General features: G+C 73.3%; 51 protein-coding genes, 1 pseudogene and 1 riboswitch (1 of these 53 only partly in view). Of the genes and pseudogenes, 23 read left to right on the forward strand and 29 right to left on the reverse strand.

The genetic code is table 11. The features are described from left to right. Positions 1-160 precede the first annotated feature (160 nt). On the reverse strand, positions 161-931 hold the full coding sequence (gene fabI / locus ACFY0O_RS06300) for an enoyl-ACP reductase FabI (RefSeq protein WP_388943494.1): 771 nt from the start codon (positions 929-931) through the stop codon (positions 161-163). Positions 932-936: 5 nt separating this feature from the next. Continuing rightward, positions 937-1,656 carry a 3-oxoacyl-[acyl-carrier-protein] reductase gene (gene fabG, locus ACFY0O_RS06305; RefSeq protein WP_358893077.1) on the reverse strand — a complete coding sequence of 240 codons (720 nt, stop codon included), beginning with the start codon at positions 1,654-1,656 and terminating at the stop codon, positions 937-939. Between the two features lie 146 nt (positions 1,657-1,802). Here fabG and ACFY0O_RS06310 point away from each other — a divergent pair, with 146 nt between their 5' ends. From ACFY0O_RS06310 to tyrS, 3 genes are read left to right on the forward strand one after another with little or no spacing between them, the layout of a single operon-like run. Then, positions 1,803-3,365: a TldD/PmbA family protein gene (locus ACFY0O_RS06310; protein ID WP_388943497.1), complete on the forward strand. Its 1,563-nt coding sequence runs from the start codon at positions 1,803-1,805 to the stop codon at positions 3,363-3,365. After that, positions 3,362-4,762, forward strand: coding sequence for a metallopeptidase TldD-related protein (locus ACFY0O_RS06315; RefSeq protein WP_388943500.1), 1,401 nt, complete (start codon positions 3,362-3,364; stop codon positions 4,760-4,762). The genes ACFY0O_RS06310 and ACFY0O_RS06315 overlap by 4 nt, the downstream gene beginning before the upstream one ends. A gap of 52 nt (positions 4,763-4,814) precedes the next feature. Further along, positions 4,815-6,083 (forward strand): tyrosine--tRNA ligase, encoded by a 1,269-nt coding sequence (gene tyrS / locus ACFY0O_RS06320; RefSeq protein WP_388943503.1) that lies wholly within the window; start codon positions 4,815-4,817, stop codon positions 6,081-6,083. Positions 6,084-6,153: 70 nt separating this feature from the next. On the opposite strand, the gene ACFY0O_RS06325 is transcribed toward tyrS, so the two are convergent. Then, entirely contained in the window at positions 6,154-6,432 is a 279-nt protein-coding gene (locus ACFY0O_RS06325; RefSeq protein WP_358893080.1) for a GlsB/YeaQ/YmgE family stress response membrane protein, read from the reverse strand. A 137-nt stretch (positions 6,433-6,569) separates the two neighbouring features. On the opposite strand from ACFY0O_RS06325, the gene ACFY0O_RS06330 reads away from it, so the two are divergent. Together ACFY0O_RS06330 and ACFY0O_RS06335 are read left to right on the forward strand one after the other, a co-directional pair. After that, positions 6,570-6,902, forward strand: a complete 333-nt coding sequence (locus ACFY0O_RS06330) for a DUF3099 domain-containing protein (RefSeq protein WP_358893081.1) — start codon at positions 6,570-6,572, stop codon at positions 6,900-6,902. Between the two features lie 138 nt (positions 6,903-7,040). Continuing rightward, positions 7,041-7,268, forward strand: coding sequence for a hypothetical protein (locus ACFY0O_RS06335; RefSeq protein WP_388943507.1), 228 nt, complete (start codon positions 7,041-7,043; stop codon positions 7,266-7,268). A gap of 59 nt (positions 7,269-7,327) precedes the next feature. On the opposite strand, the gene moaA is transcribed toward ACFY0O_RS06335, so the two are convergent. The 3 genes from moaA to ACFY0O_RS06350 all read right to left on the reverse strand — a co-directional run bounded on the left by moaA (position 7,328) and on the right by ACFY0O_RS06350 (position 10,464). Then, the gene (gene moaA / locus ACFY0O_RS06340; RefSeq protein WP_388943509.1) at positions 7,328-8,317 is read right to left on the reverse strand and encodes a GTP 3',8-cyclase MoaA; all 990 of its coding nucleotides are present in this window, start codon (positions 8,315-8,317) and stop codon (positions 7,328-7,330) included. A 165-nt stretch (positions 8,318-8,482) separates the two neighbouring features. Further along, positions 8,483-10,108 (reverse strand): cation acetate symporter, encoded by a 1,626-nt coding sequence (locus ACFY0O_RS06345; protein ID WP_388943511.1) that lies wholly within the window; start codon positions 10,106-10,108, stop codon positions 8,483-8,485. Then, positions 10,105-10,464 (reverse strand): DUF485 domain-containing protein, encoded by a 360-nt coding sequence (locus tag ACFY0O_RS06350; protein ID WP_388943514.1) that lies wholly within the window; start codon positions 10,462-10,464, stop codon positions 10,105-10,107. Before ACFY0O_RS06350 ends, ACFY0O_RS06345 begins: the two co-directional genes overlap by 4 nt. Before the next feature lie 269 nt (positions 10,465-10,733). Between ACFY0O_RS06350 and ACFY0O_RS06355 the strand changes: the two genes are divergently transcribed. Further along, the gene (locus tag ACFY0O_RS06355) at positions 10,734-12,281 is read left to right on the forward strand and encodes a S8 family serine peptidase (protein ID WP_388943517.1); all 1,548 of its coding nucleotides are present in this window, start codon (positions 10,734-10,736) and stop codon (positions 12,279-12,281) included. A gap of 55 nt (positions 12,282-12,336) precedes the next feature. Here the strand turns inward: ACFY0O_RS06355 and ACFY0O_RS06360 are convergent, their stop codons facing one another. Genes ACFY0O_RS06360 through ACFY0O_RS06370 form a run of 3 tightly spaced genes read right to left on the reverse strand, consistent with a single transcriptional unit; the run spans position 12,337 to position 14,982 of the window. Then, complete coding sequence (locus tag ACFY0O_RS06360; protein ID WP_045946374.1) at positions 12,337-13,380, reverse strand: zinc-dependent alcohol dehydrogenase family protein; 1,044 nt, start codon at positions 13,378-13,380, stop codon at positions 12,337-12,339. Between the two features lie 28 nt (positions 13,381-13,408). Continuing rightward, complete coding sequence (locus ACFY0O_RS06365) at positions 13,409-14,104, reverse strand: lysoplasmalogenase (protein ID WP_388943520.1); 696 nt, start codon at positions 14,102-14,104, stop codon at positions 13,409-13,411. After that, entirely contained in the window at positions 14,101-14,982 is an 882-nt protein-coding gene (locus tag ACFY0O_RS06370) for a sterol desaturase family protein (protein WP_388943522.1), read from the reverse strand. The genes ACFY0O_RS06365 and ACFY0O_RS06370 overlap by 4 nt, the downstream gene beginning before the upstream one ends. Before the next feature lie 92 nt (positions 14,983-15,074). On the opposite strand from ACFY0O_RS06370, the gene ACFY0O_RS06375 reads away from it, so the two are divergent. Next, positions 15,075-18,131, forward strand: coding sequence for an NACHT domain-containing protein (locus tag ACFY0O_RS06375; protein WP_388943525.1), 3,057 nt, complete (start codon positions 15,075-15,077; stop codon positions 18,129-18,131). Positions 18,132-18,155: 24 nt separating this feature from the next. On the opposite strand, the gene ACFY0O_RS06380 is transcribed toward ACFY0O_RS06375, so the two are convergent. The 4 genes from ACFY0O_RS06380 to ACFY0O_RS06395 are packed head-to-tail and all read right to left on the reverse strand — an operon-like array spanning position 18,156 to position 22,356. Next, entirely contained in the window at positions 18,156-19,376 is a 1,221-nt protein-coding gene (locus ACFY0O_RS06380) for an amidohydrolase family protein (RefSeq protein WP_388943527.1), read from the reverse strand. Continuing rightward, the gene (locus tag ACFY0O_RS06385; RefSeq protein WP_388943529.1) at positions 19,373-20,659 is read right to left on the reverse strand and encodes an amidohydrolase family protein; all 1,287 of its coding nucleotides are present in this window, start codon (positions 20,657-20,659) and stop codon (positions 19,373-19,375) included. The genes ACFY0O_RS06380 and ACFY0O_RS06385 overlap by 4 nt, the downstream gene beginning before the upstream one ends. Before the next feature lie 13 nt (positions 20,660-20,672). After that, entirely contained in the window at positions 20,673-21,557 is an 885-nt protein-coding gene (locus tag ACFY0O_RS06390) for an SDR family NAD(P)-dependent oxidoreductase (protein WP_388943532.1), read from the reverse strand. A gap of 1 nt (position 21,558) precedes the next feature. After that, positions 21,559-22,356 (reverse strand): acetoacetate decarboxylase family protein, encoded by a 798-nt coding sequence (locus ACFY0O_RS06395; protein ID WP_358893092.1) that lies wholly within the window; start codon positions 22,354-22,356, stop codon positions 21,559-21,561. A gap of 149 nt (positions 22,357-22,505) precedes the next feature. Between ACFY0O_RS06395 and ACFY0O_RS06400 the strand changes: the two genes are divergently transcribed. The 5 genes from ACFY0O_RS06400 (at position 22,506) to ACFY0O_RS06420 (ending at position 26,107) form a co-directional block, all read left to right on the forward strand. Further along, positions 22,506-23,126, forward strand: coding sequence for a TetR/AcrR family transcriptional regulator (locus ACFY0O_RS06400; protein WP_388943534.1), 621 nt, complete (start codon positions 22,506-22,508; stop codon positions 23,124-23,126). A 43-nt stretch (positions 23,127-23,169) separates the two neighbouring features. After that, positions 23,170-24,147 carry a DEDDh family exonuclease gene (locus ACFY0O_RS06405; RefSeq protein WP_358893094.1) on the forward strand — a complete coding sequence of 326 codons (978 nt, stop codon included), beginning with the start codon at positions 23,170-23,172 and terminating at the stop codon, positions 24,145-24,147. An 89-nt stretch (positions 24,148-24,236) separates the two neighbouring features. Continuing rightward, the gene (locus ACFY0O_RS06410; protein WP_125595359.1) at positions 24,237-24,470 is read left to right on the forward strand and encodes a hypothetical protein; all 234 of its coding nucleotides are present in this window, start codon (positions 24,237-24,239) and stop codon (positions 24,468-24,470) included. 79 nt (positions 24,471-24,549) lie between these two features. Then, the gene (locus ACFY0O_RS06415) at positions 24,550-25,341 is read left to right on the forward strand and encodes an SURF1 family protein (RefSeq protein ID WP_388943538.1); all 792 of its coding nucleotides are present in this window, start codon (positions 24,550-24,552) and stop codon (positions 25,339-25,341) included. A 10-nt stretch (positions 25,342-25,351) separates the two neighbouring features. Then, entirely contained in the window at positions 25,352-26,107 is a 756-nt protein-coding gene (locus tag ACFY0O_RS06420; protein ID WP_358893096.1) for an SDR family oxidoreductase, read from the forward strand. A 198-nt stretch (positions 26,108-26,305) separates the two neighbouring features. Here ACFY0O_RS06420 and ACFY0O_RS06425 read toward each other — a convergent pair whose 3' ends face one another. The 3 genes from ACFY0O_RS06425 to ACFY0O_RS06435 form a co-directional block, all read right to left on the reverse strand. Beyond that, positions 26,306-27,085, reverse strand: coding sequence for an enoyl-CoA hydratase/isomerase family protein (locus tag ACFY0O_RS06425; RefSeq protein ID WP_358893097.1), 780 nt, complete (start codon positions 27,083-27,085; stop codon positions 26,306-26,308). 193 nt (positions 27,086-27,278) lie between these two features. Then, positions 27,279-27,500 (reverse strand): helix-turn-helix domain-containing protein, encoded by a 222-nt coding sequence (locus ACFY0O_RS06430; protein ID WP_007263382.1) that lies wholly within the window; start codon positions 27,498-27,500, stop codon positions 27,279-27,281. A gap of 353 nt (positions 27,501-27,853) precedes the next feature. After that, positions 27,854-29,452 (reverse strand): ABC-F family ATP-binding cassette domain-containing protein, encoded by a 1,599-nt coding sequence (locus tag ACFY0O_RS06435; RefSeq protein ID WP_388943542.1) that lies wholly within the window; start codon positions 29,450-29,452, stop codon positions 27,854-27,856. Between the two features lie 220 nt (positions 29,453-29,672). On the opposite strand from ACFY0O_RS06435, the gene ACFY0O_RS06440 reads away from it, so the two are divergent. Then, the gene (locus ACFY0O_RS06440) at positions 29,673-30,563 is read left to right on the forward strand and encodes a neutral zinc metallopeptidase (protein WP_388943545.1); all 891 of its coding nucleotides are present in this window, start codon (positions 29,673-29,675) and stop codon (positions 30,561-30,563) included. Between the two features lie 69 nt (positions 30,564-30,632). Next, entirely contained in the window at positions 30,633-31,028 is a 396-nt protein-coding gene (locus tag ACFY0O_RS06445; RefSeq protein WP_388943547.1) for a VOC family protein, read from the forward strand. A 151-nt stretch (positions 31,029-31,179) separates the two neighbouring features. On the opposite strand, the gene ACFY0O_RS06450 is transcribed toward ACFY0O_RS06445, so the two are convergent. Beyond that, on the reverse strand, positions 31,180-32,607 hold the full coding sequence (locus ACFY0O_RS06450; RefSeq protein WP_388943549.1) for a hypothetical protein: 1,428 nt from the start codon (positions 32,605-32,607) through the stop codon (positions 31,180-31,182). 185 nt (positions 32,608-32,792) lie between these two features. Next, positions 32,793-33,923, reverse strand: coding sequence for an alpha/beta hydrolase (locus ACFY0O_RS06455; RefSeq protein ID WP_388943552.1), 1,131 nt, complete (start codon positions 33,921-33,923; stop codon positions 32,793-32,795). A gap of 310 nt (positions 33,924-34,233) precedes the next feature. Here ACFY0O_RS06455 and ACFY0O_RS06460 point away from each other — a divergent pair, with 310 nt between their 5' ends. The 7 genes from ACFY0O_RS06460 (at position 34,234) to ACFY0O_RS06490 (ending at position 42,904) form a co-directional block, all read left to right on the forward strand. Continuing rightward, positions 34,234-35,502, forward strand: coding sequence for an anion permease (locus ACFY0O_RS06460; protein ID WP_388943555.1), 1,269 nt, complete (start codon positions 34,234-34,236; stop codon positions 35,500-35,502). Positions 35,503-35,530: 28 nt separating this feature from the next. Next, a complete protein-coding gene (locus ACFY0O_RS06465; RefSeq protein WP_358893103.1) occupies positions 35,531-35,752 on the forward strand; it encodes a hypothetical protein in 222 nt (73 codons plus the stop codon). A gap of 196 nt (positions 35,753-35,948) precedes the next feature. Continuing rightward, a riboswitch (cobalamin riboswitch) is annotated at positions 35,949-36,035 on the forward strand. Positions 36,036-36,093: 58 nt separating this feature from the next. Further along, positions 36,094-37,056 (forward strand): cobalamin biosynthesis protein, encoded by a 963-nt coding sequence (locus tag ACFY0O_RS06470; protein ID WP_388943558.1) that lies wholly within the window; start codon positions 36,094-36,096, stop codon positions 37,054-37,056. After that, the gene (locus ACFY0O_RS06475; RefSeq protein ID WP_388943561.1) at positions 37,053-38,576 is read left to right on the forward strand and encodes a cobyric acid synthase; all 1,524 of its coding nucleotides are present in this window, start codon (positions 37,053-37,055) and stop codon (positions 38,574-38,576) included. Before ACFY0O_RS06470 ends, ACFY0O_RS06475 begins: the two co-directional genes overlap by 4 nt. Positions 38,577-38,784: 208 nt before the next feature. Next, the gene (locus ACFY0O_RS06480) at positions 38,785-40,902 is read left to right on the forward strand and encodes a putative cobaltochelatase (RefSeq protein ID WP_388943563.1); all 2,118 of its coding nucleotides are present in this window, start codon (positions 38,785-38,787) and stop codon (positions 40,900-40,902) included. Continuing rightward, positions 40,902-41,501, forward strand: coding sequence for a cob(I)yrinic acid a,c-diamide adenosyltransferase (gene cobO, locus ACFY0O_RS06485; protein ID WP_388943565.1), 600 nt, complete (start codon positions 40,902-40,904; stop codon positions 41,499-41,501). Before ACFY0O_RS06480 ends, cobO begins: the two co-directional genes overlap by 1 nt. Then, entirely contained in the window at positions 41,495-42,904 is a 1,410-nt protein-coding gene (locus ACFY0O_RS06490; protein WP_388943567.1) for a cobyrinate a,c-diamide synthase, read from the forward strand. Before cobO ends, ACFY0O_RS06490 begins: the two co-directional genes overlap by 7 nt. 20 nt (positions 42,905-42,924) lie before the next feature. Here ACFY0O_RS06490 and ACFY0O_RS06495 read toward each other — a convergent pair whose 3' ends face one another. Then, entirely contained in the window at positions 42,925-43,674 is a 750-nt protein-coding gene (locus ACFY0O_RS06495) for a ZIP family metal transporter (protein WP_388943570.1), read from the reverse strand. 116 nt (positions 43,675-43,790) lie between these two features. On the opposite strand from ACFY0O_RS06495, the gene cobC reads away from it, so the two are divergent. Continuing rightward, positions 43,791-45,212, forward strand: a complete 1,422-nt coding sequence (cobC, locus tag ACFY0O_RS06500) for an Rv2231c family pyridoxal phosphate-dependent protein CobC (protein WP_388943572.1) — start codon at positions 43,791-43,793, stop codon at positions 45,210-45,212. 77 nt (positions 45,213-45,289) lie between these two features. On the opposite strand, the gene ACFY0O_RS06505 is transcribed toward cobC, so the two are convergent. Together ACFY0O_RS06505 and ACFY0O_RS06510 are read right to left on the reverse strand one after the other, a co-directional pair. After that, positions 45,290-46,198: an SCO1860 family LAETG-anchored protein gene (locus tag ACFY0O_RS06505; protein WP_388943575.1), complete on the reverse strand. Its 909-nt coding sequence runs from the start codon at positions 46,196-46,198 to the stop codon at positions 45,290-45,292. Between the two features lie 305 nt (positions 46,199-46,503). Beyond that, entirely contained in the window at positions 46,504-47,598 is a 1,095-nt protein-coding gene (locus ACFY0O_RS06510) for an amidohydrolase family protein (protein WP_388943578.1), read from the reverse strand. A gap of 64 nt (positions 47,599-47,662) precedes the next feature. Between ACFY0O_RS06510 and ACFY0O_RS06515 the strand changes: the two genes are divergently transcribed. Then, positions 47,663-48,730, forward strand: a complete 1,068-nt coding sequence (locus ACFY0O_RS06515; protein WP_388944489.1) for a pyridoxal-phosphate-dependent aminotransferase family protein — start codon at positions 47,663-47,665, stop codon at positions 48,728-48,730. A 38-nt stretch (positions 48,731-48,768) separates the two neighbouring features. Here ACFY0O_RS06515 and ACFY0O_RS06520 read toward each other — a convergent pair whose 3' ends face one another. The 8 genes and pseudogenes from ACFY0O_RS06520 to ACFY0O_RS06555 all read right to left on the reverse strand — a co-directional run. Further along, complete coding sequence (locus tag ACFY0O_RS06520) at positions 48,769-49,803, reverse strand: aminotransferase class V-fold PLP-dependent enzyme (RefSeq protein WP_388943580.1); 1,035 nt, start codon at positions 49,801-49,803, stop codon at positions 48,769-48,771. A 129-nt stretch (positions 49,804-49,932) separates the two neighbouring features. Continuing rightward, positions 49,933-50,640, reverse strand: a complete 708-nt coding sequence (locus tag ACFY0O_RS06525; protein ID WP_388943583.1) for a DsbA family oxidoreductase — start codon at positions 50,638-50,640, stop codon at positions 49,933-49,935. Positions 50,641-50,705: 65 nt separating this feature from the next. Further along, positions 50,706-51,230, reverse strand: a pseudogene (locus ACFY0O_RS06530) (GNAT family N-acetyltransferase); the annotation flags it as partial. Positions 51,231-51,260: 30 nt separating this feature from the next. Then, positions 51,261-52,709, reverse strand: a complete 1,449-nt coding sequence (locus ACFY0O_RS06535) for a peptidoglycan D,D-transpeptidase FtsI family protein (protein ID WP_388943585.1) — start codon at positions 52,707-52,709, stop codon at positions 51,261-51,263. Positions 52,710-52,771: 62 nt separating this feature from the next. Beyond that, a complete protein-coding gene (locus tag ACFY0O_RS06540) occupies positions 52,772-53,437 on the reverse strand; it encodes a response regulator (RefSeq protein WP_388943587.1) in 666 nt (221 codons plus the stop codon). Then, entirely contained in the window at positions 53,434-54,744 is a 1,311-nt protein-coding gene (locus tag ACFY0O_RS06545) for a sensor histidine kinase (RefSeq protein ID WP_388944492.1), read from the reverse strand. The genes ACFY0O_RS06540 and ACFY0O_RS06545 overlap by 4 nt, the downstream gene beginning before the upstream one ends. Positions 54,745-54,885: 141 nt before the next feature. Then, on the reverse strand, positions 54,886-55,878 hold the full coding sequence (locus ACFY0O_RS06550) for a hypothetical protein (RefSeq protein ID WP_388943589.1): 993 nt from the start codon (positions 55,876-55,878) through the stop codon (positions 54,886-54,888). 137 nt (positions 55,879-56,015) lie between these two features. Then, positions 56,016-56,262, reverse strand: the end of a protein-coding gene (locus ACFY0O_RS06555; RefSeq protein ID WP_358893116.1) for an IclR family transcriptional regulator. The gene runs 581 nt beyond the window's last position; only the last 247 of its 828 coding nucleotides appear in the window; its start codon lies off the right edge, out of view; its stop codon occupies positions 56,016-56,018.

Raw genomic sequence — 56,262 nt, forward strand, 5'->3', positions numbered from 1 at the left:
TGTCCTGTTTTCCGCCGGGGTATGTTGGGGGGGCGGCCCACCGGCCCTCCCGCCCGCCCCCCCCCCCCCGGGCCCCCCCGCCCGGGGGCGGGGGGGGCCCCCCCCCCGGGGGGGGGGGGCGCGCCCACCGCCGTACGGACGAGGGGTCCGACCGGGAGGGTCAGGCGCCCATCGCGTGCAGGCCGCCGTCCACGTGGACGATCTCGCCCGTGGTCTTCGGGAACCAGTCGGACAGCAGGGCCACGATGCCGCGGCCGGTGGGCTCGGGGTCGCTCATGTCCCACTCCAGCATGGAGCGGTGGTTCCAGGTGTCCGCCAGGTCGGAGAAGCCCGGGATGGACTTCGCGGCCATCGAGCCGAGCGGACCGGCCGAGACCAGGTTGCAGCGGATGTTCTCCTTGCCCAGGTCACGGGCGAGGTAGCGGCTGGTGGCCTCCAGAGCGGCCTTGGCCGGGCCCATCCAGTCGTACTGCGGCCAGGCGAACTGCGCGTCGAAGGTGAGGCCGACGATGGCCGCGCCCTCCGCCGGGAACAGCGGCTTGCAGGCCATGGTCAGCGACTTCAGCGAGAACGCCGAGACGTGCATCGCGGTGGCGACCGACTCGAACGGCGTGTTCAGGAAGTTGCCGCCCAGCGCGTCCTGCGGGGCGAAGCCGATGGAGTGGACGACGCCGTCGAGGCCGCCGAGCTCCTCGCGGACGAGGCCCTCCAGGCGGGCCAGGTGCTCGTCGTTGGTGACGTCGAGCTCGATCACCTTGACCGGCTTCGGGAGCTTCTTGGCGATGCGCTCGGTCAGCGACGGGCGCGGCCACGCGGTGAGGATGACCTCGGCGCCCTGCTCCTGGGCCAGCTTGGCGGCGTGGAAGGCGATGGAGGACTCCATCAGCACGCCGGTGATGAGGATCCGCTTGCCCTCGAGAATTCCGCTCATGGTGATCAGTGACCCATGCCCAATCCGCCGTCAACGGGAATGACGGCTCCGGTGATGTACGCGGCGTCGTCGGACGCCAGGAAGCTCACGGCGGCCGCGATCTCCTCGGGCTGCGCGTAGCGCGCCAGCGGGACCTGCGCCATGATGCCCGCGCGCTGCTCGTCGCTGAGCACCTTCGTCATGTCGGTGTCCACGAAGCCGGGGGCGACGACGTTGAAGGTGATGTTGCGGGAGCCCAGCTCACGGGCGAGCGAGCGGGCGAAGCCCACCAGCGCCGCCTTCGAGGCGGCGTAGTTGGCCTGGCCGGCCGCGCCCAGCAGGCCGACGACCGAGGAGATCAGGACCACACGGCCCTTCTTGGCGCGCAGCATGCCACGGTTGGCCCGCTTCACGACACGGAAGGTACCCGTGAGGTTGGTGTCGACGACGGAGGCGAAGTCCTCCTCGGACATCCGCATCAGCAGCGTGTCCTTGGTGATGCCGGCGTTGGCCACCAGCACTTCGACGTTGCCGTGCTTGGCCTCGATCTCCTTGTAGGCCTGCTCCACCTGCTCGGAGTCGGTGATGTCGCAGCGCACGGCCAGCACACCCAGCTCGGTGAGCTCCTGCGGCGGCTCTCCCGAGCGGTACGTGATCGCGACCTTGTCGCCGGCCTGGGCGAAGGCGCGGGCGATGGCGAGGCCGATGCCCCGGTTTCCTCCGGTGACGAGAACCGAGCGGCTCAACGGATCACCCTTTCGCTTAGCTGTCTGAGTAGCAAAAACCTATAGGTCGCGGTCGGCATCCGGAGAATCGGGCTCCGACAGGGCCTCGCGACGGGGGCTGTCGAATACCTACAGAAACCTGTGGTCACCTGGGGTCCGATCGCGACATGATCGAGCAGACCGTCCCCGACTCCGGGAGGACCCCCGTGGCCCATTCCATCGACGCGGCCTTCACCGCGCTGCCCTTGCGGGCGCTCGCCGACGCGGCGCTCGCGCGGGCGCGCGCGCTGGGCGCCGACCATGCCGACTTCCGTCTGGAGCGGATCCGCAGCGCCTCGTGGCGGCTGCGGGACGCCAAGCCCTCCGGCGGCTCCGACACCACCGACCTGGGCTACGCGGTCCGGGTGGTGCACGGCGGCAGCTGGGGGTTCGCGTCCGGCGTGGACCTGACCATGGACGGCGCGGCCAAGGTCGCGTCGCAGGCCGTGGCCATGGCGAAGCTGTCGGCGCAGGTCATCAAGGCGGCGGGCTCCGACGAGCGGGTCGAGCTCGCCGACGAGCCGGTGCACGCCGACAAGACGTGGATCTCGGCCTACGACGTGAACCCCTTCGACGTGCCGGACGCCGAGAAGTCGGCCCTGCTCGCCGAGTGGAGCGCGCGGCTGCTGGCGGCCGAGGGCGTCGCGCACGTGGACGCCTCGCTGCTGGCGGTCCACGAGAACAAGTTCTACGCCGACACCGCGGGCACCACGACCACCCAGCAGCGGGTCCGCGTCCACCCCCAGCTGACCGCGGTCGCCGTGAACGCCACCACCGGCGAGTTCGACTCCATGCGCACCATCGCCCCGCCCGCCGGGCGCGGCTGGGAGTACCTGACCGGCACCGGCTGGGACTGGGACGGCGAGCTGGAGCGGATCCCGGGCCTGCTCGCCGAGAAGATGCGGGCGCCGAGCGTGGAGGCGGGCCGCTACGACCTGGTCGTGGACCCGTCCAACCTGTGGCTGACCATCCACGAGTCCATCGGCCACGCCACCGAGCTCGACCGGGCGCTCGGCTACGAGGCGGCCTACGCGGGCACCTCGTTCGCCACCTTCGACCAGCTGGGTACGTTGAAGTACGGCTCCTCGATCATGAACGTGACCGGCGACCGCACCGCCGAGCACGGCCTGGCCACCATCGGCTACGACGACGAGGGCGTCGCGGCCCAGAGCTGGGACCTGGTCAAGGACGGCACCCTGACCGGCTACCAGACGGACCGGCGGATCGCGAAGCTGACCGGCCTCGGCCGCTCCAACGGCTGCGCCTACGCCGACTCCCCCGGGCACGTCCCGGTCCAGCGCATGGCGAACGTCTCGCTCCAGCCGGATCCGGGCGGGCTGTCCACCGAGGACCTGATCGGCGGGGTCGAGCGCGGGATCTACGTGGTCGGCGACCGCTCCTGGTCGATCGACATGCAGCGCTACAACTTCCAGTTCACCGGGCAGCGCTTCTTCCGGATCGAGAACGGCCGGCTGGCCGGGCAGCTGCGCGACGTCGCGTACCAGGCCACGACCACCGACTTCTGGGGCTCCATGGAGAAGGTCGGCGGCCCGCAGACCTACGTCCTGGGCGGCGCCTTCAACTGCGGCAAGGCGCAGCCGGGCCAGGTCGCGGCGGTCTCGCACGGCTGCCCGTCGGCCCTGTTCCGCGACGTCAACATCTTGAACACCACCCAGGAGGCCGGCCGATGAGCCGTACGAAGCCCCACGAGATCGTCGAGCGGGCCCTGGAGCTGTCCACCGCCGACGGCTGCGTCGTCATCGCCGACGAGGAGTCCAGCGCCAACCTGCGCTGGGCCGGGAACGCGCTGACCACCAACGGCGTCACCCGCGGCCGCAACCTCACCGTCATCGCCACGGTCGACGGCGGTCAGGGGACGGCCTCGGGGGTCGTCTCCCGCTCCGCCGTCACCGCCGCCGACCTGGAGCCGCTGGTCCGGGCCGCCGAGGCGGCCGCGCGGGCCGCGGGCCCGGCCGAGGACGCCCAGCCGCTGGTGACCGGCACCCCGGCCTCGCCCGACTTCACGGACGCCCCGGACGAGACCTCCTCGGCGGTCTTCGCCGACTTCGCCCCGGCCCTCGGCGAGGCCTTCGCCCGGGCCCGGGCGGGCGGCCGGGAGCTCTACGGCTTCGCCCACCACGAGCTGGTCTCCACGTACGTGGGCACCTCGACGGGCCTGCGGCTGCGCCACGACCAGCCGAACGGCACCCTGGAGCTCAACGCCAAGTCCACTGCGACTGCCGATGGCCGGTCCCGCTCCGCCTGGGCCGGGCGCGCCACCCGCGACTTCAAGGACGTCGACCCGACCGTCCTGGACGCCGAGCTCGCCGTCCGCCTCGGCTGGGCCGAGCGCAAGGTGGAGCTGCCGGCCGGGCGGTACGAGACGCTGCTGCCGCCGACGGCCGTGGCGGACCTGCTGATCTACCAGATGTGGTCGGCGGCGGCCCGGGACGCGGCGGAGGGCCGGACGGTCTTCTCCAAGCCCGGCGGCGGCACCCGGATCGGCGAGCGCCTCTCGCGGCTGCCGCTGACCCTGCGCAGCGACCCGAACGCGCCGGGCCTGGAGTCGGCGCCGTTCGTGATCGCGCACAGCTCGGGCGACGACGCCTCGGTCTTCGACAACGGCCTGCCGGTGCCGGCGACCGAGTGGATCAGCGGCGGCGAGCTGGCCCGGCTGACCACGACCCGGCACAGCGCCGGCCTGACGGGGCTGCCGCTGGCCCCGGCCTTCGGGAACCTGATCCTGGACGGGGGCGGGGAGAAGTCCCTGGAGGAGATGGTGGCGTCCACCGAGCGGGGGCTCCTGCTGACCTGCCTCTGGTACATCCGCGAGGTCGACCCGGCGACGCTGCTGCTGACGGGCCTGACCCGGGACGGGGTGTACCTGGTGGAGAACGGGCAGGTCACGGGCGAGGTGAACAACTTCCGGTTCAACGAGTCCCCGGTGGACCTGCTCTCGCGGGCGACGGAGGCGGGACGCACCGAGAAGACCCTGCCGCGCGAGTGGGGCGACTGGTTCACACGGGCCGCGATGCCCGCTGTCCGCATCCCGGACTTCAACATGAGTTCGGTCAGCAAGGGCGTCTGACGCACCTAGACTGAGCACGGCATTTCCACAAATCGTAAGGAGTCGAGAGACCGTGACGGACATCGTCGACGAACTGAAGTGGCGCGGGCTGTTCGCCCAGTCCACCGATGAAGAAGCGCTGCGCAAGGCCTTCGCGGACGGTCCCGTCACGTTCTATTGCGGCTTCGACCCGACGGCCGCCTCGCTGCACGTGGGACACCTGGTGCAGGTGCTTACCGTGCGCCGGCTCCAGCAGGCGGGTCACCGCCCGCTGGCGCTGGTCGGCGGGGCGACCGGGCAGATCGGCGACCCGCGGCCGACGGCCGAGCGGACGCTGAACGACCCGGAGACCGTCGCGAACTGGGTGACGCGCCTGCGCACCCAGATCGAACCGTTCCTGTCCTTCGAGGGCGAGAACGCGGCGGTCATGGTCAACAACCTGGACTGGACCGCGGGCATGTCCGCGATCGAGTTCCTGCGGGACATCGGCAAGCACTTCCGCGTCAACAAGATGCTGACGAAGGACTCGGTCGCCAAGCGGCTGGAGTCCGACCAGGGCATCAGCTACACCGAGTTCAGCTACCAGCTGCTCCAGGGCATGGACTTCCTGGAGCTGTACCGCCGCTACGGCTGTGTGCTCCAGCAGGGCGGCTCGGACCAGTGGGGCAACCTGACGGCCGGCCTGGACCTGATCCACCGCCTGGAGCCGCAGGCCCAGGTGCACGCGCTGGCGACCCCGCTGATGGTCAAGGCGGACGGCACCAAGTTCGGCAAGTCCGAGAGCGGAGCCGTGTGGCTCGACCCGGAGATGACCACGCCGTACGCGTTCTACCAGTTCTGGCTGAACGTGGACGACCGGGACATCTCCACCTACATGCGGATCCTGTCCTTCCGCTCCCGTGAGGAGCTGGAGGAGCTGGAGGCGCAGACCGCCGAGCGTCCGCAGGCGCGCGCCGCGCAGCGGGCCCTCGCGGAGGAGCTGACCACGCTGGTGCACGGCGCGGACCAGTGCGCGGCCGTGATCGCGGCGTCGAAGGCGCTGTTCGGCCAGGGTGAGCTGGCGGACCTGGACGAGGCCACGCTGGCCGCGGCCCTGTCCGAGCTGCCGCACGCGCGGGTGGCGGAGCTGGGCCTGGTGGTGGACCTGTTCGCGGAGACCGGCCTGGTCGCCAGCAAGTCCGCCGCCCGCCGGACCGTGAAGGAGGGCGGGGCCTACGTGAACAACGCGAAGGTCACCGCCGAGGACGCGGTCCCGGCGAAGGAGGACCTGCTGCACGGGCGCTGGCTGGTGCTGCGCCGGGGCAAGAAGAACCTGGCGGCGGTCGAGGTGACCGGCGCCTGACGGCACTGCGGCGAGGGGCCGGTGCGGACCGCGAGGTCCGCACCGGCCCCTTCGTCGTGTCCCGCCGGCGTTACGCCGTGCGGCGCCGGTCGCCCCGGACGGCCAGGTAGATCATGTCGCCCAGTCCGACGACGACCACGGCGCCGGCCAGCTGGAGCAGGTGGCGGATCCAGTCGATGCCCTTGGTGTCGTGGACACCGATCCAGGTCGCCACGGCGTTGCCCAGGATGCCGCCGAGGATGCCGAAGATGGTGGTCAGCCAGAGCGGCTGGTGCTGCTTGCCCGGCAGGATGGCCCGGGCGATGAGGCCCAGCACGAAACCGACGATGATCGCCCACAACCAAGACATGTCGAGCCTCCTCGCGGCGCGGTGTGCGCATGTGCGGCCAGTCTCGGCCCGCGGGGCGCACCCCGCATGTCGGGCGGCTCCATTCGGGCGGTACCCCCTCCTCCCCGCCGCCGAGGGGGCGGCGTACCGTGGGGGGCATGCAGCGGACGAAGCGGAACGGGGCCGAGGTCTTCCGGATCACCGGTGCCCGCATGGGACTCGCGGAGGACGTACGGGGGCGCCAGCGCCGGTACGTGATCTCGATGGGCATCAGGACCCTGTCGGTGATCGCCACGGTGGTCCTGTGGAACGTGGAGCGCCATGTGGCCGTCGTGACGCTCGCCGCGGGCCTCCTGCTCCCCTACATCGCGGTGGTCATCGCGAACGCCGGGCGCGAGTCGGCGCCCTCGCTGCCGTCGCACTTCGTACCCGCCCCCGTGCGCCCCGCACTGGAGCCGGGGAACCTCAGGAAAACCTCAGATCAATCATGAAGTTCCGGTGCACCCGACCCGGTCCTGCGTGACATACTGCCTACGCGCTCCGCATCCCCCGTCGGAGCGACGGACCGACGCCGGGCAGCTCCCCCCGTGGCTGCCCGGCGTCGCCCTTCCGTTTGTAGGGTTGGGGTCGTGACCTCTTCCGATATCCCCACCTGCTCCGCCAAGGGCTGCCGCGACGCGGCCGTATGGGTCCTGGCGTGGAACAACCCGAAACTGCACGCGCCGGAGCGGCGCAAGACCTGGCTGGCGTGCGAGGAGCACCGCGAGCACCTGTCGCAGTTCCTCGGCGTGCGCGGCTTCCTCAAGGACGTGGTGAAGCTGGAGGAGTGGGTGCAGCCGGAGGGTTCGGAGCGCTGACACGCCGAAACGGCCCTCCCGCACCGGGAGGGCCGTTTCGCGTAGGTGCCGGGGTGCGGTCAGCCGCCGATCGCGGACATCGGGCGGTCGGGCTGGAGGAAGGACGGGTCGTCCAGGCCGGAGCCGGCCTTCTTGCCCCACATCGCCACCTTCCACAGGCGGGCGATCTCCTCGTCCGGGGCTCCCGAGCGCAGCGCGGAGCGCAGGTCGGACTCCTCGGTGGCGAACAGGCAGGTGCGCACCTGGCCGTCGGCGGTGAGCCGGGTGCGGTCGCAGGCCCCGCAGAACGGGCGGGTGACGGAGGCGATGACCCCGACGGTGGCCGGGCCGCCGTCGACCACCCAGCGCTCGGCGGGGGCGGAGCCGCGCTCCTGGGCGCCCTCCTCGGTGAGGGTGAAGCGGGTGCGCAGGGACTGCAGGATGTCCCCGGCGGTGATCATGCCCTCGCGCTTCCAGCCGTGCTGGGCGTCGAGCGGCATCTGCTCGATGAAGCGGAGCTCGTACTCGTTCTCCACGGCCCAGGCGAGCAGGTCGGGGGCCTCGTCGTCGTTGAGGCCGGGCATCAGGACGGCGTTGACCTTGACCGGGGTGAGGCCGGCCGCGCGGGCGGCGGCCATGCCGTCGATCACGTCGTGGTGGCGGTCGCGGCGGGTGAGGGTCTTGAAGACGTCGGGGCGCAGGGTGTCGAGCGAAACGTTCACCCTGTCCAGGCCGGCGGCCTTGAGCGCCTGTGCGGTGCGCTTGAGGCCGATGCCGTTGGTGGTCAGCGACATCTTGGGGCGGGGCTCAAGGGCCGCGCACCGCTCGACGATGCCGACGAGGCCGGGCCGCAGCAGCGGCTCGCCGCCGGTGAAGCGGACCTCGGTGATGCCCAGGTGCGTGACGGCGATGCGGATCAGCCGGACGATCTCGTCGTCGCTGAGCAGATCGGACTTCCCCAGCCACTGCAGGCCCTCTTCGGGCATGCAGTAGGTACAGCGCAGGTTGCACCGGTCGGTGAGCGAGACGCGCAGGTCAGTGGCCACGCGGCCGTACGTGTCGAGAAGCACTGTGGGCCCCCTCCCCTGTCCGGATCTAGAGGTTCTATGGAATCGAGCGTACGCGACCCGTGTGTCCCGGAGGGGTGCCCGAATGAACGAGACGTAACGCGGCCGCATCGTACGGAAGTACGATGCGGCCACGCACGGTGTTCGTACGGTTTCGGGGAGCCCCTGTCAGTGGGCTCCGGTGCCGGTGAGGGAGCGAACTTCCAGCTCGGCGAACTTCTGGGGGTCGGCCTTCTCCTTGGACAGGAGCGTGCCGAGCCAGCCCAGCAGGAAGCCCAGCGGGATGGAGATGATGCCGGGGTTCTCCAGCGGGAACCAGTAGAAGTCGGCGTCCTTGAACATCGAGGTGGGCTTCCCGGAGACCACCGGCGAGAAGAGGACCAGGCCGACCGCCGAGACCAGGCCTCCGTAGATGGACCACAGGGCGCCCTGGGTGGTGAAGCGCTTCCAGAAAAGGCTGTAGAGGATCGTCGGGAGGTTGGCGGAGGCGGCGACCGCGAAGGCGAGGGCGACCAGGCCGGCCACGTTCATGTCGCGGGCCAGCGCGCCGAGGAAGATCGCGACGGCGCCGATGACCACGGTGGACCAGCGGGCGGCGCGCACCTCCTCCTTCTCGGTGGCCCGTCCCTTGCGGATGACGTTGACGTAGATGTCGTGCGCGAAGGACGAGGAGGAGGCCAGGGTGAGGCCCGCGACCACGGCGAGGATGGTGGCGAAGGCCACCGCGGAGATCACCGCGAGGAGGATCGCCCCGCCGGTGGAGTCGGGGCCGCCGCCGACGGCCTGGGCGAGCAGCGGGGCCGCGGTGTTGCCGGCCTTGTTGGACTTGATGATCGCGTCGCGGTCGAGGAGGGCCGCGGCACCGAAGCCGAGGGCGATGGTCATCAGGTAGAAGGCGCCGATGATGCCGATGGCCCAGTTCACGGACTTGCGGGCGGCCTTGGCCGTGGGGACGGTGTAGAAGCGGATCAGGATGTGCGGCAGTCCGGCGGTGCCGAGGACGAGGGCGAGGCCGAGGGAGAGGAAGTCCAGCTTGGTCAGCGAGTCCTTGCCGTACTTCAGGCCCGGCTCCAGGAACTTCGCCCCCTTGCCGCTGTGCTCGGCGGCCTGGCCGAGCAGCGCCGAGACGTTGAAGTTGAACTTCAGCAGCACCAGGAAGGTGATCAGCAGGGTGCCCGCGATCAGCAGCACCGCCTTGACCATCTGGACCCAGGTGGTGCCCTTCATCCCGCCGATGGTCACGTAGACGATCATCAGTAGGCCGACCAGTGCGACCACGGCGATCTTGCCGCCGTCGGCGGTGATGCCCAGCAGCAGCGAGACGAGCACGCCGGCCCCGGCCATCTGGGCGAGCAGGTAGAAGATCGAGACCACGATGGTGGAGGTGCCGGCGGCGGTGCGGACGGGCCGCTGGCGCATCCGGTAGGCGAGCACGTCGCCCATCGTGTAGCGGCCGGAGTTGCGCAGCGGTTCGGCGACCAGCAGCAGGGCCACCAGCCAGGCCACGAGGAAGCCGATGGAGTAGAGGAAGCCGTCGTAGCCGAAGAGGGCGATGGCTCCGGCGATGCCGAGGAAGGACGCGGCGGACATGTAGTCGCCGGAGATGGCGAGGCCGTTCTGGAAGCCGGTGAACTGGCGTCCGCCGGCGTAGAAGTCGGCGGCGTCCTTGGTCTGGCGTCCGGCCCAGACCGTGATGATGAGGGTGGCGACGACGAACAGACCGAAGAGGGTGATGATCAGCGGGCGGTGCTCGGTGGCGCCGGCGGCGGTCGTCAGGTGCGGGATGGCGCTCACGCTCCTCCCTCCAGCCGGTTCTTGATGGCCCGTGCCTTGGGGTCGAGCTTGGCGTTGGCGTGCCGCGAGTAGAGCCAGGCGATCAGGAAGGTCGTCGCGAACTGGGCGAGTCCGAGCACCAGGGCGACGTTGACGTTGCCGAAGAGCTTGGTCCCCATGAAGCCGCCCGCGTAGTTGGACAGCAGGACGTAGAGCAGGTACCAGGCGATGAAGGCCACGGTGAGCGGAAAGGCGAAGGAACGGTAGGAGCTGCGCAGTTCGGCGAACTCGGGGCTCTGCTGGACGCGCACGAACTCTTCGGGCGACACCGGGGCCGGTCCCGCGCCGCCCGGCGGCGGCGCTGCTTGCGTGGTCACGGGGGGTTCTCCTTGTGACGCGGGTGCGGTGGGGACGGACAAAACAACCTCCGTGCGGGGGGCGTGGTGCTGAGCCCCCCGGTGAACGGCACGTGCGGCGCGCCGGGTCGGTTCAACACCCTCTGCTTCTTCGGCGGTTCTGCGTTTTGAACGGCTGATTCCTCGAACTGATGGCGCAAAGGCGAACGGCGGCGCTAGGTTCGCCTGTCATGAACGCGTCCGGCGCGACCGCGTGCGGACTGCTCATTCACGGATGATGTGGAGAACCCATGGCTCATCTGGGATCCGGCCGCCGGCGGGCCCTCGCCGTTTCGGTCGGTCTGGCGCTCACGGCCTCACTCGCCTTCCTGCCCTCGGTGGCTGCCTCGGCCGCGCCGCTGGGCGACACGGCGGGTCCGGCGCCGGCCGCCCGGGCCGCCGCCACCGGCCCCGCGCTCTCGTACGTGGCGAACCTGACCGCGTACGGCACGGCCCGGCAGGCCGCGAAGGCCGTCGAGCAGGCCGGCGGGACGGTGGTGACGTCCTATGAGCAGATCGGCGTCGTCGTCGCACATTCCCAGAACCCGGACTTCGCCAAGCAGCTGCGGGCCCAGCGGAACCTGTTCGTGTCCGTGGGAGCCACCCGTACGGCCCCTCTCCAGACGGTGCAGACCACCGAGGAGGGCACCACCCAGCGGCTGGGCGAGGCGGACGCCGCACGGGCCGCCGCGGCGGCGGAACCGGGGCAGGAGCCCCTCGAAGCCGACCAGTGGGACCTGCGGGCGATCAAGGCCGACCAGGCCCAGAAGGTGAACGCGGGCAGCCGGGACGTCACCGTGGGCGTCATCGACACGGGCGTGGACGACACCCACCCCGACCTCGCCCCGAACTTCTCCAGGGAGCAGTCCGCCAACTGCGTCGGCGGCGTCGCGGACACCACCGACGGGGCCTGGCGCCCGTACGCGAACGGCAGCGACCACGGCACGCACGTGGCGGGCACCATCGCGGCCGCGCGCAACGGGATCGGCGTCAGCGGCGTCGCGCCGGGCGTCAAGGTCGCCGCGATCAAGGTGAGCGAGCCCGGAACCAGCCTCTTCTACACCGAGGCGGTCGTCTGCGGCTTCATGTTCGCCGCCGAGAAGGGGATCGAGGTGACCAACAACAGCTACTACGTCGACCCCTGGTACTTCAACTGCAAGACGGACGACGACCAGAAGGCCCTCGTGGAGGCCCTCACCCGGGCGAGCAGGTACGCCGAGCGCAAGGGCGTGCTGAACGTGGCCGCGGCCGGCAACGAGAACTGGGACCTGGCCGCCGACTCGATCACCGACGAGACCAGCCCCGACGACGCCACCCCGGTACCGCGCACCATAGACCCGAAGGTCTGCCTGGACCTGCCCACGCAGCTGCCGGGCGTGGTCACGGTCAGCGCGACCGGCGACAAGGGGCTGCGCTCGTACTACTCAAGCTACGGCCTCGGCGTCGTCGACGTGGCCGCCCCCGGCGGCGACAAGTGGCAGATCCCGGCCACCCCCGACGCCAACGGCCGGGTGCTGTCCACCCTCCCGGGCGGCGGCTACGGCTACAAGCAGGGCACCTCGATGGCCACCCCGCACGTGGCGGGCGTCGCCGCCCTGCTCAAGAGCGCGCACCCGGGGGCCACGCCCTCCCAGCTCCAGACGATGCTCAAGGCGCAGGCGACGAAGACCGCCTGCCCCGACAAGATCTACGACTCCACCGGCAACCTGGTCGACGCGACCACCTGCCGGGCCAAGTGGGGCCAGACCGGCTACTACGGCGCGGGCGTGGTCGACGCCCTCAAGGCCGTGAAGCACTGACGGGAAGGGGCCGGGCGGGGGTCGCCCGCCCGGTCTCTCCCCCGCGTCCGCCGGGTCAGGGCTTGATCAGGACCTTGAGGGCGCTGCGGTCGTCCATCGCGCGGTAGCCGTCCGGGACCTCGTCCAGGGAGACGGCGCGGTCGAAGACGGGCGCCGGGTCGATCGCACCGCTGAGCACGTCCTCCAGCAGTTCCGGGATGTACGCGCGGACCGGGGCGACGCCGCCGCGCAGGCTGATGTTGCGGTCGAACATGACCCCGAGGTCGAGGCCGGTGCCGCTGCCGTGCGGGACGCCGACGTAGCCGATGGCGCCGCCGTCGCGGGTGATGTTCACGGCGGTGCGCATGGACTGCTCGGTGCCCACGGCCTCGATGACGGCGTGCGCGCCCTGGCCGCCGGTCAGCTCGCGCACGGCCGCCTCGGCGGCCTCGCCGCGCTCGGCGACCACGTCGGTGGCCCCGAACAGCTTCGCGATGTCGGTGCGGGCGCTGTGCCGGCCCAGGGCGATGATCCGCTCGGCGCCGAGGCGCTTGGCCGCGAGGACCCCGCACAGGCCGACCGCGCCGTCACCGACGACGGCGACGGTGGAGCCGGCGCGGACGCCGGCGCCCAGGGCGGCGTGGTGGCCGGTGCCCATGACGTCGGAGAGGGCCAGCAGGCCGGTCAGCAGGTGGTCGTCGGAGGCGGCCGCGGCGGGCAGCTTCACCAGGGTGCCGTCGGCGTGCGGGACCCGCACGGCCTCGCCCTGGCCGCCGTCGAAACCGACCGAGCCCCAGAATCCGCCGTGCACGCAGGAGGTGTACAGGCCCTCGGAGCAGTAGTCGCAGGTGCCGTCGGACCACATGAAGGGGGCCACGACCAGGTCGCCGGCCTTCAGGCCGGAGACGGCGGAGCCGGTCTCCTCGACGACGCCGAGGAACTCGTGGCCGATGCGCTGGCCGGGCTGGCGCTGGGCCTCGCCGCGGTAGGCCCACAGGTCGCTGCCGCAGATGCAGGCACGCAGGACGCGGACGACGGCGTCCTCGGGGCGCTGGATCGCAGCGTCGGGCACCTCCTCCACGCGGATGTCGTGCGGGGCGTGGATGACGGTGGCGCGCATGGTGGTGCAGCCCTCCGGTTGAGATCGTTCAGTCTTGTATGACTTCCCTACCGTACGCCTGCTCCCGGCGGACCGCTCCCACGGCCAGCAGGTACTGGGCCGCCAGGTAGGTGGCCATGATCCAGAAGTCGGGGCGCGGGAGCTGCGGCCACTCGGCCACCCCGGTGGCGATGAGGGTGTCGGAGAGCAGGAACAGCGCCCCGCCCACCCCGGCGACCCGGCCCAGCGCGCTGGAGCGGTAGGCCATGGAGGCCAGCAGCAGGCTGTACCCGGCGACGGGGATCCGCAGCCCGGCGGGCAGGTCGGGCCACAGCAGCGCGACGGTCCCGACGAGCGCCACGGCGTACGCGCCCCCGAGCACGGGGCTGGTCCGCCCCCGCCCGAACCTGTGTTTGTTGAAAAGCATGAGGTAACACACGTGCCCGGCGGCGAAGGAGCCCATGCCGACGAGGAAGGCGGGCTCCGCGTCGAAGAGCAGGGCGAGGTCCCCGCCCCAGCCGAACAGCAGCGCGGCGACCAGCAGCCGGGGGGCGCGCAGGGTGAGCACGTATCCGACGAGCAGCGGCATCAGCAGCGGCTTGGCGACCACGTGTCCCGGGTGCCAGCCGGCCAGCAGCGAGACGAGGTCGACGGCCGAGGCCGCGGCGAAGCCGCCGAGCAGGATCCGCCCGGCGGCGCCGGCGCTCCGCGGCACGGGCCGCGCAAGGGGCCGGACGGCGCTCACGCGGCGGGCTCCGGTGCCTTCTCGGCCCGCGCGACCGCGGCCGGGGCCGGGGCGGGCTGCCAGCCGGGCCCGCGGAACACCCGCCCGGCGCGTTCGCGCCAGCTGCGGGCGGCGCGGACGTCGCGGGCGATGGCGGCGTACTCGTGGGTGGCGACGCGCAGGGGGTTGTGGGTGCCGATGTTCTTGGTGAGCCCGTAGACGGGCCGCTCGGTCTCCCCCACCCAGGACCCGAACATCCGGTCCCAGACGATCAGGATGCCGCCGAAGTTCCGGTCCAGGTAACCGCCCTGGGAGGCGTGGTGGACGCGGTGGTGGGAGGGGGTGTTGAAGACGTACTCGTAGGGGCGCGGGAGCTTGCCGATGCGCTCGGTGTGCACCCAGAACTGGTAGAGCAGGTTGATGCCGTAGCAGAACGGGATCGCGGCGGGGTGCGCCCCGAGGGCGACCATCGGCAGGTAGAACCACCAGGTGGTCGCGCTGGTCCAGGGCTGGCGCAGGGCGGTGGTGAGGTTGAACCGCTTGCTGCTGTGGTGGACCACGTGGCAGGCCCACAGGATGCGGATGACGTGGTGGAGCCGGTGCTGCCAGTAGTAGAGGAAGTCCTGGACGAGGAGCATCAGCAGGGCGGTCCACCACAGGAACGGCACCCGCAGCGGGGTCAGTTCGTAGACGGCGGTGAAGACCGCGACGACCGGGAGCTTCCAGAGCAGGTCGAAGCCGATGCTGCCGATGCCCATGGTGACGCTGGTGACCGCGTCCTTGGCGTCGTAGCCGGCGGCGTCCTCGTCGGGATGGAGCCGGTAGCTGACCACCTCGATGACGGTGAGCAGCACGAAGGCGGGTATGGACCACAGCACGACATCGGGCAGATTTGGCATGGGCGCACCTTAGGGCGGGTTCCGGGGTGCCGCTAGGGGTTGTTACCGATCAGTATCCGACGGGGTTACCCGGGGTACAAGGGGGAGGGCGCATGGCAGGGGTGGAAACCGCCGCTTTGAGGGCAGCGAGCACGGCGGCGGGGTGGCTGTGGAGGTCCCGGCTGGGGCAGGTACCGGGCGCGGGGCTCGCGGACCGCCCGGTACGACCGGCCGCGCGCTGGCGGCGGCCGGAGGAACTGGGGGCGCCGGAGGCGCGGAGGCTGGCCGAGGGGCTGGCGGAGCGGCTGGGCGGGGCCGTGTCCCGGCTACCGGAACACGAACGGCTCGCGGCGCTCGACGCGGTGGCCGACGCGTTCGCGGGCGGGGCGCTCGGCGCTGAGGCCCTGTTCGCGGGGGACCTGGACCCGGCCCGGCTGGCGGCGGAGCTGCCGGTGCCGGCCGGGGCGGGGCTGAGCCCGGCGGCCGAGGCGCTGGCCCGGGATCTGATCCGGCAGGCCTGCGCGCACGCGGTGGAGTACCTGACGACGCTGCCGTCCTTCGGGGCCCGGGCCGACGTGGAGCTCGTACGCCGCACCGGCGCGTTGCAGCGGTCAGTGGACCGGCTGGCGGACCGCGCGGACGGGGCGGCGTACGCTTTCGAGGAACGGTACGCGCGCTGGGTGGCCGAAACCCACGGGCGGCTCCAGCTCTTCGGCCTGACCACCGGCCGCGCCCGGGAGGAATGGCCGCTGGACCTGGCGTACATCAGCCTCGCGGTCAGCGGCGAACAGCATCCGCCCATGCCGGGCGAGCCCGGCGTGCACCGTACGTCGATCCGGGCGGAACAGGCGCTCGGCGAGGCGGACCGGGTCCTGCTGCGCGGCCCGGCGGGCTCCGGCAAGAGCACGCTCCTCCAGTGGCTCGCCGTCGACGCGGCCCGGCACGGCACCGACGTGCCGTTCGTTCTGCGGCTGCGCTCGTTCACGAACGCCGATGTCCTGCCGATGCCGGAGGAGTTCCTCAAGGCCTCAGGCGTACCGCTGTCGGCACCGACCGGCTGGGTCGAGGACCTGATGCTGAACGGGCGGGCGCTGGTCCTGGTGGACGGGGTCGACGAGGTGCCGCAGCGGCTGCGCGGCCGCACCGAGACCTGGCTGCGCGGGCTGGTCGCCGCCTTCCCGCATGCCCGTTACGTGGTCACCACCCGCCCCTCGGCGGTCCCGGAGGACTGGCTCGCCCGGCAGGGGTTCGTGGCGCACTCTCTGCTGCCGATGGAACGGGAGGACGTCGGGGCGTTCGTCGGGCACTGGCACCGGGCCGCCGCCGTGGAGTTCCCGGGCGAGGACCTCGGCGTGTACGAGTCCTCGCTGCGGGAGGCGGTCTCCGCCCGCCGGGACCTGGGCCGGCTCGCGACGAACCCGCTGATGTGCGCGCTGCTGTGCGCTCTGAACCGGGACAGGCGGATGCAGCTGCCGCGTGCGCGGAAGGAGCTGTACGACGCGGCGTTGGAGATGCTGCTGGTCCGGCGGGACGCGGAGCGGGAGATCGATCGGGTCGAGGGGGTCTACCTCACTCGGGACGAACAGATCGTGCTCCTCCAGCGGTTCGCGTACTGGCTGATCCGCAACGGGCAGGTGGAGGCGGGACGGGAGGAGGCCGTCGAGCTGGTGGCGGAGTGGCTGGAGGTCATGCCGCAGGTCCGCGAGCAGGGCGACGCGAACCAGGTGTTCACCCACCTCCTCATCCGCAGCGGGCTGCTGCGGGAGCCGATGGCGGGCTCGGTGGACTTCGTGCACCGCACCTTCCAGGACTACCTGGGCGCGAAAGCGGCGGTGGAGTCGAGGGACTTCGGCGTTCTCGTACGCAACGCCCAGGACGACACCTGGGACGACGTGGTCCGCATGGCGGTGGGCCACGCCCGCCCGGACGAGCGGAGCCGCCTCCTGCGGGGGCTGCTGAAGCGCGCGGACAAGGTCAAGGGAGCCCGCAACCGCCTGACCCTGCTGGCGGCCGCCTGCCTGGAACACGCTCCGGAACTGGAGCCGGCCCTGCGGCGCGAGATTCAGTCCCGCACCACCGAACTCCTCCCGCCGCGCACGCCGCAGCAGGCGGAGGAGCTGGCGAAGGCCGGGGAGCTGGTACTGGAGCTGCTGCCAGGGCCGGACGGGGACCTGGGCGAGCGGGAGGCCGCCGCCACAGTCCGCACGGCGGCCATGGTGGGCGGGGAGCGGGCCCTGTCCGTAATCCGCCGGTTCCGGGAGGACGTGCGGCCCAGGGTCGTCACGGAACTGGACGACGCCTGGGGGAAGTTCGAGGCGGCCGATTACGCCGACGCCGTTCTCTCCGGTGCTTCTTTGGGCAACGGGGTCCTGACGCTGCGGACCCCGCAGCAGCTGGACTGCCTGGCGGCGCTCCCACACGTCAACCGTCTGCGGCTGTTCGACCTCGCGTACGTTCCGCCCGAGGTCTCCTCGCGTCGCGGTCTGCGGGAGCTGTACGTGGTCGACGCCCCAGAGCTGACCGACCTGAGCCCCCTGGCGGGCCTCAGGGAGCTGGAGTGGGTCGGTCTGACCGGCTGCACGGCGCTCTCGGACCTGGGCCCCCTGGCGGAGCTCCCTTTGAGGAACCTGTTCACGTTCGGCAGCCCCCGCGTAGGTCTGGGGGTCCTGGAGAAGCTGACCGAGTTGCTCCACCTCGGCCTGGCCACCGCGGACGGCCACCGGGCGGTGGGCGAACTTCCGGGACGGCAGCAACTCACCAGCCTGTGGCTGTACGAGGGGACGGAGGACCTGTCCCTGGACGGCCTGGAGCGCTGGCCCGACCTCTCGTACCTGAGCCTCACGGGGAGCCGTCAGACCGATGAGCTGTGCGCGATGGCCCACCCCCCGGACCTCGCCACACTCCAGCTCATCCACCACCACGCCCTGGCCCCCCAGGACCTGCTGCGGTTCCCCCGGCTGGACACCCTCTTCTTCTCCGACTGCCGCTTCAGCGCGGGACTCGCCGCCCTGAAAGAGCTGAAGGACCTGGCCACCCTCTCGTTGAGCGCCTGCGGCACCGTGGACCTCACCCCCCTTGCCGGCCTGCCGCAGCTGACCGTCGAGGTGTACCGGGACATGGACGTACGCGGCGCCGAACTGTTCCCGCCGGAGCGGCTCCTGTTCCTGTAGGAACCGCCCCGGCGGGAGCCACCGTCACCAGACCCGGACCGACCCCCCTCGGGCGAACGCCGGGCTGGTGGCGTCGGGGGGGACGGACGTCAGGGGTTCGGCGATCTCCGAGACCAGGGGGCCGTGCTTCGCGGCCACCGCGTCCAGCAGGGTCAGGTCGAAGCCGTACACCCGGGCCGCGTTGCCGCCGACCATCGCCGCGACCTCCTCCCTCGGCAGGCCCGCGTACGCGATGCGCAGGCCCTCGCGGGAGTAGGGGGTGGTGCCCTCGTCGTGGGGGTAGTCGCTGCCCCACATGATCTTGTCGAGGCCGATCCGTTCCCGCAGCGGGACCTCGTGGGGGCGCATGAAGCTCGCTCCGACGAAGCAGTTGTCCCGCCAGACCTCGCTCGGGCCCTTGCCCATGGCTTCGGCGAGGCCCGCCCCGAATTTGGACTCCGCCGTGGACGAGGCCGCGACCAGGCGGCCGTGGTAGTAGTCCAGCATCTGGAGCACCCCCGGGATCCAGCCCGAGCCCTGTTCCGTGAGGACCAGCTTCAGGTCCGGGTGGCGGCGGAAGGCGCCGCCGAAGATCAGGTGCCACAGGGCGCGGTGCGAGAACCAGGTGGTCTCGACCATGAAGACCGCGCGGGCGGCCGGTTCGTCGCCCAGCGGCGGGGACGCCGAGCCGCCGTGGTGGTTGACCGGGACGTCCAGTTCCGCGCAGACCGCCCAGAGGGGGTCGTACGCGTCCGAGTACAGCTCCGGCACCGTCGAGCCGGGCGGGACGCCGGGCAGCAGGATGCCGCCCGTCAGCCCGGCCTCCCGGGTGCGGCGGATCTCCTTCACCGCCGCGTCCACGTCGTTGAGGAGGATCTGCGCCACCCCCGCCCGCCGGCCCGGCGCGTCCGCGCAGAAGTCGGCCAGCCAGCGGTTGTGCGCCTGCAGGCCCGCCCAGCGCAGCTCGTACTCCGCCGCCGACGGCGGCTGCGCCATCAGGGAGGCCTTCGGGAAGAACGGGGGGATGGTGTTCGGGAAGACGACCTCCGCGACGATGCCGTCGGCCTCCAGCTCCGCCAGCCGGCGCGCCGAGTTCCAGTTGCGGTCGGCGGTGTCGGCGAGGAGGTCCTCGTACGGGTTGACGTAGGTGGCGGCCCAGGCGTCGAACGCCTCGTGGTGGCGCTTGGCCAGGTACGGCCTGTAGTCCAACAGGTCGGCGCCCGCGTGGCAGTCCGCCGAGACGACGGTGTAGCGGTCCTCCGTCATGACGAGACCCCCAGCACGGGGAAGTCCCCGCCGGTCAGCCAGTGCCGGCCGGTCTCGCGGGAACGCGCCCAGGAGGCCTCCACCGCCGTCTGGTCCGCGCTCTGGCCCAGCTCGGCCGGCGTGGGGCCGATGCGGCGGGCGAGCGGGGCGAGCGCGGCCGTGTCGAAGCCGAAGACCTCGGCCGCCGCCAGGCCCAGCATGCGCCGGGTCTCGGCGACCGGGATGTCGTGGAAGGTCCTGGCCAGCCAGTTGCGGGTGTCGGGCCAGGTGCCCTCGGGGTGCGGGAAGTCCGAGCCCCACAGGATGTTGTCCACGCCGATCTCGTAGCGCTGGGCCAGTTCGCGCCGCTTGGTGTTGGTGGCGCAGACGAACACCTGGCGGTCCAGGTACTCGCTGGGCGGGCGCTTCAGCTCGGCGAAGGGCGAGAGCTTCTTGCCGCCGTGCGCGCCGAGGTAGAGCCGGTCCATGAACCACAGCTGGTTCGGCAGCCACCAGCAGCCCGACTCGGCGACGCCGAACTTCAGGCCCGGGTGGCGTTCGAAGACCCCGGACCACAGCAGGAACCACAGCGGCCGGGCCGGCCACCAGGTGACCTCGGAGACGTAGATGCCCAGGTGGTCGCCGTACTCGTGGCGCGGGGCGGCGCCCGAGTGGGTGACGACGGGCATCCCGGTCTCGGCGGCGGCCGCCCACACGGGGTCGTAGCGGCGGTCGTGGTAGGGGGCCTTGTCCACCCACATGGAGGGGATCATCAGGGCGCCGAGCCCGGACTCCTTGGCCCGGTGGATCTCGGCGACGACCTTGTCCGGTTCGGCCGTGACGGGCAGCAGGGCGACGCCGCAGTGCCGTTCGGGGTTGCGGGAGACGAACTCGGCGAGCCAGCGGTTGTGCGCCTGGGCGCCGGCCATGCCGAGTTCGGGGTCCTGGTCGCCGGAGAGCCCCAGGCCCACGCCGAAGGGGGCGGCGGTCTGGCTGTCCACGGCGTCGGCGTCGGGGAAGACGACCTCGGCGGCGACCCCGTCGCCGTCGAGCTCCTTGAGCCGCTGGGCGGAGTCCCAGCCGCCCTTGAGGCCCTCCTCGTGGTCGTGGAACCACTTCTCGGCGAAGGCCTCGTTGCGGATGCCCAGCCGGGTGGCCTCCTCACGGCGGGCGTCGCGCTGGCCGAGGAACTCGTCGAAGGCGCGGTGGAAGCGGGAGTCCAGGTAGGGGCGGTACTGCTCGGTGGGCAGTCCGGCGTGGCAGTCGGAGGAGATGATCAGGTACGGGTCTTCGTACGCGCTCACGGTGTGTCTCTCCTCAGTCGAGGATGAAGCTTTCCAGGTAGGCGGGGTTGGCGCGGTCGAGCATCGACTGCGAACGGGCGCGGATCTGGCGGTCGCTGTGCTCGCTGTCCGGGAGCATCCAGAAGCGGTCGGCGCGGATGCCGTCGACGACGTGCTCGGCGACCTCCTCGACGGGGGTGAAGCGCACCTCGTGCCCGGCCGCCCGCATCGCGGACTCGTACTGGTCGAGGGTGCGGTACGGGGACTTGCGCGGCCGCTCCTTCGCGTAGCGCTCGGGGCGGTTGCGGTGCGACTCCCACAGGCCGGTGCGCAGCATGTGTGGTCCGGGGAAGAGGACGGAGGCGCCGACGGCGGCGCGCTCCGCCTTGAGGTGGGCGTAGAGGGACTCGGTCATGGTGACCACGGCCGCCTTGGTGACGGCGTACACGGAGGCGGTGGGCAGCGGGGCGATGCCGCCGTCGGCGGAGGAGGTGTTGACCACGTGTCCGGGGGCGCCGCCGGCGATCATGCGGGGGACGAAGGCCTGGATACCGTGGAAGACGCCCCAGACGTTGACGGAGAAGGCCCATTTCCAGTCGTTCGGCTCGTGCTCCCACATGCGGCCCTCGGCGCCCGAGCCGACGCCGGCGTTGTTGCAGAGCACGTGGACCGCGCCGAAGGTGTCGTAGGCGGCGTCGGCGAGGGAGACGACGGAGTCGCGGTCGCTGACGTCGACGGTGCGGGCGAGCACCTCGGCGCCCTCCGCCCTCAGCTCGTCGGCGGCCTTGCGCAGGGCGCCCTCCTCGACGTCGGCGAGGACCACCTTGAGGCCTTCGGCGGCGAAGCGACGGGCCATGGCCAGGCCGATGCCGCTCGCGGCGCCGGTGACGACGGCCACCTGTCCGGGTTCGAGCCGCATGTCACGCACTCCCCTCGGGCGGGCCGTCGAATGCCTGTTGCGGGTCGTCGTAGCGCTGGTGGAGGTACGGGAGCAGGGCCTGGGCGCTGACCCGTTCGACGGCGCGGCCCTGCTGGTCGGTGGTCTTCTCGCCGATGGTGAGCTCCACGAGACGGCGTACGGGGAGGTCGGCGACGGGGTCGAACATCGACTCGCGCAGGATCACGTCACCGGTGAGGTGCTCCAGCTTGCGGACTTTCTCGTTGCGGGTGCAGTGCACGAGGACGGGGTCGTCCTCGAAGCCGGAGCCGTCGACCGCCGGCAGGAACTTGAAGTAGAAGTCGGTCTTCTTCGCCGGTGCGGGCACCGGCAGCGCGCGGTCCACCGCCCCGCGCACCTCCACGAAGGCGATGCCGTGCCGGGCGAGGGAGGCGCGGACGACCAGCCCCTCGCGCTCCACGGTGACCTCTCCCAGCTTCTTGGGCTCGCCGAAGACCTCGCGGCCGCCGGTGAGGGCGCGCTCGTGGGTCATCGGCATGACCAGCGGGTACCAGCCCTCGACGCCGCCGTGCCGGGCGGCGACGGCCACCGAGCCGGCGCCGAGCGGGTAGCCGGGCAGGTCGACCTTGCTGATGTTGGCCCGGACGAGGGGCCGTTCGGCGGGCTTGAGCGGCGGCGGCAGGACCGCCGCCACCACGTCCGGGTCGGTCTCCCAGACGGCCACCACTCCGGTGGACCAGATGTCGGGGAGGTTCGAGCTCTTCTCGCGCGACGCGGTGATCTCCGCTTCGGTGCGCGCTCCGTACCGTACGCGTGCCATGTTCCGCACCACCCTTCTGGGGGTCCCCCCGGACGGAGTCCGCGGGGGGGGTCTGTAACACAGTTACACCGCCGCCGATGAAGGGTAAAGAGGGCCGCATACAGTAAAACTGACGATGCGTCGGCCCAGCCGACCCGGGGAGGACGCCGATGGCGAGGAGCCCGCTCACCCGCGAGGCGGTACTGGAGGCCGCCGCCGCGCTGGTCAGGCAGCACGGCCCGGACGCCCTCACCATGCGCAAGCTGGCCGCCGAACTCGGGACGGCGGTCACCTCGATCTACTGGCACGTGGGCAACCGCGAGCAGCTCCTCGACGCCCTCGTCGAACGGACCGTCCGGGACATGGGCGCCATCCGCCCCGCCGGCCGCACCCCCGCCGAGCGCATCGTCTCCGTCGCCCGCAGCATGCGCCGGGAGCTGCGCGAGCGCCCGCACCTGATCGCGATGGTCCACGAACGGGGTCTGACCGACCGGATGTTCCTGCCCGCCCAGCGGGCCCTGGTCGCCGAAGTACGAGCTGCGGGGCTGAGCGGGGCCCGCGCCGCCGACGCCGTGCGCGCCGTCCAGTTCCAGGTGGTGGGCTTCGTCCTGGTCGAGCGCAACCGCGAGCGCTCCCCCGTCCAGTCCCCCGGTGAGGCCGAACTGTGGGACCCGGCCGACGCCCCCGACGACCCGGCCCTGGCCCGCGCCCTGACCCGCCCGGTGGACCCGGAACGACTCTTCGTCCTGTCGGTGCGGACCCTGACGGAAGCCCTGCTCGCGGCCGGATGACCCGACGGCGGATCGGAACTGTCGGTGAGGGCCCGTATCCTCTATGACCATGCTCGACGACCGTACGACCGCAGACACGACGTGGCCGACCGCGTACCCCCAGGGGTACGCGGTCGTCGACGTGGAGACGACCGGGCTCGCTCGCGACGACCGGATAGTCTCCGCGGCCGTCTACCGGCTCGACGCACGCGGCAACGTCGAGGACCACTGGTACAGCCTGGTCAACCCGCGCCGGGACCCGGGCCCGGTCTGGATCCACGGGCTGACGAGCGAGATGCTCGCGGACGCGCCCCTCTTCGAGGACATCGCCGGGGAGTTCGCCGAGCGGCTCGCGGACCGGGTCCTCGTCGCGCACAACGCCATCTTCGACTGGCAGATGATCGCCCGGGAGTACGCGCGGGCCGCGTCGGCCGCGCCGGTCCGCCAGCGCCTGTGCACCATCGCCCTGTCGAAGGAGCTCGACCTCCCGCTGCCCAACCACAAGCTGGAGTCCCTCGCCGCGCACTACGGGGTGGTCCAGCAGCGCGCCCACCACGCCCTCGACGACGCCCGCGTCCTGGCGGAGGCCTTCCGCCCGTCGCTGCACGCGGCCGCGCGCGACGGGGTACGCCTCCCCCTGCTGGAGTGCCGCCCGCTGACGGAGTGGTCGGACTCCCCCGCCACCCCCCGGGTCGGCTACCAGGCCTCGTACGGGGGCAGCTGGCGGGCCTCGCGGAAGCTGGCGCCCTCCCCCTACCCCAACCCGGGGCGGTTCGAGGACGGCAAGCCGCTCAAGCAGGGCATGCGGGTCGCCTTCTCCGGGGACACCTCGGTGGACCGGGAGCTGCTGGAGGACCGGGCGGTGGAGGCCGGGCTGCATGTCGCGACGAGCGTGTCCCGGCTCACCAGCCTCCTCGTCACCAACGACCCCGACTCGGCTACCTCCAAGACGGTCAAGGCCAAAGCCTTCGGCACCCCGGTGGTGGACGAGGCGGCCTTCACCCAGCTGCTGCGGGACGTGGCACCGGCCGAGGAGAAGTAGCAGCGGGCGTTGCTCCGGGCGGGTGCAGGAGCGGCGACTCACCCCGGCGGATCTTGTTCCGGCACTCCGGCCCGCGAACCATGCGGCGCATGGCACGTTGTGAGGTCTGCGGAAACGACTACGGCATGTCCTTCGAGGTGCACGCGCAGGGCGCGGTGCACGTCTTCGACTGCTTCTCCTGCGCCATCCACCGGATGGCGCCGATCTGCGAACACTGCCGGGTCCAGATCATCGGGCAGGGCGTGGAGGTCGAGGGACAGTGGTACTGCGGCGGGCACTGCGCCCGCGCGGAGGGGAAGGTGGGCATCGTCGACCGCGTCTGACCCGTCCCGTTCCTCCCCTTCCACCCCGGAAGGCCACCCGGCCTCCGGGGCCCTTTCCCTTGCGGGTACCGTCATGGGCGTGTACCGCTTCTTGCTGACCCGGCAGTGGGTGTGCCTCACCCTCATCGCCCTCGTCCTCATCCCCGTGATGATCAAGCTGGGGTTCTGGCAGTACCACCGCCATGAGCACCGGGTCGCCCAGAACGAGCTGATCGCGAAGAACCTGTCCGCGAAGCCGGTGCCGGTGACCGAGGTCACCTCGCCCGGCCACACCGTCCCGCGCTCCGACTACTGGCGTGCCGTCACGGCCACCGGTACGTACGACTCCGCGCACGAGGTCGTCGTGCGGATGCGCACCTCGAACGACGACAAGGTCGGCTTCCAGGTCGTGACCCCGCTCGTGCTGGGTGACGGACGGGTGGTGCTGGTCAACCGGGGCTGGGTCCCCGGCGGCGACGACCCGACCGCCTACCCGCCCGTGCCGGCCGCGCCGTCGGGCGAGGTGACGGTCAACGGACGGCTCAAGGCCGACGAGACCAGCGGGGGCAGCGGGATCAAGGACCGCAAGGGCCTGCCCGAACGCCAGGTGATGCTGGTCAACAGCGAGCAGCAGGCCGCCTACCTGGGCAAGCCGGTGCTCGGCGGCTACCTGGAACTCACCTCGCCGCTGCCGCCGAGCGGCGGCCCCGAGGCGGTGGCCGAGCCCGACCACGACTCGATCGGCCCGCACATGGCCTACGCCGTGCAGTGGTGGCTGTTCGCCGCCGCCGTGCCGGTGGGCTGGCTGATCCTGGTACGCCGGGAGCGGCGGGACCTGGAGGCGGCGGCCGGGGCGGCGCAGACCATGTCGCCGGAGCCCGCTTCCGCGTAGGTTGGGCGGCATGGATCTTGGACTGAAGGACCGTGTCTACATCGTCACCGGCGCCACCCGTGGCCTCGGCTTCGCGTCCGCGCGGGAACTGGCCGCGGACGGCGCGAAGGTACTGCTGACCGGACGGGACGAGAAGCGGGCGGCCGCCGCGGCCGCCGAACTGGGGCCGGACGCGGTGGGCCTGGCCGCCGACAACGCCGACGCGGGGGCCGCGGAGCGGCTGGTGGCGGAGGCCAAGGAGCGGTTCGGGCGGCTCGACGGCATCCTCATCAGCGTCGGCGGACCGGCGCCGGGCGGCGCGCTGGACAACACCGACGAGCAGTGGGCGTCGGCGTTCGAGTCGGTGTTCCTGGGCGCGGTGCGGCTGGCCCGGGCGGCGGCCGCGGAGCTGGGCGAGGGCGGGGTCATCGGCTTCGTCCTGTCGGGCTCGGTGCACGAGCCGATCCCCGGCCTGACGATCTCCAACGGCCTGCGGCCGGGGCTGGCGGGCTTCGCGAAGTCCCTGTCGGTGGAGCTGGGGCCGCGCGGGATCCGCGTGATCGGGCTGCTGCCGGCGCGGATCGAGACCGACCGGGTGCGGGAGCTGGACGCGCTGTCCGGGGACGCGGAGGCCGCGCGGGCCGGGCACGAGTCCCGGATCCCGCTGCGGCGGTACGGCACGCCGGAGGAGTTCGGGCGCACGGCGGCGTTCCTCCTCTCGCCGGCGGCCTCGTACCTCACGGGCGTCATGCTCCCCGTCGACGGCGGCTCCCGCCACGGCTTCTGACCCCACGACCCCCGCGCAGCGGCAACGGTCCGCGGACGACGGCGGCGCCCAGCCAAGGGCAGCAGCCCCGCCCGACCCCCGCCGGACGGAGTCCGGCGCAGCGCTGCGAAGCCGGGGAGGCCGCCTGCGGCCGAGCCGCGCGAGCGGCGCGAGCGGCGCGAGCGGCGCGAGCGGCGCGAGCGGCGCGTTGAAAAATGGTCAGTCGGAGAGGCCCGCCAGGTCGCGGAGGCGGCGGGCCTGGGCGGCGCGCTCGGCGACCCGCTGGTCGTCGTACGTGCGCGCCCGCGCACCCCGCAGCAGTGCCTTCGTCTCGATGACGGCATCACGCGGCGGCGCCAGCAGCGCGGTGGTGAGGTCCTGGACGGCCGCGTCCAGCTCGTCGGCCGGGACGACCAGGTTCGCCAGCCCCACCCGCTCGGCCTCCTCCGCGTGCACGAAGCGGCCCGTCGCGCAGATCTCGAGCGCGCGGGCGTAGCCGACCAGATCGGTCAGCGGCTGGGTGCCGGCCAGGTCGGGGACCAGACCCAGGCTGGTCTCGCGCATGGCGAACTGCACGTCGTCCGCGACGACCCGCAGGTCGCACGCGAGTGCGAGCTGGAAGCCGGCGCCGATCGCGTGCCCCTGCACGGCGGCGATGGAGACGACGTCATTGCGCCGCCACCAGGTGAAAGCCTCCTGGTACTCGGCGATCGTGGCGTCGAGCAGTTCGTCGGAACCGCGCGCCAGATCGAGGAAGGACGGCTCGCCCTCGAACCCCTCGGGGGTGAACGCCTGCCGGTCGAGCCCTGCGGAGAAGGACTTGCCCTCGCCGCGCAGCACGACGACCCGGACCGTGCCGGGCAGCGACCGTCCGGCCTCCGCCAACGCCCGCCAGAGCGCGGGGGACTGAGCGTTTCGCTTGGCCGGATTGGTCAGCGTCACCGTGGCGACCGTGTCGTCGATGGTGAGCCGTACGCCATCCTTGTCGAGCAGAGCCATCTGGTGCCTCCGGTGTGCAGTCGTGGCCGGACGCCCGGCCTAAGTGACTGCACAGTAACCACCCAGCCGACCGAGCGGCCGACCGGGGGTCACCGGAAGAACCATGCGTGGAACAGAAACAGAACGGAACGAACGAAACGAAACGGAGCTGTCGGACGGTCCTCGGCACCGCCCCGGCCCGGTTGGGCCAGGGTCAGGCCGCGGCCGCCTTCTTGCCGCGCGTCGCGCCACCGCGACCACGCAGCGTGACTCCGGACTCGCTGAGCATCCGGTGGACGAATCCGTAGGACCGGCCGGTCTCTTCGGCCAGCGCCCGGATACTCGCACCGGAGTCGTACTTCTTCTTCAGGTCTGCCGCGAGCTTGTCGCGCGCGGCGCCGGTCACCCGGCTGCCCTTCTTCAGAGTCTCGGCCACCCGTGCCTCCTCATGGGAAGTGCGCTCTGTGCTTCTCATGATCACCCCTCCCCGGCTTCCTGGCCACCCATTCAGCAAGGTCGGTCCGGCGGCATTTCCCGGTCCATGGACGGCCGAGCAGAACGGAATCTGCTCTTCCGCAGCATGACCTCCATCACATTCCTCCGTCACCGAGAGGAATCACCAGGTCAGGGGCCAGGCGCCGGAAACGGCCGACCCCGGCCGCGGATCCGTGAGGATGCGGCCGGGGTCGCTGTACAGAGGTCGGCGGTACGAGACCGTCTCACTCAGATGATGGATCACGTCTGCGCCGAATGATCCATACGGGACTGGATCAACCCGGCGGGAGGGGATCAGGCGAGGGCGACCAGGTCCCGGTAGTCCGGGCCCCAGAGGTCCTCGACCCCGTCCGGGAGCAGGATGATCCGCTCCGGCTCCAGGGCCTCCACGGCGCCCTCGTCGTGGGTGACGAGGATGACCGCGCCCTTGTACGTGCGCAGCGCGCCGAGGATCTCCTCGCGGCTGGCCGGGTCGAGGTTGTTGGTGGGCTCGTCGAGGAGCAGCACGTTGGCCGAGGAGACGACCAGGGTGGCCAGGGCCAGACGGGTCTTCTCGCCGCCGGAGAGCACGCCCGCGGGCTTGTCCACGTCGTCGCCGGAGAAGAGGAAGGAGCCCAGCGTCTTGCGCACGTCGACCAGGTCGAGGTCGGGGGCGGAGGAGCGCATGTTCTCCAGGACCGTGCGGTCCGGGTCGAGCGTCTCGTGCTCCTGCGCGTAGTAGCCGAGCTTGAGGCCGTGGCCGGGGGTGACCTGGCCGGTGTCGGGCTGCTCGGCGCCCGCCAGCAGGCGCAGCAGGGTGGTCTTGCCGGCGCCGTTGAGGCCGAGGATGACGACCCGGGAGCCCTTGTCGATGGCCAGGTCGACGTCGGTGAAGATCTCCAGGGAGCCGTAGGACTTCGACAGGCCCTCGGCGGTCAGCGGGGTCTTGCCGCAGGGCGCCGGGTCCGGGAAGCGGAGCTTGGCGACCTTGTCGGAGACGCGGACCGCCTCCAGGCCGGAGAGCAGGCGCTCGGCGCGCTTGGCCATGTTCTGGGCGGCGACGGTCTTGGTCGCCTTGGCGCGCATCTTGTCGGCCTGCGAGTTCAGGGCCGCGGCCTTCTTCTCGGCGTTCTGGCGCTCGCGCTTGCGGCGCTTCTCGTCGGCCTCGCGCTGCTGCTGGTAGAGCTTCCAGCCCATGTTGTAGATGTCGATGACCGAGCGGTTGGCGTCGAGGTAGAAGACCTTGTTGACCACGGTCTCGACCAGGTCGACGTCGTGGGAGATCACGACGAAGCCGCCGCGGTAGTTCTTCAGGTAGTCGCGCAGCCAGATGATCGAGTCGGCGTCGAGGTGGTTCGTGGGCTCGTCGAGGAGCAGGGTGTCGGCGTCCGAGAAGAGGATCCGGGCGAGCTCGACGCGGCGGCGCTGGCCGCCGGAGAGGGTGTGCAGCGGCTGGCCGAGGACCCGGTCGGGGAGGCTGAGGGCGGCGGAGATGGTCGCGGCCTCGGACTCGGCGGCGTACCCGCCCTTGGTGAGGAACTCGGTCTCCTGGCGCTCGTACTGGCGCAGGGCCTTCTCGCGGGTGGCGCCGGCGCCGGTGGCGATGCGCTCCTCGTTCATCCGCATCTTCTTGATCAGGACGTCGAGGCCGCGGGCGGAGAGGATCCGGTCGCGGGCCAGGACGTCGAGGTCACCGGTGCGGGGGTCCTGCGGGAGGTAGCCGACCTCGCCCGAACGGGTGATGCTGCCGGCGGCGGGCTGGCCCTCGCCGGCGAGGCACTTGGTGAGGGTGGTCTTGCCGGCTCCGTTGCGGCCGACGAGGCCGATGCGGTCGCCCTTGGCGATGCGGAAGGAAGCGGACTCGATGAGGACGCGGGCGCCGGCGCGCAGCTCGATGCCGGTGGCGGTGATCACGGAAATACTCCAGGGCGGTATGGACGGCGGAAGAGGGGGGCGGGACGCGCGTTCTTCGACGCCGCTAATCCGCGAGGAGATTTGCCATGAAGCCATTCTAACGGGGGTGCGCAACCACTTTTCGGTGCCCGGCCCTCACCCGTTCGGCCCAGGGGTCACGCCGGGCGGGCGGGGCACGTATCAGGATGAAGGGGTTGGCCACGCGTGGAGGGCGGTGCGCATGCAGTTCGACGACGACGCGGATCTGGACACGTCCGAGGTCAAGGACGTACGGAACAGCCGCATCCCGGGCGGGCGGGCCACCATCGGCGGTGGGGTCGTCGGACTGATCGCCCTGGTCCTGGGCCTGCTCTTCGGCGTGGGACCGGACCAGCTGGGGCTGTCGGACGGGAGTCCGCAGCCGGTCTCGACGAGTTCCTCGGCCGCGCAGGTGCAGCAGAGCTGCAAGAAGGGCAGGGACGCCAACACGCGGGAGGACTGCCGGCTCGTGGCCGTGGTGAACAGCACACAGGACTTCTGGCGGCAGGAGTTCCAGCGGCGCGGCGGGAAGTACACCCCGGCATCGACGGTCTTCTTCACCGGTCAGGTGAACACCGCCTGCGGGGCGGCCAGCAAGGCGGTCGGCCCCTTCTACTGCCCGGCCGACCGGCAGGTCTACCTGGACCTGGGCTTCTTCGAGGACCTGCGGACCAAGTTCGGGGCGACCGGCGGCCCCTTCGCCCAGGCGTACGTGATCGCCCACGAGTACGGGCACCACATCCAGAACCTGATGGGGACCCTGGCCCGGGCCCAGAACGGGCAGACGGGCGCGAACAGCAACGCGGTGAAGGTGGAGCTCCAAGCCGACTGCTATGCCGGGGTGTGGGCGCACAACGCGACGCGGACCCCGGACGAGTCCACGGGGCGGCCGCTGATCAAGAGCCTCACGGACGCGGACATCCGGGACGGGCTGAACGCGGCGGCGTCGGTGGGCGACGACCGGATCCAGGAGAGGTTCCAGGGCCGGGTGACCCCGGAGTCCTGGACGCACGGGTCGGCGGAGCAGCGGCAGCAGTGGTTCTACCAGGGCTACCGCACGGGCGACATGGCCCAGTGCAACACCTTCCGCTGAGTGTCAGTGGCGCCTGCCATGCTGTGACGTGGATCACTTGGGTCACCGTCACGAGAGGGAGTGATCGTCATGGCAGGCGTTCCGTCCATCTACCCCGCGCTGCTGTACCGCGACGCGAAGGCAGCGATCCAGCAGCTCACCGAGGCCTTCGGGTTCACCCAGGTCGCGGTCTACGAGGGCGACGACGGTTCGGTGATGCATGCGGAGCTGGCGTACGGCAACGGTGCGGTGATGCTGGGGAGCAAGGGGCGCGGCGGGGTCTTCGACAAGGTCATGGAGAAGGCCGGGCCGTCGGGGGTCTACATCGTCGTCGACGACGTGGACGCCCATCACCGGCGGGCGGCCGAGCACGGCGTGGAGATCCTCATGCCGCCCACCGACCAGGACTACGGCTCACGGGACTACATGGCCCGCGACACCGAGGGCAACCTCTGGAGCTTCGGCACGTACGCCCCCCAACTCTGACCGCCCCGGCCCCTCAGGGGCACGTGGAACCGCGCGACCAGCCAGCCACCCCAGGGGCGCGGGGAACCGCGCGACCAGCCACGCACGGCCCGCAGGCCGCCACCGGCGGATCCACCCACGGCGCGGGGTCCGGCAAAGGCCCGGCCAGGGCTCACGCTCCGCCGGTGTGGACCTGGAAGGCGGCCCGTCGGACCGCCTTGGCCAGGGCCGGGTCGGGGTGGGCGGCGGCCAGCGCGACCAGGACCTGCACGGTGCGCGGGTGTCCGACGGCGCGGACCTCGTCGAGCAGCCGCGGCACGGTGGTGCGGACGGCGGAGTCCAGGTGGCGGGCGAGCAGGTCGGCCTCGCCGTGGTCGGCGATGGCCGCCGCCGTGTCCACCCAGAGCCAGGTCGACTCCTCGGGCGTGAGGACGTCCTGGGCGTCGTCCGGGTCCACCCCGTCGTGCTCGGCGAGCCAGAGCAGGGCGTACGGCCGCAGGGCGGGCTCCCGTACGGCCGCGCGCACCTCGGGTTCGGCGGGGGCGCCGACCACGCGCAGGGCCTCGAAGGCGAGGCCGCGCAGCAGGGCGTCCTCGCCCCGGGCCGCGTGCAGCAGCTCGCTGACGGCGTGGCCGACGGGCCGGGCGGCGAGCCAGGCCTGGTACTCGGCGCGGGCGGGGCCGGGGGTGAGCCGGGCGCAGCCGTGCAGCATGGCGGCGGCGGACTGCTCGATGTTGCCGGCCGGGCTCTGGGCGGCGACGCAGATCTGCTCCAGCTTGACCCAGACGGCCCAGCTGCCGAGGGGGGTCAGGGTGGCCCGTGCGGGGCCGAGGGTGACGGCGTCCACGGCGGCGAGTCCGCCCAGCGCCCAGCGCAGCAGCCGGGCGATCGGCAGGGGGCGCGGCTCCGGCGCCGCTGCCGGGCCGGGGGCCGGCTCCGGGGCCGGCTCCGCGTCGTAGGGGACCTCGCAGCGCTCGTCGCGCAGTTCGGTGACGCGCTGCCCGAGGAGGTCCAGCAGGTCCGGGACGGTCACCGGACCGGCGGACAGCTGGAGCAGGGAGAGCAGCTGCGGCATCGCCTCGACCACTTCGGCGACGGCCGAGGGTGCGATGTCGGCGGGGGCCGGGTGGACGAGGGACCAGGCGTCGAAGAGGGCGACCCAGCCGCGCAGCACGGCGGTGTCGTCCCGGTCCCAGGCCCGCAGCCGCCAGCCGGGGCGGGCCTGCTCGCCGTGCACCTCGACGAGGCCGGAGAGGCGGGCGCGGTCCCAGCCGACCCGGATCTGGCCGTGCGTCAGGTGCAGGTCCGCGGCGGCCCGTTCGACGTCGACGGCGTGCAGGGCGGCCGCGGGCGCGGGGCGGCCCCCCTCGCCGGTGCCGAGGTTCAGTTCGGCCCAGCGGGCCAGCCGTACCGCGTCGGCGAGGGACGCACGGGCGCGGTTCGCCAGGTCTGCCGTGGCGGGGGTGCCCGCCGGGGGCCGGGTGGACGGCCGGGTTCGCCGGTCGGTCACCGCCTTGCGCGCCGTGGCGACGGAGCGCGGGGAGACGAGTCGGAGTCTGGAGTCGCGAGCCAACTGCTCATCAGGCTTTCGGGACGTCACGGAAGCAGTCTCGCCCGTCACTGGCCGAAAGCCCAAACGGAACGGGTCATTTCCACAGGTCATGGGGTGGAGGAACCGGGACAGACCGCCCACCCTGTCCCGTCTGCCACACCGCCTTCACTCCAGCGCCACAAGACACCTCCCGGAACTCCTCTTCCATGGAGCCCCACGGGCTCCCCGCGTGCTCACATGAGCGAGGTGAGGAAGCGGCGCAGCGCCTCCTCGTAGCGGGCCGGGTCGGCGTTCCACATCGCCCCGTGCGCGGCGTCCGGGACGGTGTGCAGGGTGACGAGGTCGGGCCGGGTTGCGGCGAGCCGGCGGGAGGGCTCCCAGGGGGCGAGGGTGTCGTCGGGCCCGTGGAAGATCAGTACGGGCAGGCGGACGGCGCCGGGGTCCGCGAAGGGGGCCCGGTGTCCGGCCCGCAGCCCGGCGCGGCCCTCGGCGGCCCGGACGGCGAGCGGGAGCAGCGGGGCCGGGGTGCGGTGGGCCGCGGCGAGGTTGCGCAGGGTGGTGTGCCAGTCCAGGACGGGCGAGTCGAGCACCAGCCCGGCGATCCGTCCGGCCAGGGCCGAGTTCTCCACGGCCCGCACGGCCATGGCTGCCCCGGTGGACCAGCCGTGCAGGACGATGCGCCTGGCCCCGTAGCGCAGGGCGTAGCGGATGGCGGCGTCCAGGTCCCGCCACTCGGACTCGCCGAGATGGCCGAGGCCGTCCGGGGAGGCGGGGGCGCCCAGGTCGCCCCGGTAGCCGAGGGAGAGCACCGGGAGGCGCAGACGGTGCAGGAAGGGCATGACCACCATCGGGTGCTCCCGGCCGGCGCCGAGCCCGTGGACGGTGATGACCCAGGTCTGGCGGGCGCCGGGCAGGAACCAGGCGGGGAGCGCGCCGAGTTCCCCGGGGACGTCCACGTCGGCGTGCTCCAGGCCGAGGGCGGTGCGCGGGTTGCCCGAGTACACCTGCGGGGTGAGGGTGACGCGGGTGCCGGGGTCGAGGGCGCCGTGGCTGACGCGCAGCAGGCGGCGTACGACGGTGGCGGGGTCGTGCGGGATCCCGTCGAGGACCGGGCCGACGGCCGCGTGGATCCCGGGGGCGGTCAGGCCGTGGACGCCGGGGCGCAGGGAGGCCAGCGAGCGGGTGAGGACCACCCGGTCTCCGTCGGCGGAGTGGACGCTCAGCCGGGGGGCGCCGGGCAGCGGGCGGCCCGGTTCGGACCTGAGGGCGGCGCCGGCGGCGTACCGGCCGGCCAGGGCCGCGGCCGCTCCGGCACCGATCAGGGTCGTCGTGACGGCAGCGGCCGTCGCAGTGGCGGTGCGCACCGCTCCAGTGTCGGGGCGCGCGGGCCCGGTGGCCACCGGAGGGCCCGGCGGGCGGGCGCCGACCGGGCGGAGTGATCTAGCTCTCTTCGGCCGCCGCGGCGGGGGCCGGAACGGGCCCGGGCGGCCCTCCGGCAGGTTCCGTTTACCCGCTCCTGACGTGCATGAATGGCGATAACTACGAAAGAATCGGGACGAAGGGCCTGATGGGAGGCCCGGAAGGGACACCACCCCGCCGGAGTCAGTTCATCTTCCGTTCACCCAGGTTGCCTACGGTCGGCGAGCCACTGACGCCAAACAGAAGCCTGGGTAAATGGAGCACATAACGCTTCTCCTCGGGATCGTGATCATCACCGCTCTCGTGTTCGACTTCACGAACGGTTTCCACGACACGGCCAACGCGATGGCCACCACCATCTCGACCGGCGCCCTCAAGCCCAAGACGGCGGTGGCCATGTCCGCCGTGCTCAACCTCGTCGGCGCGTTCATGTCCGTGGAGGTCGCCAAGACGATCTCCAAGGGTCTCGTCAACGAAGAGGGCATCCAGCCCGAAGTGATCTTCGCCGCGCTCGTCGGCGCGATCCTCTGGAACCTGGTCACCTGGCTGGTCGGACTGCCCTCCAGCTCCTCGCACGCCCTGATGGGCGGCCTGATCGGTGCCGCGGTCGCCTCCGCCGGCCTCGGCGCGGTCAACGGCAGCGTCGTCGTCACCAAGGTGCTCATCCCCGCCGTCGCCGCCCCGATCGTGGCCGGCGTGGCCTCGATGCTGGCCGCCAAGGTCACCTACAAGCTGAACGGCAAGGTCGGCGAGAAGACCTCCGCCAAGGGCTACAAGGCGGGTCAGATCGCCTCGGCCGGTCTCGTCTCCCTCGCGCACGGCACCAACGACGCGCAGAAGACGATGGGCATCATCACCCTGGCCCTGGTCGCCGGTGGCGCCCTCGCCCCCGGCTCGAACCCCCCGGTCTGGGTCATCGTCTCCGCCGGCATGGCGATCGCGATGGGCACCTACCTGGGCGGCTGGCGCATCATCCGCACCCTGGGCAGCGGCCTGACCGACCTCCACCCGCAGCAGGGCTTCGCCGCCCAGACCTCCGCCGCGAGCGTCATCCTGGCCTCCTCCCACCTCGGCTTCTCCCTCTCCACCACCCACGCCTGCTCCGGCGCGGTGATGGGCGCGGGCCTGGGCCGCAAGGGCGGTGTGGTCCGCTGGTCCACCGCCACCCGGATGTTCGTCGCGTGGGGCCTGACCCTGCCGGCCGCCGCCCTGGTCTCCGCGGGCGCCGAGCTGGTCATGCGCACGGGTGACATCGGCGTCGCCGCCGTCGCCCTCTTCCTCGTCGCCTCCTGCGTGGCCATCTGGCTGATCTCGCGCCGCCAGGTCGTCGACCACACCAACGTCAACGGCGCCGACGCCGAAGAGGCCGAGCAGCCCGGCGTGGTCACCACCGCCATCGCCGCCGTGGCCGTCCCCCCGGCCGCCGGCACCACCGCCGCGGTGACCGACGAGGACCTCAAGGCCACCATCCCGGCCGCCACGGCGAGCCCGCAGGCCCCGACGGCTCCGGCCGCCGCGGTCTGATCCCGAGAACGACAGAGGAACCGTCAGCATGAAGATCGACTGGGCAGCACTCGGCTCCGTCTTCGGGGTCAGCCTCTCCGCGACCGTCGCCCTCGTGGCCCTGTTCAGCCTGGGCCTGGTGGGCCTCTCCAAGCACGAGGCCGCCACCGAGCAGGGCGGCACCGCCGCCCTGGCCCGCAGCGGCGCCTACGCCTGCTTCGCGCTCTGCGCCGCGGCCGTGGCCTACGGCATCTACCTGATCGTCGCCTGAGACCCACCCCGTCTCCGCGCGGCGGCACCGCGTACGAAGGCTCCCCCCGGGAATCCCGGGGGGAGTTTTCGCGTACCCGCCGCCCCGGCCGCCCCCGGCCGCCCGCCGGTCGTCCCCCGTCCCACCGCAGGTCAACGGCAAGTTGACGGGCGTTCGCGGAGCGTGGTGGACTGCCCGAGCCAATACGGCGGCATGGAGAGGAAGTCCGGTGCGAATCCGGCGCGGTCCCGCCACTGTCACCGGGGAACGCACGCGGCGCGTGCGCCCCGGGAGCCAGGAACTCTCGCCGCCGGACACGTCGAACCAGGGCGCGGACCCTGAGTGAGGACATACCTGCCACCATGCGTGCCGACCGCGTCTTCGCGTACGGCGTCACGGCGGGCCTGATCGGCGACCGGATCCTCGGGGATCCGCGCCGCGGGCACCCCGTGGCCGCCTTCGGACGAGCCGCCGCCGCCGTGGAGCGCGCCCTGTGGCGCGACGACCGCGCCCGGGGCGTCCTGCACACCCTCGTATGCGCCGGCGCGGCCGCCGCCGTCGGAGCGCTGGGCGCACGCGCCGTGCGCTCCCGGCCCGCGGCCGCCCGGATCGCCCTGACCGCCACCGCCACCTGGGCCGTCGTCGGCGGCACCAGCCTCGGCCGGGAGGCCCGCGCCATCGGCGGGGCACTCGCCGCCGGGGACGCCGAAGTGGCCCGCGAACGCCTCCCCCACCTGTGCGGGCGCGACCCCCAGGCCCTGGACGAGCAGCAGATGGCCCGGGCCGTCGTGGAGTCCGTCGCGGAGAACACCTCCGACGCGGTCGTCGGGGCCCTGGTGTGGGGGGCCGTCGCCGGGGTGCCCGGGCTGCTGGCCTTCCGTGCCGTGAACACCCTGGACGCGATGGTCGGGCACAAGTCGCCCCGCCACCTGCGCTACGGCTGGGCCTCCGCCCGGCTGGACGACCTCGCCGGCTGGCCCGGGGCCCGGCTGACGGCCCTCGCCGCCGTGGCCGCCGGGCCCGACCGGCGCGGAGCGCTGCGGGCCTGGCGCGCGGACGCCGCCGCCCACCCCAGCCCCAACGCCGGCCCGGTCGAGGCCTCCTTCGCCGGGGCGCTCGGCGTCCGGCTGGGCGGCACCCTCTCCTACGCGGGACGGGTCGAGCACCGGGCCGTGCTCAACGGGGAGAGCGGGCGGCCCGTGGAGGTCGCGGACATCGAACGGGCGGTACGGCTGTCGCGGCGGGTGACCTGGCTGGCGCTGGGCGCCTGCGTGGCGGTCCGCTGTGCCGTGGCGGCGGCGAGGACGAGGAGGGGACGGGCATGAGCGGCGGTACGAGGCGCGGCGGGGGTCTGCTGGTCGCGGGGACGACGTCCGACGCGGGCAAGAGCGTGGTCACGGCGGGCATCTGCCGATGGCTGGCCCGCCAGGGCGTGAAGGTGGCCCCGTTCAAGGCGCAGAACATGTCGCTGAACTCCTTCGTGACCCGCGAGGGCGCCGAGATCGGCCGGGCCCAGGCGATGCAGGCGCAGGCCGCGCGGGTGGAGCCGACGGCGCTGATGAACCCGGTCCTGCTCAAGCCCGGCAGTGACCGCAGCAGCCAGGTGGTGCTGCTGGGCAAGCCGGTGGGCGAGATGAGCGCCCGCGGCTACCACGGCGGGCGGCAGGAGCAGCTCCTCGGGATCGTCACGGACTGCCTGGAGCAGCTGCGGGGCACGTATGACGCCGTGATCTGCGAGGGGGCGGGCAGTCCGGCCGAGATCAACCTGCGCCGGACCGACATCGTGAACATGGGCATCGCGCGGGCCGCGCGGTTCCCGGTGGTCGTCGTCGGCGACATCGACCGGGGTGGCGTCTTCGCCTCGTTCTTCGGGACGACGGCCCTGCTGTCGCCGGAGGACCAGTCGCTGATCGCCGGGTACATGGTCAACAAGTTCCGCGGCGACGTGTCCCTGCTGGAGCCGGGCATGGAGATGCTCCGCTCCCTCACCGGCCGGGGCACGTACGGCGTCCTCCCCTTCCGGCACGGGCTGGGCATCGACGAGGAGGACGGGCTGCGGGTCTCGCTGCGCGGCGCGGTCCGCGAGTCGGTCGTCGCCCCGCCGGTCGGGGAGGACGTGCTGCGGGTCGCGGTCTGCGCGGTGCCGCTGATGTCGAACTTCACCGACGTCGACGCGCTCGCGGCGGAACCGGGCGTGGTCGTGCGGTTCGTGGACCGGGCCGAGGAACTGGCCGACGCGGACCTGGTCGTCGTACCGGGTACGCGCGGCACGGTGAAGGCGCTGGAGTGGCTGCGGGAGCGGGGACTGGCCGACGCGCTGGCCCGGCGCGCCGCCGAGGGCCGCCCGGTGCTGGGCATCTGCGGCGGGTTCCAGGCGCTGGGCGAGCACATCGAGGACGAGGTCGAGTCGAAGGCCGGCTCGGTCGCGGGGCTGGGGCTGCTGCCGGTGCGGGTCCGCTTCGCGGTGGAGAAGACCCTGGCGCGGCCGGTCGGCACGGCGCTGGGCGAGGAGGTGTCCGGCTACGAGATCCACCATGGCGTGGCCGAAGTCCTGGGCGGGGAGCCGTTCCTGGACGGGTGCCGGGTGGGGTCGGTGTGGGGCACGCACTGGCACGGCTCGCTGGAGTCGGACGGCTTCCGCCGGGCGTTCCTCCGCGAGGTGGCCACCGCCGCGGGCCGCCGCTTCGTCCCGGCCCCGTCCACCTCCTTCTCCGCCCTGCGGGAGGCACAGCTCGACCTGCTGGGCGACCTGATCGAGGAACACGCCGACACGCGTGCGCTGCTTCAGCTGATCGAGTCCGGTGCCCCGGCGGGCCTCCCGTTCCTCCCCCCGGGCGCCCCGTGAGTGCGGCGGCCCTGCGGGGCTGCTCCCCGCGCACCATCCAGCCCCGCCGGCGTTTGAGGCGCGGGGGTCCGGGGGCGGAGCCCCCGGGATACGGAGAAAGGGCGGGGCGGGGAGCGGCTCCGCGCAGCGGCACCTCCGCCCCCGGCCACCGCACCACCACCCCCGATAGCCCGCGCAAGCACACCCGCACAGGAGGAGTGAGCAACCCATGAGCACCCCCTACCCGTTCACCGCAGTGGTCGGCCAGTCCGACCTGCGGCTGGCGCTCCTGCTCAACGCCGTGAGCCCGGCGGTCGGCGGTGTGCTCGTGCGCGGTGAGAAGGGCACCGCCAAGTCCACCGCCGTCCGCGCCCTGTCCGCCCTGCTCCCCCACGTGGACGTCGTCCCCGGCTGCCGGTTCTCCTGCGCGCCCGCCGCGCCCGACCCGGCCTGCCCCGACGGCCCGCACGAGAGCGGCCCCGGCACCGACCGCCCCGCGCGAATGGTCGAACTGCCCGTCGGCGCCTCCGAGGACCGCCTCGTCGGCGCCCTCGACATCGAACGCGCCCTCGCCGAGGGCGTGAAGGCCTTCGAGCCGGGCCTGCTCGCCGACGCGCACCGCGGGATCCTCTACGTGGACGAGGTCAACCTCCTCCACGACCACCTCATCGACCTCCTCCTCGACGCGGCCGCGATGGGCGCCTCGTACGTGGAGCGCGAGGGCGTCTCCGTGCGGCACGCCGCCCGCTTCCTCCTCGTCGGCACCATGAACCCCGAGGAGGGCGAGCTGCGCCCGCAGCTCCTCGACCGGTTCGGGCTGACCGTCGAGGTCGCGGCCTCCCGGGAGCCCGCGCAGCGCGTCGAGGTGGTGCGCCGCCGCCTCGCGTACGAGGACGACCCCGCCGGCTTCGCCGCCCGCTGGGCCGGGGACGAGAGCGAGGTGCGCGCCCGGGTGGTGGCGGCGCGGGCGCTGCTCCCGCAGGTGGCGCTCGGGGACACCGCGCTGCTCCAGATCGCCGCCACCTGCGCCGGCTTCGAGGTCGACGGCATGCGCGCCGACATCGTGATGGCCCGTACGGCGACAGCCCTGGCCGCCTGGGCCGGACGGACCTCCGTCCTCAAGGAGGACGTCCGGCAGGCGGCGTTGCTGGCGCTGCCGCACCGCCGACGCCGCAACCCGTTCGACGCCCCCGGCCTGGACGAGGACAAGCTGGACGAGATCCTCGACGGCTTCCCCGACGAGGAGCCGGAGCCCGACCCGGAGCCGGACGGCCCGGACGGCCCCGACGGCAACGGCGGAGGCCCCGACGGCAACGGCGGAGGCGACGGCGGCAACGGCGGAGGCGACGGCGGGGTGCCCCCGCAGAGCGGCGGTCCCGAGACGGGGCACGCGCCCGACGCCCCGGAGCCGCAGGAGGCACCCGAGGCCCAGCCCTCCGCCCCCCGGGGCGGGACGGGCGGGGCCGAACAGGCCGCCGTGGCGGCCGCCGAGCCGTTCCGCACCAAGATGCTCAGCGTGCCCGGCCTCGGCGAGGGCGCGGCCGGGCGGCGCTCGCGGGCCCGTACCGCGCACGGCCGCACCACCGGCGCCCAGCGCCCCCGCGGCCAGCTGACGAAGCTGCACCTGGCGGCCACCGTGCACGCCGCCGCCCCGCACCAGAAGGCGCGCGGCCGCTCCGGCCCCGGCCTCGTCGTGCGCAAGGACGACCTGCGCCAGGCGACCCGGGAGGGCCGCGAGGGCAACCTCGTGCTGTTCTGCGTCGACGCCTCCGGCTCGATGGCCGCCCGGCAGCGGATGAGCGCGGTCAAGGGCGCGGTGCTCTCCCTGCTGTTGGACGCCTACCAGCGCCGGGACAAGGTCGGCCTGATCACCTTCCGCGGGGCGGGCGCCGAACTGGCGCTGCCGCCCACCTCCTCGGTGGACGCGGCCGCCGCCCGCCTGGAGAAGCTGCCGACCGGCGGCCGCACGCCGCTCGGCCCGGGCCTGCTCAAGGCCCACGAGGTGCTGCGCATCGAGCGGCTGCGGGACCCCTCCCGGCGCCCGCTGCTGGTGGTCGTCACCGACGGGCGGGCCACCTCGGCCGGGGCCGTGGGCGGCGATCCGCGCGAGCTGTCGGGGCGCAGCGCCCGGCTGCTGGCCGCCGAGGGCGTCGCCTCGGTGGTCGTGGACTGCGAGTCCGGGCCGGTGCGGCTGGGGCTCGCCGGGGCGCTGGCCGCCGATCTGGGCGCGCCCGCCGTGTCCCTCGACGGGCTGCGGGCCGACTCGCTGGCCGGGCTCGTCAAGAACGTACGTACCGCAGTGACCCACACTGCGTCCCCCAACAGCGTCTCCAGGAGGGCCGCCTAATGCCGCAGGGACAGCCGACCGTCGTTCCCGACGACGGGCTCACGACGCGCCAGCGCCGCAACCGTCCGCTCGTCTTCGTCCACACCGGACCGGGCAAGGGCAAGTCGACGGCCGCGTTCGGCCTGGCGCTGCGCGCGTGGAACCAGGGTTGGCCGATCGGGGTGTTCCAGTTCGTCAAGTCGGCGAAGTGGAAGGTCGGCGAGGAGAACGCGCTGAAGGTGCTGGGCGCCTCCGGTGAGGGCGGCTCCGTCGTCTGGCACAAGATGGGCGAGGGCTGGTCCTGGGTGCAGCGCGACGCGCAGCTCGACAACGAGCAGGCGGCCAAGGAGGGCTGGGAGCAGGTCAAGCGCGACCTCGCGGCCGAGACGCACAAGCTGTACGTGCTGGACGAGTTCGCGTACCCGATGCACTGGGGCTGGATCGACGTGGACGAGGTGATCGAGGTGCTCCGCAACCGGCCCGGTACCCAGCACGTGGTCATCACCGGCCGCAACGCCCCCGAGAAGCTGCTGGCGTTCGCGGACCTGGTCACCGAGATGACCAAGGTCAAGCACCCGATGGACGCCGGCCAGAAGGGCCAGAAGGGCATCGAGTGGTGACCTCGTCCACTGTGCCGCGGCTGGTCGTCGCCGCGCCGTCCTCCGGCAGCGGCAAGACCACCGTGGCGACGGGCCTGATGGCGGCGTTCGCGGAGCGCGGCCTGGCCGTGTCCCCGCACAAGGCCGGGCCCGACTACATCGACCCCGGCTACCACGCGCTGGCCACGGGCCGGCCCGGGCGCAACCTCGACGCGTTCATGTGCGGGCCGGAGCTGGTGGCCCCGCTGTTCGCGCACGGCGCCGCCGGCTGCGACCTCGCGGTGGTCGAGGGCGTGATGGGGCTCTACGACGGGGCCGCGGGGCGGGGCGAGCTGGCGTCGACGGCGCAGGTGGCGAAGTTGCTGCGGGCGCCGGTGGTGCTGGTGGTCGACGCCTCCTCGCAGTCCCGCTCGGTGGCGGCGCTGGTACACGGCTTCGCCTCGTTCGACCCCCAGGTGCGGTTGGGCGGGGTGATCCTGAACAAGGTCGGCTCCGACCGGCACGAGGCGATGCTCCGGGAGGCCCTGGAGGAGGCCGGGATGCCGGTCCTCGGCGTCCTGCGGCGGGCTCCGCAGGTGGCGACCCCGTCCCGGCACCTGGGCCTGGTCCCGGTGGCGGAGCGGCGGGCCGACGCGCTGGCGGCGGTGGCGGCCCTGGCGGACCAGGTCCGCGCGGGCTGCGACCTGGACGCCCTGCTGGCCCTGGCGCGCACGGCCCCGCCGCTGGCGTGCGAGGCGTGGTCGCCGCAGGCCGCTGCCTCCGCCCCGCCGGCGACGGGGGCGCGGAGTCCGGGGCGGAGCCCCCTCGTCGCCGTGGCGGGCGGCCCCGCGTTCACCTTCTCCTACGCCGAGCACGCGGAGCTGCTGCGTGCCGCCGGCGCGGAGGTGGTCACGTTCGACCCGCTGAACGACGAGGCGCTGCCCGCCGGCACGAGCGGGCTCGTGATAGGCGGCGGCTTCCCCGAGGTGTACGCCCCGGAGCTGTCGGCGAACGAGCCGCTGCGCGCGGCCGTCGCCGCCTTCGCCGCGGCCGGCGGGCCGGTCGCGGCGGAGTGCGCCGGGCTGCTGTACCTGGCGCGGTCCCTGGACGGGAAGCCCATGTGCGGGGTGCTCGACGCCGACGCCCGGATGTCGGAGCGGCTCACGCTCGGCTACCGGGAGGCGGTGGCGGTGTCGGACAGCCCCCTCGCGGCGGCCGGCACCCGGCTGCGGGGGCACGAGTTCCACCGGACGGTGGTCGAGCCGGGTTCCGGGGCCGCTCCGGCCTGGGGGTTCACGCATCCCGAGCGCCGTGTCGAGGGCTTCGTCCAGGGGAACGTGCACGCCAGCTACCTGCACACGCACTGGGCGGCACAGCCCTCCGTGGCCTCCCGGTTCGCCGCGGCCGCGGCGGACTTCGCGGCGGCCGCAGCGGCCCGCCCGTGATGGCGGAGGGCCCCGTCCGCTCAGTCGGCGAGGCCGACCACGAGCCAGATGCCGGCCACCCCGCCCACCGTGCACATCAGCGTGGACAGGGCGGGGTGCTCGTGGTGCGCCTCGGGCAGGATCTCGGCGGCCGCCAGGTACAGCAGTGCCCCGCCGAAGAAGCCGAGGTACGCCCCGAGCGGTTCCTCCGGGAGGGTGAACAGCGCGGTGGACGCGGCGCCCACGACGGGTGCCGCGGCGTCCGCGAAGAGCATCATCAGCGCCTTGCGGCGGGCGTTCCCGTAGAGCGTGGTGAGGGTGTAGGTGTTGAACCCGTCGGCGAAGTCGTGGGTGACGACGGCCAGGGCGACGGCCACGCCCATCCCGCCGCCGACCTGGAAGGCGACGCCGAGGGCCACGCCGTCGGCGAGGCTGTGGCCGACCATGGCCGCGGCGGCGGTGAGCCCGACCTGCGGCGCGCGGCCGCCGTGCTCGTGCCCGTGACCTGCGCCGTTGCTCCCGCCGTGCGCGGCCTGCCGCACGGCGAGCAGGCGTTCCACCAGGTGGGCGACGAGGAACCCGGCGACGAACAGCAGCAGGGCGAGCGGGACCCCGAAGACGTCCCGGCCCGCGGCGTGCAGCGCCTCCGGGAGCAGGTCCAGGCCCACCACGCCGAGCATCAGCCCGCCGGCCAGGCCGAGGACCAGGTGGCGCCGGTCGGTGACGCGTTGCGCCGTCCAGCCGCCCGCCAGCGTCATCAGGAACGCGCCCAGAGCCACGATCACCGCCATGTGCCCCTGGATACCGACTGGCGGCGCCGCGCGCACTTCCGCCGCGCGGGTGGCGGACGCCACCGTGATGACGACAGACGACAGACGACGGACACCAGTACGGAGGGAGGACCCCGGTGGGCGAGTACGTGACGCGGCTGGTGGTCGGGGTGGGCGGACGCGCGGGGGTTTCCGTGGCGGAGGTCTGCGCGCTGGTCGAGGAGACCCTGCGCGGGGCCGGACTGTCCGCCGGGGCGGTGACGGCGCTGGCCACGGTGGACTCGAAGACCCTGGAGCCCGGGATCGCGGGTGCGGCGGAACGTTTCGGCGTGCCGTTGGTGGGCTATCCCGCCGAGGAGCTCGCGCGGATCCCCGTCCCGCACCCCTCGCCGGCCGTGCGCGAGGCGGCGGGGACCGCCTCGGTGGCGGAGGCGGCGGCGCTGGCGGGCGGCGGGGAGCTGCTCGTGCCCAAGCGGCGTTCGGTGGCGGCGACCTGCGCGGTGGCCACCGTCGAGGAGCACGACCTGCGCCACCACGGGGACGCGGAGGTGGCCGACGCGGGCGACGGGCTCGTGGACCTCGCGGTGAACGTGCGCTCGGACACACCGCCGGAGTGGCTCAAGCAGCGGATCGCGGCCTCCCTGGGGGACCTCGCGGCCTACCCGGACGGCCGTGCGGCCCGGGCGGCGGTGGCGCGGCGGCACGGGCTGCCGGTCGAGCGGGTCCTGCTGACGGCGGGGGCGGCGGAGGCGTTCGTGCTGATCGCGCGGGCGCTGGACGCGGAGCGGCCGGTGGTGGTGCACCCGCAGTTCACCGAGCCGGAGGCGGCCCTGCGGGACGCCGGGCACCGGGTGGAGCGGGTGCTGCTGCGGCCCGAGGACGGGTTCCGGCTGGACCCGGCGGCGGTGCCGGAGGAGGCGGACCTGGTGGTGGTGGGCAACCCCACCAACCCGACGTCGGTCCTGCACCCGGCGGCGACGCTGGCCGCGCTGGCCCGGCCCGGGCGGACCCTGGTGGTGGACGAGGCCTTCATGGACGCCGTCCCGGGCGAACGGGAGGCGCTGGCCGGACGGATGGACGTGCCGGGGCTGGTGGTGCTGCGGAGCCTGACGAAGACGTGGGGGCTGGCGGGGCTGCGGATCGGCTACGTGCTGGCGGAGCCCGAGGTGATCGCGAAACTGGCGGCGGCGCAGCCGCTGTGGCCGGTGTCGACGCCGGCGCTGGTGGCGGCGGAGGCGTGTGTGGCGCCGGAGGCGCTGGAGGAGGCGGAGGCGGCGGCCCGGCGGATCGCGGTGGACCGGGCGCACCTGCTGGCGGGGCTGGCCGAGTTCGAGGAGGTCACCGTCTGCGGGGTGGCCGAGGGGCCGTTCGTCCTGGTCCGCGTCCCCGGCGCGGCGGAGGTCCGCACCCGGCTGCGGGCGCTGGGCTTCGCGGTGCGGCGGGGCGACACGTTCCCGGGGCTGGACGACTCATGGCTACGGCTGGCCGTCCGCGACCGGGCCACGACGGGCCGCCTCCTCCAGGCCCTGGACCACGCCCTGGCGCTGTCCGCGCGGTGAGGTGACCCTGCGGGGGGGGCGGGGCGGCACGGGACAGCGCACCGGTGCGGGGTGTTCGGGCCGCCCCGCCGCCGGGGTTACGAGCTGCGGCCGCGACGGGTCAGGACGAGGGCGCCCGCGCCGGTGCCGAGCAGGAGCAGGGCGCCGCCCGCGACCCACGGGGTGACCGAAGCGGCGCCGGTCTCGGCGAGGTTGCCCTGGGTGGAGCCCGCCAGGGCGGTCTGGGGTTTGACGTCCGGCTTGGCGTCGGGCGTGGCGGCGGGGGGCGCGGCCGTCTTCGGGGACGCGCAGTGCGCCTCGGCCAGGACCACCTCGCCGTCGACCTGGGCCACGTTGAGGTTCAGCGGGTTCACCGACACCTTGAGGCGGAGCGCGGCCGCCGCGGCGGTGGTGGAGGTGGTCTGCGTGCCGGACAGCTCCAGGGAGACCGAGCCCACGCCCGGGACCTCGACCTTGGTGGGGCCGCCGGGGGTCAGGGTGACCTTCTTGCCGAGGGCGGTGACGGTGCCCAGGACGTTGCTGGTGGCGACCGGCTTGCGGCCGGCTTCGCAGTCGGCCTCGGAGGTGACCTTCTCGACCTCGATGAGGGACAGCGCGGGCAGGCCCGGGACGTGGACGCGGGCGTGGGCGAGGTTCGCCTCGGCGCGGGCGCCGGTCTCGTCGGCGGTGGCCTTGGCGGTGGCGACGTCCGCCTTGAGGACGTTCACCGGCTGCCCCTGCTCGGCTCCGTCGAGGGTCACCGTGAGGGCCGTCTTCTCGGCCGCGGCGGGGGCGGTGACCTCGTTGAGGGTGGCCTTCAGGGGGAGGTGCACGGCCTTGTTGAGGAGGCCCACGTCCAGTCCGGTGCGCAGGACGACGGCTCCGGAGGTGCCCTGGCCGGCGCCGCTGCCGCCGTCCGTGGCGAGGGCGGGCGGCGCGGCGATCAGGGCTACCGCCCCCGTGGCGAGCAGAACGGCCGCGGGCATGCGGAAGGTGTTGCTGTTCAAGATGGTGGAACCCCCGGGGAGATGGGTGCCGTGGCGGCGCCAATGGGGGACATCGCGCGCGCCGACGGCTTCGACGCCCCGAAGTCTTTACGCACTGTGGGTGAACGGGCAGCCACCTGGCGTGAGTTCACCCCAACGGGTGGTTTCCATGCGCGTATTCGATTTGTGGCGCCTCATACGGCACACGAGTTCCCCGCCGTCCCGCCCCGGCCGGTGGAACCGCCGGTTTTCAGACAGTGATAACGACAGCGGGGGCCGCCGCGTTACGACGCGTCAACCCCGCACCGCCGCGGCGCCGTTGCGGCTCAGGCGCGGACCGTCCCGTTCACGACGACGCGCTCCGGCCGGGCCAGCACGCGTACGTCCTCGCGCGGGTCGGAGCCGTAGACCACCAGGTCGGCGGGGGCGCCCTCGGCCAGCCCGGGCCTGCCGAGCCACTCGCGGGCCGCCCAGGCCGTCGCCGAGAGGGCGTCGAGCGCCGGGATCCCGGCCTTGACGAGCTCCTGCACCTCGGCGGCGACCAGGCCGTGCGGCAGGGAGCCGCCCGCGTCGGTGCCGACGTACACCCCGATGCCCGCGTCCCAGGCCGCGCGCACGGTGTCGTAGCGCCGCTCGTGGAGCCTGCGCATGTGCGCCGACCAGCGGGGGAACTTGGCCTCGCCGCCCGCCGCCAGCTTCGGGAAGGTGGCGATGTTGACGAGGGTGGGGACGATCGCGACACCGCGCTCGGCGAAGAGGGGGATGGTGTCCTCCGTCAGGCCGGTGGCGTGCTCGATGCAGTCGATGCCCGCCTCGACCAGGTCGCGCAGCGAGTCCTCCGCGAAGCAGTGCGCGGTGACCCGGGCGCCCAGCCGGTGGGCCTCGGCGATGGCCGCCTCGACCTCGGGGCGCGGCCAGCAGGCCGTCAGGTCCCCGGCGTCGCGGTCGATCCAGTCGCCCACCAGCTTGACCCAGCCGTCGCCGCGCCGGGCCTCCCGGGCCACGTACTCGACGAGCTGCGGCGGCTCGATCTCGTGCGCGTAGTTGCGGATGTAGCGGCGGGTGCGGGCGATGTGCCGGCCTGCCCGGACGACCTTGGGGAGGTCCTCGCGGTCGTCGATCCAGCGGGTGTCGGAGGGGGAGCCCGCGTCACGGATGAGGAGGGTGCCGGCGTCCCGGTCGGTGAGGGCCTGCTGTTCGGCCGTCGCGGCGTCGACCGGGCCGTGGGCGTCGAGGCCGACGTGGCAGTGCGCGTCGACCAGGCCGGGCAGGACCCAGCCGGTGACGGTGGTGACCTCGCGGGCGGCGGCCGGCCGCTCGTAGGTGACCCGTCCGCCGACCACCCAGAGCTCGTCGTGGACCTCGTGGGGCCCGGCGAGCACGCGTCCCTTCACATGGAGCACACCGCTGTGATCACTCATGTCCGCACTGTACGTGCGCGCTGGGTAGGCTCGGCCGGTGACCCCGGACGAAGAGAGCACCGCCGTGACCCACCCCCTGCTGGACCTTCCGCCGATGACCGCCGAGCGCTTCGCCGCCGTCGAGCGGGGCGTCGCGCGGCTGCTGGACACCCGGCACGACGTGGTGATCACCCAGGGCGAGGCGCTGCTGCCGCTGGAGGGCTGCATCCGCTCGGGGGCGCGGCCGGGTTCGACCGCGCTGAACGTCGTCACCGGCCCGTACGGGACCACGTTCGGCAACTGGCTGCGCGACGCCGGGGCGAAGGTCGTGGACCTGGCGGTGCCGTTCGACACGGCGGTGAGCGGGGAGCAGGTGGCCCGCGCGCTGGCGGAGCACCCGGAGATCGACTTCGTCTCGCTGGTGCACGCCGAGGCGGCCACCGGGAACACCAACCCGGTCGCGGAGATCGGCGAGGCCGTACGGGCGCACGGGGCGCTGTTCATGCTGGACGCGGTGGCCTCGGTGGGCGCCGAGCCGCTGCTGCCGGACGCGTGGGGCGTGGACCTGTGCGTGATCGGCGGGCAGAAGGCGATGGGCGGCCCGGCGGGGGTCTCGGCGGTGTCGGTGAGCGAGCGGGCGTGGGAGCGGTTCGCGGCCAACCCGGCCGCGCCCCGGCGCTCGTACCTCTCCCTGCTGGACTGGAAGGAGCGCTGGATCGACGGGGGCCGCAAGACGCTGCTGCACGCCCCGGCGCAGCTGGAGATGCTGGCGCTGGAGGCCTGCCTGGACCGGATCGCGGCGGAGGGGCTGGAGGGCGTCCTCGGTCGGCACGCGGCGGCCGCGCGGGCCACCCGCGCGGGCGCGGCCGCGCTCGGCCTGGCTCCGTGGGTGGGGGACCCGGCGCAGGCGGCCCCGGTGGCGACGACGCTGCGGGTGCCGGACGCCGCGCGGGTGGTGGCCGGGGCCCTGGCCGCGGACCCGTCGGTTCCACTGGCGGCGGGCGGTGGGGCGCTGGCGCAGGAGATGGTACGGGTCAACCACTACGGCCCGGCGGCCTCGCCCGAGGCGGTCGTGGCGTCGCTGCGCGCCCTGGCGTCGGCCCTGTCGGTGGCGCCGGAGGCGGCCGTGGAGGCGGCGTCGGCGGCCTGGTAGGGAGCCCTACCTCCACCCGCCCCGGCCCGGCGGTGGCGTCAGCCGGGCAGGGCGTTCAGTAGGCGGTCCACGTCCGCCTCGGTGTTGTAGAGGTGGAACGAGGCCCGCAGGGCTCCGTCGCGGGCGGAGGTGCGGATCCCCGCCGCTTCGAGGGCGGGCTGCCGGTGGGCCAGGCCCGGGACGGAGACGATCGCGGAGTCGCCGGGCACCGGCCGGCGGGCGAGGCCGGTGCGGTAGCGGGCGGCGAGGGCGGTGTCGTGGGCGTGGACGGCGTCGACGCCGACCCGCTCCAGCAGGGCCAGGGACGCCTCGGCGGCGTAGTACGGGAGGAAGGCCGCCGACTCGTCGAAGCGGCGGGCGTCGGCGGCCAGCCGCCGCATCGGGCCGTACACGGCGTCCCATTTGGACTCGGCCGCCACCCAGCCGGCGTGCAGCGGCGTCAGCCCGGACTGGGCCTCCCGCGAGACCGTCAGGTAGGAGGCGCCGCGGCCGCCGAGCAGCCACTTGTAGCCGCCCGTGACGGTGTAGTCGTACGGCGAGGCGTCGAAGGGCAGCCACCCGGCGGCCTGGGTGGCGTCCACGAGCATCCGCGCCCCGTGCGCGGCGGTCGCCGCGCGGACGGCGGCGAGGTCCGCCGTCCGGCCGTCGGCGGACTGCACGGCGGACAGCGCGACCAGGGCGGTGTCCGGGCGGACGGCTCCGGCGAGGGAGTCCAGCGGGGCGAAGCGGACGTCGAGGTCACCGCGGAGCACGAACGGGTTGACGACGGAGGCGAATTCCCGCTCGGGCAAGAGGACTTCGGCTCGGGCGGGCAGGGAGGCCGCGATCAAACCCACGTGAGTGGCGACGGTCGATCCGACGGCCACGCGGCCCGGGTCGACCGAGACCAGTGCGGCGAAGGAGGACCGCACCCGCTCGACGACGCCGAAGTCCCCCGCCCCGGCGGGCAGTCCGGCTCCGGCCGCCTCGGCAAGCTCCCGTACCGCGGCGACGGCGGAGCGCGGGAGCACCCCGGCGCCGGCGGTGTCGAGGTAGGTGGTGGAGTGGGCGAACGCGGAGAGCGGGAGTTCCATGCGTCCACTCTGCGCGAGCCCTAACTCAAAGTCCATTGCCGAATTTTCCATGCGCCCCCAAAGCAAGCCTTATGGACGGGGCGCCCGGTCCGGGAGGTACGCGGGCACCCCGGGTGCGGGGGCGGCGGGTCAGGCCTGGGGCACGGCGCAGGAGCCGTCCGGCTCGCAGGCCTCGGCGCCGGCGGCCGGCTCGGGCAGCTCGCGCCCGGCCCAGGCCTGTTCCAGGGCCTGGGTGAACACCTCGGCGGGCTGGCCGCCGGAGATCCCGTAGCGGCGGTCGAGGACGAAGAACGGGACGGCGTTGGCGCCCAGTTCGGCCGCCTCGCGCTCGTCCGCGCGGACCTCGTCGGCATAGGCGGAGTCGTCGGCGAGGACCGCGCGGGCCTCCGCCTCGTCCAGCCCGGCCTCCACCGCGAGGGCGAGCAGCACCTCCGCGTCGAACACCGACCGCTGCTCGGCGAAGTTCGCGCGGAAGGCGAGGTCGAGGAGCTCCACCTGACGGCCGCGGGCGGCGGCCAGGTGGAGGAGGCGGTGGATGTCGAAGGTGTTGCCGTGGTCGCGGCCGTCGGTGCGGTACTCCAGCCCCTCGGCGCGGGCGCTCGCGGCGACGTGCTCCTCCATGCCGCGGGCTTCCTCAAGGGTGCGGCCGTACTTGCGGGCGAGCATCTCCAGGACGGGGGCGGTGACGCCCTTGGCGCCGTGCGGGTCGAGCTCGAACGAGCGGTAGACGACCTCCACCTCGTCGCGGTGCGCGAACTCGGCCAGGCCCTTGGTGAAGCGGGCCTTGCCGATGTAGCACCAGGGGCAGGCGATGTCGCTCCAGATCTCGACGCGCATGATCCTTCTTCTCTCCGGATTCCGGGTGGGGGTTGGTTAGCGGTTCAACCATTCGCCGTCCCGTCTCATTCCCCGGACGCCTGGGCCACCTCCAGCCACAGGGTGCGGTGGGAGCCGGCGGGGACGGCCGAGGGGTCGGGGCGCCAGCCGTGGGAGGCGTAGAAGGCCTGGGCGCGGACGTTGTGTTCGTAGACCTCCAGCCGGACCCGTTCGACGCCGGCTCGGCGCCAGGCGGTGACGCAGGCGGCGTGCAGGGCGGCTCCGGTGCCCCGGCGCCAGTGGACGGGGTCCACGTGCAGCTGGGTGAGCGTGGTCTCGCCGTCGGCGGTGAGGAAGGCGGCGACCCCGGTGATCTGCCCGTCCCGCTCGGCGCAGAACACCCGGCCCTCGGCCTCCGTCCGTCTCACCGCGCGGGACCAGCCCTCGCGGGAGCGGGCCAGCTCGGCCTCGCCCGCGAAGGCCTGCTCGGGAACGCGGCCCCGGTAGTAGGTGGCGCGCGCCCGGGTGTGCAGGGCGGCGATGGCGTCCAGGTCTTCGAGGAGTGCGGTCCTGATCATGGGAAGGGGAACGCGCCGGGAACCCCTTCGGTTCCCGGCGCGTACGGATCCCTCAGGCGGTGGCTACTTCTTCAGCCACGCGGCCATCATCTTCTGCGCGATCGGCGCGGCCAGCCTGCCGCCGCCGATCTCGGAGCGGTCGGTGTCCGAGTTCTCGATCATGACGGCCACGGCGATCTGCTTGCCGCCCGTCTTGCCGTAGGAGGTGAACCAGGCGAGGGGCGGGATGTTGTTGTTCACGCCGCGCTGGGCGGTGCCCGTCTTGCCGCCGACCTCGGCGCCCGCCACCTGCGCGGGCTTGCCGCCGCCCTCGGTGGCGACGGTGCGCATGGCGTCCTGGAGCATCGAGGCGGTCTTGGCGGTCATCACCTGCTGGGTCTTCGGCTCCTTGAAGCTCTCCAGCACGGAGCCGCCGGAGTCGGTCACCTCCGAGACCATGTGCGGGGCGACGAGCTTGCCGCCGTTCTCGATGGCGGAGGTCACCATGGCCATCTGCAGCGGGGTGGCCTGGACGTCGAACTGGCCGATACCCGTCTGCGCGACCTGGTCGACCGACAGCTTCTTCGTCGGGTACTTGCTCGGCGGGTTGGTGCGGACCGGGGTGTCGATCTGCGTGTTGAAGCCGAGCTTCTCCGCCATGTCCCGCATCTTGTCCTGGCCGAGCTTGGAGGCCAGCTCCGCGAAGACGTTGTTGCAGGACAGCCTGAGGGCGGTACGGGCGGAGACGTTGTTGCAGGCCTCGTCGCCCGCCTCGCTGGGCAGCTTCGTCCGGGTGCCGGGGATCACGTAGTTGCCGGGGACGCCGGTCGGCTGGTCGATGCTGGAGACCAGCCCGTTCTCGATGGCCGCGGCCAGGGTGACCAGCTTGAAGGTGGAGCCGGGGGCCTGGGGCTTGCGCAGCGCCACGTTCTCCATGGCCTTGCCCTTGTCCGCGGACAGCTCGTCCCAGGCGGCCTGGTCGCCGGCCCCGGAGATCCGGCCCGGGTCGTAGGAGGGGTTGTTGACCACGGCGAGGATCTCACCGGTCGACGGGTCCACGGCCACGGCGGCGCCCTGCTTCCCGTCGAGGGCGTCGTAGGCGGCCTTCTGGACGTCCTTGTCGATGGTGGTCAGGACGTTGCCCGGGTAGGCCCGCTTGTTGGTGAGGATGTCCATCACCGTCTTCAGGCGGCTGTCCGAGCCGTTGAGCACGTTCTTGTAGACGCCCTCCAGCATGCTCGTGCCGAAGGCCTGGGAGCTGTAGCCGGTGATCGGCGCGTACAGGGGGCCGTCCGTGTACGTGCGCTTGTAGCCGAAGTCCTTGCCGCTCGTCTTCTCCGATCCGGTGATCGCCGTTCCGCCCACGATGATGTTGCCCAGCGGGTTCTCGTACTGCCCGATGAGGTTGCGGCGGTTGTTCTTGTTGTCTGCGAGGGCCTGGCCTTGGTACGCCTGCACCCAGGTGACCCGCACCAAAAGGGCCAGTACCAGAAGCAGACAGAAGACCGACGCACGCCTGATCGTCTTGTTCATCCCCCAGAAGGACGTTCCGCCGGGCCCGTGCGTTCCGCTGCGCCCCGATTGTGGCCGGTTTCTCAGCCTCTCTTCATCAGGAAGCCCCCCTCGTAGGCGGCGATGACCGCCTGGGTGCGGTCGCGGGAGCCGGTCTTGGCGAGGACGGCGGCCACATGCGTCTTGACCGTCTGCGGGCCCACTCCCAGCCGCTCGCTCACCTCCTGGTTGGACAGTCCGGTGGCCATCAGGCGCAGGACGTCGGCCTCCCGGTCCGTGAGCCGCGCCGCCCAGGCGGGGGGCGCGGTCGGGGGCGCGGGGGTGTGGGCGGCGGCCAGGCTGCGGACGGCCGCCGGGAAGAGCAGGCAGTCGCCACGGGCGACCAGCCGGACCGCGCCGACCAGTTCCTCGGGGTGGGCGCGCTTGAGGAGGAAACCGGACGCTCCGGCGCGCAGCGCGTCGTAGACGTAGGCGTCGTTCTCGAAGGTGGTGACGACGACGATCCTGGGCGGGTCGGCCATGGTGGCGAGGATCTGCTCGGTGGCCCGGATGCCGTCGATCTCGGGCATCCGCACGTCCATGAGGACGACGTCGGGGGCCAGGGAGCGCACCACGGAGACGGCCTCGGCTCCGGTGGCGGCCTCTCCGACGACCTCCAGGCCCGCTTCGGCGTCGAGGATGACCCGCAGGGCGGTTCGGACCATCCGCTCGTCGTCGGCGACGACCACGCGCAGCGGCGGCCGGCTCAACGCCCGCCCCCCGCGCCCGGGGCGGGGGTGCCGAGCGGCAGGACCGCCCGCAGCCGCCAGGACCCGCCGTGCGGTCCGGCCTCGACGCGGCCGCCGAGCAGGGCGGCCCGTTCGGCGGCGCCGCGCAGCCCGCGGCCCCCCGTGCCGCGCGCCGGGCCGCCGTCGGGGGCGGGCGGGGCCTGGGCGGGCGGGTTGGTCATGGTGATCTCCAGTTCGCGGGAGCCGTCGGACGTGTGGACGCGGATCAGCAGGCTGACGGGGCCGGTGCCGTGGCGCAGCGCGTTGCTCAGGCCCTCCTGGACGATCCGGTACGCCTCGCGGGAGGCGATCGCCGGGAGCTGCGCCCAGTCCCCCGCCGGGCCGGGGTCCTGCTCGGCGGTGAGGACGGTGCCGCCGGCCCGGGTGCGGGCCAGCAGCCCGTCGAGGTCCCCGGCCAGGGTCGGGGCGGGCATGGCGTCGGCCCGGGCCGGGTCCCCGTCCCGGAGCAGGCCGAGGACCGCGTCCAGCTCGCCCACGGTGCGCCGGGTGGTCTCCTCGATCGCGGCGAGCGCCTCGCGGACGAACGCGGGGTCGCTGTCGAGCACCCTGCGGGCCGCCCCCGCCTGGAGGGTGACGGCGCTGAGGGCGTGCCCCACCGCGTCGTGCAGTTCGCGGGCCAGCCGGTTGCGCACCGCGAGGTCCGCGGCCCGTTCCTCGGCGGCCGCCAGCCGGTCCGCCGCGGTCGGCCCGAGGAGCACCGGCGCGAGCCGGGCCAGCAGCGCCCCGGCCCCGGCGCAGACGGCGGCGAGCGCGGCCAGCAGGACGACGCCGGCGAACGGGGAGACGTAGGGCTCCGCCTCCGCGCCGAACCAGCCCGCGCCCCAGACGGAGGCGCGCAGCGCCCCGGAGAACGGCATGACGATCAGCACCACGCCCATGGGCGGTATCGCCAGGCTCATCCCGCTGACCGCCGCCCCGATGCCCAGATGCAGGGTCCACCAGGCCGAGGCCCGCCAGCGGGCCCCCCAGGAGCGGGCCGGGCCGTCCGCCAGCCGGTCGCCGGGCACGGCGGTCATGGTCCGGGCGGCGGTCGCCGACAGCGGCCGGACCAGCCCGAACAGCCCGGTCAGGGCGATCAGCGGCAGGGAGGCCGCGTAGGAGAGGAGGGTCAGCGGGAGGGAGGCCAGCACATTGACCCCGCCGGCCGCCGCGCCCACCACCACCTGGGTGAGCAGGAGGTAGGGCATCAGCAGCGCCCCGCCGAGTATCAGGTGCACCCACCGCAGCCCGGCCCGCCGCCCCGGCAGCAGCCCGGACCACCGCCGCACGGCCCCGGACACCGCCCCGGCCGTCCGGCCCCCGCCGAAGCCGCGCACGCTGCCGCTCACGGCCTTCCCCCCTCGCTCCGCTTCCCCTCCGCCGGCTCCCCGCCCACGGCTCCCCGCCCGCCCGGCCGTGCCCGCCCCGGCTCAGCCTTCCCGGCGGACGCGGAGGTGGCGGACGAGCACCGCCCCGGTCAGCAGTCCGGTGATCATCTGGTCAGCGTAGGTGAGGAAGAAGCCGGTGGTGGAGGGTTCGCCCTCGCCGAGGTTGACCCCCAGGACGGCTATGAGGGTCCACGCCCCCCAGCTCAGCGCCGCCGCCCCGCCGGTCCAGGCCAGGGCCAGCGGCCACCGCGCCGCCCGTCTCCCGCCCCGAGCCAGCAGCAGCGCCCCGGCCGCGGCGGCGAAGGCGCATATCGCGTGCGCCCCGGAGACCACGCCCGACTCCGCCGAGTACGCCGCGGCCCGCTCGCCGGGCAGCCAACCGGTCCCGCCGAAGGCCCAGTACAACTGCACCGCGCCCGCGACGGCGCCCGCCAGCGCGGCCGCTCCCGCCACCACCCCCGTGGGAGGCGGGAGCGGCCGTCCGAGCGCCCCCTGCCAACGCCGGCCCCAGCGCTCCCGCGCGTAGGGGACGAACAGTCCGGCCAGGGCGATCGCCTGGATGATGAAACCGCCGTAGACGACGGCGAACACCCAGGGGTCGAGGAAGGGTTCACGGGCGGCCCGGACCGCCTCGTCGGCGCCCATGCCCAGCGCCTTGACGAGGAGCTGGGCCGGGTATCCGAGGACGATCGGGGTGAGCAGCCCGGTGGCGACGAAGACCGGAACGGTCAGCAGCGGGCCGGGCACGCGCAGCCCCCAGGGGCGGGTGAGCACGAGCACGAGCAGGATCACGCAGGCGTCCATCGCGAGGGTCACCGCGTTGCCCACGGCCAGGGCCGTCCCGCCGCTCAGCAGGATGCTGCCGTCCGGTATCCCGGCCCGGCTCCCGGCCAGCCAGGCCGCCTTGAGGGTCAGGTAGGGCAGGGTGGCGGCCAGGGCCGTGGCCCGCAGGATCCGCCGCCCGCTCGCCAGGCGGGGTACGGACGGCCGGGTCGTGCCCATCGGGTGCGTCGCGTGGACGGCTCGTGTGCTCATGGGTCCACGGTCCCCTGCGCGCCGCCGCGCCACCTCCCCCACGAAGGTGAACCGCCTCCCCCGCGCGGGGGAGGAACTCCCGCGTCCACCACCCCACATGCGCCGCCCCCGCATGCGCCGCCCCCGCGTCCACCGCCTCACATGCGCCGCGTCACCACCGACAGCCGGTCCCGCGCCTCGAACAGGGCCGCCTTGATCGTGCGCTCGTGGTCCTCCGTCAGCCGGGCCACGGGCACCGAGCAGCTCACCGCGTCCCGGGCCGGCGTCCGGTACGGGACGGCCACCCCGAAGCAGCGCAGCCCGAGGGTGTTCTCCTCCCGGTCCACGGCGTACCCCTGCTCCCGCACCAGCGCCAGCTCCTCCACCAGCCGTTCCCGGTCGGTG

The sequence above is a fragment of the Streptomyces sp. NPDC001594 genome, from assembly GCF_042893675.1.
Taxonomy (GTDB): domain Bacteria; phylum Actinomycetota; class Actinomycetes; order Streptomycetales; family Streptomycetaceae; genus Streptomyces.

Excerpts from the sequence above, each read along its gene's own strand:
- fabI (WP_388943494.1), bottom strand. The coding sequence starts at position 931 with ATGAGCGGAATTCTCGAGGGCAAGCGGATCCTCATCACCGGCGTGCTG.
- ACFY0O_RS06310 (WP_388943497.1), top strand. The coding sequence starts at position 1,803 with ATGATCGAGCAGACCGTCCCCGACTCCGGGAGGACCCCCGTGGCCCAT.
- ACFY0O_RS06315 (WP_388943500.1), top strand. The coding sequence starts at position 3,362 with ATGAGCCGTACGAAGCCCCACGAGATCGTCGAGCGGGCCCTGGAGCTG.
- ACFY0O_RS06325 (WP_358893080.1), bottom strand. The coding sequence starts at position 6,432 with ATGTCTTGGTTGTGGGCGATCATCGTCGGTTTCGTGCTGGGCCTCATC.
- ACFY0O_RS06330 (WP_358893081.1), top strand. The coding sequence starts at position 6,570 with ATGCAGCGGACGAAGCGGAACGGGGCCGAGGTCTTCCGGATCACCGGT.
- ACFY0O_RS06355 (WP_388943517.1), top strand. The coding sequence starts at position 10,734 with ATGGCTCATCTGGGATCCGGCCGCCGGCGGGCCCTCGCCGTTTCGGTC.
- ACFY0O_RS06360 (WP_045946374.1), bottom strand. The coding sequence starts at position 13,380 with ATGCGCGCCACCGTCATCCACGCCCCGCACGACATCCGCGTGGAGGAG.
- ACFY0O_RS06370 (WP_388943522.1), bottom strand. The coding sequence starts at position 14,982 with ATGCCAAATCTGCCCGATGTCGTGCTGTGGTCCATACCCGCCTTCGTG.
- ACFY0O_RS06375 (WP_388943525.1), top strand. The coding sequence starts at position 15,075 with ATGGCAGGGGTGGAAACCGCCGCTTTGAGGGCAGCGAGCACGGCGGCG.
- ACFY0O_RS06380 (WP_388943527.1), bottom strand. The coding sequence starts at position 19,376 with ATGACGGAGGACCGCTACACCGTCGTCTCGGCGGACTGCCACGCGGGC.
- ACFY0O_RS06390 (WP_388943532.1), bottom strand. The coding sequence starts at position 21,557 with ATGCGGCTCGAACCCGGACAGGTGGCCGTCGTCACCGGCGCCGCGAGC.
- ACFY0O_RS06395 (WP_358893092.1), bottom strand. The coding sequence starts at position 22,356 with ATGGCACGCGTACGGTACGGAGCGCGCACCGAAGCGGAGATCACCGCG.
- ACFY0O_RS06400 (WP_388943534.1), top strand. The coding sequence starts at position 22,506 with ATGGCGAGGAGCCCGCTCACCCGCGAGGCGGTACTGGAGGCCGCCGCC.
- ACFY0O_RS06405 (WP_358893094.1), top strand. The coding sequence starts at position 23,170 with ATGACCATGCTCGACGACCGTACGACCGCAGACACGACGTGGCCGACC.
- ACFY0O_RS06410 (WP_125595359.1), top strand. The coding sequence starts at position 24,237 with ATGGCACGTTGTGAGGTCTGCGGAAACGACTACGGCATGTCCTTCGAG.
- ACFY0O_RS06420 (WP_358893096.1), top strand. The coding sequence starts at position 25,352 with ATGGATCTTGGACTGAAGGACCGTGTCTACATCGTCACCGGCGCCACC.
- ACFY0O_RS06425 (WP_358893097.1), bottom strand. The coding sequence starts at position 27,085 with ATGGCTCTGCTCGACAAGGATGGCGTACGGCTCACCATCGACGACACG.
- ACFY0O_RS06440 (WP_388943545.1), top strand. The coding sequence starts at position 29,673 with ATGCAGTTCGACGACGACGCGGATCTGGACACGTCCGAGGTCAAGGAC.
- ACFY0O_RS06445 (WP_388943547.1), top strand. The coding sequence starts at position 30,633 with ATGGCAGGCGTTCCGTCCATCTACCCCGCGCTGCTGTACCGCGACGCG.
- ACFY0O_RS06460 (WP_388943555.1), top strand. The coding sequence starts at position 34,234 with ATGGAGCACATAACGCTTCTCCTCGGGATCGTGATCATCACCGCTCTC.
- ACFY0O_RS06465 (WP_358893103.1), top strand. The coding sequence starts at position 35,531 with ATGAAGATCGACTGGGCAGCACTCGGCTCCGTCTTCGGGGTCAGCCTC.
- ACFY0O_RS06470 (WP_388943558.1), top strand. The coding sequence starts at position 36,094 with ATGCGTGCCGACCGCGTCTTCGCGTACGGCGTCACGGCGGGCCTGATC.
- ACFY0O_RS06475 (WP_388943561.1), top strand. The coding sequence starts at position 37,053 with ATGAGCGGCGGTACGAGGCGCGGCGGGGGTCTGCTGGTCGCGGGGACG.
- ACFY0O_RS06480 (WP_388943563.1), top strand. The coding sequence starts at position 38,785 with ATGAGCACCCCCTACCCGTTCACCGCAGTGGTCGGCCAGTCCGACCTG.
- cobO (WP_388943565.1), top strand. The coding sequence starts at position 40,902 with ATGCCGCAGGGACAGCCGACCGTCGTTCCCGACGACGGGCTCACGACG.
- ACFY0O_RS06495 (WP_388943570.1), bottom strand. The coding sequence starts at position 43,674 with ATGGCGGTGATCGTGGCTCTGGGCGCGTTCCTGATGACGCTGGCGGGC.
- ACFY0O_RS06510 (WP_388943578.1), bottom strand. The coding sequence starts at position 47,598 with ATGAGTGATCACAGCGGTGTGCTCCATGTGAAGGGACGCGTGCTCGCC.
- ACFY0O_RS06520 (WP_388943580.1), bottom strand. The coding sequence starts at position 49,803 with ATGGAACTCCCGCTCTCCGCGTTCGCCCACTCCACCACCTACCTCGAC.
- ACFY0O_RS06525 (WP_388943583.1), bottom strand. The coding sequence starts at position 50,640 with ATGCGCGTCGAGATCTGGAGCGACATCGCCTGCCCCTGGTGCTACATC.
- ACFY0O_RS06535 (WP_388943585.1), bottom strand. The coding sequence starts at position 52,709 with ATGAACAAGACGATCAGGCGTGCGTCGGTCTTCTGTCTGCTTCTGGTA.
- ACFY0O_RS06550 (WP_388943589.1), bottom strand. The coding sequence starts at position 55,878 with ATGAGCACACGAGCCGTCCACGCGACGCACCCGATGGGCACGACCCGG.